At 65.2% G+C, this 56976-nt stretch carries 51 protein-coding genes, 3 tRNA genes and 1 other RNA gene (2 of these 55 only partly in view); 24 read left to right on the forward strand and 31 right to left on the reverse strand.

Annotated features, from left to right (window positions below; genetic code table 11):
* The 5 genes from CGLAU_RS00550 to tgt form a co-directional block, all read left to right on the forward strand.
* Nucleotides 1-353, forward strand: the 3' portion of a protein-coding gene (locus CGLAU_RS00550; protein ID WP_095659009.1) for a nucleoside deaminase. 79 nt of this gene lie to the left of the window's left edge; 353 of the gene's 432 nt are visible here — the last part of the coding sequence; its start codon lies off the left edge, out of view; it ends in the stop codon at nt 351-353.
* Between the two features lie 80 nt (nt 354-433).
* Nucleotides 434-658: a CsbD family protein gene (locus tag CGLAU_RS00555; RefSeq protein WP_095659010.1), complete on the forward strand. Its 225-nt coding sequence runs from the start codon at nt 434-436 to the stop codon at nt 656-658.
* Between the two features lie 38 nt (nt 659-696).
* A tRNA-Ser gene (locus CGLAU_RS00560) sits at nt 697-784 on the forward strand.
* Nucleotides 785-914: 130 nt separating this feature from the next.
* Complete coding sequence (locus CGLAU_RS00565; protein WP_095659011.1) at nt 915-3359, forward strand: MMPL family transporter; 2445 nt, start codon at nt 915-917, stop codon at nt 3357-3359.
* A complete protein-coding gene (gene tgt, locus CGLAU_RS00570; protein WP_095659012.1) occupies nt 3356-4633 on the forward strand; it encodes a tRNA guanosine(34) transglycosylase Tgt in 1278 nt (425 codons plus the stop codon). The genes CGLAU_RS00565 and tgt overlap by 4 nt, the downstream gene beginning before the upstream one ends.
* A gap of 46 nt (nt 4634-4679) precedes the next feature.
* Here tgt and CGLAU_RS00575 read toward each other — a convergent pair whose 3' ends face one another.
* Nucleotides 4680-5348, reverse strand: coding sequence for a queuosine precursor transporter (locus CGLAU_RS00575; RefSeq protein ID WP_095659013.1), 669 nt, complete (start codon nt 5346-5348; stop codon nt 4680-4682).
* A 55-nt stretch (nt 5349-5403) separates the two neighbouring features.
* Here CGLAU_RS00575 and gluQRS point away from each other — a divergent pair, with 55 nt between their 5' ends.
* Complete coding sequence (gluQRS, locus tag CGLAU_RS00580; protein ID WP_095659014.1) at nt 5404-6351, forward strand: tRNA glutamyl-Q(34) synthetase GluQRS; 948 nt, start codon at nt 5404-5406, stop codon at nt 6349-6351.
* Here the strand turns inward: gluQRS and CGLAU_RS00585 are convergent.
* From CGLAU_RS00585 to CGLAU_RS00605, 5 genes are all read right to left on the reverse strand, one after another.
* Nucleotides 6348-8066 (reverse strand): alkaline phosphatase D family protein, encoded by a 1719-nt coding sequence (locus tag CGLAU_RS00585; protein ID WP_095659015.1) that lies wholly within the window; start codon nt 8064-8066, stop codon nt 6348-6350. The genes gluQRS and CGLAU_RS00585 overlap by 4 nt on opposite strands.
* Before the next feature lie 107 nt (nt 8067-8173).
* Nucleotides 8174-8686 carry a hypothetical protein gene (locus tag CGLAU_RS00590; RefSeq protein WP_157731220.1) on the reverse strand — a complete coding sequence of 171 codons (513 nt, stop codon included), beginning with the start codon at nt 8684-8686 and terminating at the stop codon, nt 8174-8176.
* A 4-nt stretch (nt 8687-8690) separates the two neighbouring features.
* The gene (locus CGLAU_RS00595) at nt 8691-9185 is read right to left on the reverse strand and encodes a ferritin (RefSeq protein ID WP_198305049.1); all 495 of its coding nucleotides are present in this window, start codon (nt 9183-9185) and stop codon (nt 8691-8693) included.
* A 14-nt stretch (nt 9186-9199) separates the two neighbouring features.
* Nucleotides 9200-10591: a DUF6882 domain-containing protein gene (locus CGLAU_RS00600; protein WP_095659018.1), complete on the reverse strand. Its 1392-nt coding sequence runs from the start codon at nt 10589-10591 to the stop codon at nt 9200-9202.
* A 92-nt stretch (nt 10592-10683) separates the two neighbouring features.
* Nucleotides 10684-10769: transfer RNA gene (locus tag CGLAU_RS00605), tRNA-Ser, on the reverse strand.
* A 212-nt stretch (nt 10770-10981) separates the two neighbouring features.
* On the opposite strand from CGLAU_RS00605, the gene ffs reads away from it, so the two are divergent.
* The 6 genes from ffs to recR all read left to right on the forward strand — a co-directional run bounded on the left by ffs (nt 10982) and on the right by recR (nt 16766).
* Nucleotides 10982-11080: signal recognition particle sRNA small type (ffs, locus tag CGLAU_RS00610), an RNA gene on the forward strand.
* Between the two features lie 42 nt (nt 11081-11122).
* Complete coding sequence (locus tag CGLAU_RS00615) at nt 11123-12394, forward strand: aspartate aminotransferase type Ic (RefSeq protein WP_415877148.1); 1272 nt, start codon at nt 11123-11125, stop codon at nt 12392-12394.
* Nucleotides 12391-12933 (forward strand): suppressor of fused domain protein, encoded by a 543-nt coding sequence (locus CGLAU_RS00620; RefSeq protein ID WP_095659020.1) that lies wholly within the window; start codon nt 12391-12393, stop codon nt 12931-12933. Before CGLAU_RS00615 ends, CGLAU_RS00620 begins: the two co-directional genes overlap by 4 nt.
* Before the next feature lie 3 nt (nt 12934-12936).
* On the forward strand, nt 12937-15615 hold the full coding sequence (locus tag CGLAU_RS00625; protein WP_095659021.1) for a DNA polymerase III subunit gamma and tau: 2679 nt from the start codon (nt 12937-12939) through the stop codon (nt 15613-15615).
* A gap of 59 nt (nt 15616-15674) precedes the next feature.
* On the forward strand, nt 15675-16034 hold the full coding sequence (locus CGLAU_RS00630; protein WP_095659022.1) for a YbaB/EbfC family nucleoid-associated protein: 360 nt from the start codon (nt 15675-15677) through the stop codon (nt 16032-16034).
* Nucleotides 16035-16139: 105 nt separating this feature from the next.
* Nucleotides 16140-16766: a recombination mediator RecR gene (recR, locus tag CGLAU_RS00635; RefSeq protein ID WP_095659023.1), complete on the forward strand. Its 627-nt coding sequence runs from the start codon at nt 16140-16142 to the stop codon at nt 16764-16766.
* On the opposite strand, the gene CGLAU_RS00640 is transcribed toward recR, so the two are convergent.
* The 12 genes from CGLAU_RS00640 to CGLAU_RS00695 form a co-directional block, all read right to left on the reverse strand.
* Nucleotides 16763-17494, reverse strand: coding sequence for a cyclase family protein (locus tag CGLAU_RS00640; protein ID WP_095659024.1), 732 nt, complete (start codon nt 17492-17494; stop codon nt 16763-16765). The two genes, recR and CGLAU_RS00640, sit on opposite strands and share 4 nt — an antisense overlap.
* A gap of 69 nt (nt 17495-17563) precedes the next feature.
* Nucleotides 17564-18370: a type 1 glutamine amidotransferase gene (locus tag CGLAU_RS00645; protein ID WP_095659025.1), complete on the reverse strand. Its 807-nt coding sequence runs from the start codon at nt 18368-18370 to the stop codon at nt 17564-17566.
* Nucleotides 18363-19643: a Mur ligase family protein gene (locus CGLAU_RS00650; RefSeq protein WP_095659026.1), complete on the reverse strand. Its 1281-nt coding sequence runs from the start codon at nt 19641-19643 to the stop codon at nt 18363-18365. Before CGLAU_RS00650 ends, CGLAU_RS00645 begins: the two co-directional genes overlap by 8 nt.
* Nucleotides 19644-19653: 10 nt before the next feature.
* Nucleotides 19654-20706, reverse strand: coding sequence for a DNA polymerase III subunit epsilon (locus CGLAU_RS00655; protein WP_095659027.1), 1053 nt, complete (start codon nt 20704-20706; stop codon nt 19654-19656).
* Between the two features lie 49 nt (nt 20707-20755).
* The gene (locus tag CGLAU_RS12545) at nt 20756-21991 is read right to left on the reverse strand and encodes a hypothetical protein (protein WP_157731221.1); all 1236 of its coding nucleotides are present in this window, start codon (nt 21989-21991) and stop codon (nt 20756-20758) included.
* A 181-nt stretch (nt 21992-22172) separates the two neighbouring features.
* Nucleotides 22173-24014 carry a 2-isopropylmalate synthase gene (gene leuA / locus CGLAU_RS00665; protein ID WP_095659028.1) on the reverse strand — a complete coding sequence of 614 codons (1842 nt, stop codon included), beginning with the start codon at nt 24012-24014 and terminating at the stop codon, nt 22173-22175.
* Between the two features lie 361 nt (nt 24015-24375).
* Nucleotides 24376-25482: an HNH endonuclease signature motif containing protein gene (locus tag CGLAU_RS00670; protein WP_095659029.1), complete on the reverse strand. Its 1107-nt coding sequence runs from the start codon at nt 25480-25482 to the stop codon at nt 24376-24378.
* Nucleotides 25483-25571: 89 nt separating this feature from the next.
* A complete protein-coding gene (locus CGLAU_RS00675; RefSeq protein WP_095659030.1) occupies nt 25572-26222 on the reverse strand; it encodes a response regulator transcription factor in 651 nt (216 codons plus the stop codon).
* Nucleotides 26219-27424, reverse strand: a complete 1206-nt coding sequence (locus CGLAU_RS00680) for a sensor histidine kinase (RefSeq protein ID WP_095659031.1) — start codon at nt 27422-27424, stop codon at nt 26219-26221. Before CGLAU_RS00680 ends, CGLAU_RS00675 begins: the two co-directional genes overlap by 4 nt.
* 21 nt (nt 27425-27445) lie before the next feature.
* The gene (locus CGLAU_RS00685; protein ID WP_095659032.1) at nt 27446-28273 is read right to left on the reverse strand and encodes an ABC transporter permease; all 828 of its coding nucleotides are present in this window, start codon (nt 28271-28273) and stop codon (nt 27446-27448) included.
* Nucleotides 28270-29241 carry an ABC transporter ATP-binding protein gene (locus CGLAU_RS00690; RefSeq protein WP_095659033.1) on the reverse strand — a complete coding sequence of 324 codons (972 nt, stop codon included), beginning with the start codon at nt 29239-29241 and terminating at the stop codon, nt 28270-28272. The genes CGLAU_RS00685 and CGLAU_RS00690 overlap by 4 nt, the downstream gene beginning before the upstream one ends.
* A 69-nt stretch (nt 29242-29310) precedes the next feature.
* On the reverse strand, nt 29311-30159 hold the full coding sequence (locus tag CGLAU_RS00695; RefSeq protein WP_095659034.1) for a DMT family transporter: 849 nt from the start codon (nt 30157-30159) through the stop codon (nt 29311-29313).
* Between the two features lie 92 nt (nt 30160-30251).
* Between CGLAU_RS00695 and CGLAU_RS00700 the strand changes: the two genes are divergently transcribed.
* Nucleotides 30252-31517 carry an aspartate kinase gene (locus tag CGLAU_RS00700; protein ID WP_095659035.1) on the forward strand — a complete coding sequence of 422 codons (1266 nt, stop codon included), beginning with the start codon at nt 30252-30254 and terminating at the stop codon, nt 31515-31517.
* Nucleotides 31518-31530: 13 nt separating this feature from the next.
* Entirely contained in the window at nt 31531-32562 is a 1032-nt protein-coding gene (locus CGLAU_RS00705) for an aspartate-semialdehyde dehydrogenase (RefSeq protein WP_095659036.1), read from the forward strand.
* Nucleotides 32563-32579: 17 nt separating this feature from the next.
* Here the strand turns inward: CGLAU_RS00705 and CGLAU_RS00710 are convergent, their stop codons facing one another.
* On the reverse strand, nt 32580-34082 hold the full coding sequence (locus CGLAU_RS00710; RefSeq protein WP_198304960.1) for a hypothetical protein: 1503 nt from the start codon (nt 34080-34082) through the stop codon (nt 32580-32582).
* Nucleotides 34083-34179: 97 nt separating this feature from the next.
* Nucleotides 34180-34734: an RNA polymerase sigma factor gene (locus tag CGLAU_RS00715; RefSeq protein WP_095659037.1), complete on the reverse strand. Its 555-nt coding sequence runs from the start codon at nt 34732-34734 to the stop codon at nt 34180-34182.
* Between the two features lie 104 nt (nt 34735-34838).
* Between CGLAU_RS00715 and CGLAU_RS00720 the strand changes: the two genes are divergently transcribed.
* Complete coding sequence (locus tag CGLAU_RS00720; protein ID WP_198304961.1) at nt 34839-36440, forward strand: catalase; 1602 nt, start codon at nt 34839-34841, stop codon at nt 36438-36440.
* Nucleotides 36441-36458: 18 nt separating this feature from the next.
* Here the strand turns inward: CGLAU_RS00720 and CGLAU_RS00725 are convergent, their stop codons facing one another.
* The 6 genes from CGLAU_RS00725 to CGLAU_RS00750 are packed head-to-tail and all read right to left on the reverse strand — an operon-like array spanning nt 36459 to nt 42390.
* On the reverse strand, nt 36459-36806 hold the full coding sequence (locus CGLAU_RS00725) for a Na+/H+ antiporter subunit G (protein WP_095659038.1): 348 nt from the start codon (nt 36804-36806) through the stop codon (nt 36459-36461).
* A complete protein-coding gene (locus CGLAU_RS00730) occupies nt 36806-37072 on the reverse strand; it encodes a cation:proton antiporter (RefSeq protein ID WP_095659039.1) in 267 nt (88 codons plus the stop codon). Before CGLAU_RS00730 ends, CGLAU_RS00725 begins: the two co-directional genes overlap by 1 nt.
* 3 nt (nt 37073-37075) lie before the next feature.
* A complete protein-coding gene (locus tag CGLAU_RS00735; protein ID WP_095659040.1) occupies nt 37076-37510 on the reverse strand; it encodes a monovalent cation/H+ antiporter subunit E in 435 nt (144 codons plus the stop codon).
* Nucleotides 37510-39051 (reverse strand): monovalent cation/H+ antiporter subunit D family protein, encoded by a 1542-nt coding sequence (locus CGLAU_RS00740; protein WP_095659041.1) that lies wholly within the window; start codon nt 39049-39051, stop codon nt 37510-37512. Before CGLAU_RS00740 ends, CGLAU_RS00735 begins: the two co-directional genes overlap by 1 nt.
* Entirely contained in the window at nt 39051-39458 is a 408-nt protein-coding gene (locus CGLAU_RS00745; RefSeq protein WP_095659042.1) for a cation:proton antiporter subunit C, read from the reverse strand. Before CGLAU_RS00745 ends, CGLAU_RS00740 begins: the two co-directional genes overlap by 1 nt.
* Before the next feature lie 7 nt (nt 39459-39465).
* Complete coding sequence (locus CGLAU_RS00750) at nt 39466-42390, reverse strand: DUF4040 family protein (RefSeq protein WP_095659043.1); 2925 nt, start codon at nt 42388-42390, stop codon at nt 39466-39468.
* Nucleotides 42391-42519: 129 nt separating this feature from the next.
* Here CGLAU_RS00750 and CGLAU_RS00755 point away from each other — a divergent pair, with 129 nt between their 5' ends.
* The gene (locus CGLAU_RS00755; protein WP_095659044.1) at nt 42520-43956 is read left to right on the forward strand and encodes a hypothetical protein; all 1437 of its coding nucleotides are present in this window, start codon (nt 42520-42522) and stop codon (nt 43954-43956) included.
* 471 nt (nt 43957-44427) lie between these two features.
* On the opposite strand, the gene CGLAU_RS00765 is transcribed toward CGLAU_RS00755, so the two are convergent.
* Nucleotides 44428-45234, reverse strand: coding sequence for a hypothetical protein (locus CGLAU_RS00765; RefSeq protein ID WP_095659045.1), 807 nt, complete (start codon nt 45232-45234; stop codon nt 44428-44430).
* A 153-nt stretch (nt 45235-45387) separates the two neighbouring features.
* On the opposite strand from CGLAU_RS00765, the gene CGLAU_RS00770 reads away from it, so the two are divergent.
* The gene (locus tag CGLAU_RS00770) at nt 45388-45984 is read left to right on the forward strand and encodes a YdhK family protein (protein ID WP_232507135.1); all 597 of its coding nucleotides are present in this window, start codon (nt 45388-45390) and stop codon (nt 45982-45984) included.
* Nucleotides 45985-46159: 175 nt separating this feature from the next.
* Nucleotides 46160-49411 carry an alkaline phosphatase gene (locus CGLAU_RS00775; RefSeq protein ID WP_095659047.1) on the forward strand — a complete coding sequence of 1084 codons (3252 nt, stop codon included), beginning with the start codon at nt 46160-46162 and terminating at the stop codon, nt 49409-49411.
* 77 nt (nt 49412-49488) lie between these two features.
* Here CGLAU_RS00775 and CGLAU_RS00780 read toward each other — a convergent pair.
* Nucleotides 49489-49565 (reverse strand) — tRNA-Pro (locus tag CGLAU_RS00780).
* Between the two features lie 58 nt (nt 49566-49623).
* Entirely contained in the window at nt 49624-50514 is an 891-nt protein-coding gene (locus CGLAU_RS00785; RefSeq protein ID WP_095659048.1) for a metallophosphoesterase, read from the reverse strand.
* 36 nt (nt 50515-50550) lie between these two features.
* On the opposite strand from CGLAU_RS00785, the gene CGLAU_RS00790 reads away from it, so the two are divergent.
* Nucleotides 50551-51003, forward strand: coding sequence for a GatB/YqeY domain-containing protein (locus CGLAU_RS00790; RefSeq protein WP_095659049.1), 453 nt, complete (start codon nt 50551-50553; stop codon nt 51001-51003).
* Nucleotides 51004-51011: 8 nt separating this feature from the next.
* Here CGLAU_RS00790 and CGLAU_RS00795 read toward each other — a convergent pair whose 3' ends face one another.
* Entirely contained in the window at nt 51012-53429 is a 2418-nt protein-coding gene (locus tag CGLAU_RS00795; RefSeq protein WP_095659050.1) for a transglycosylase domain-containing protein, read from the reverse strand.
* Nucleotides 53430-53645: 216 nt separating this feature from the next.
* On the opposite strand from CGLAU_RS00795, the gene CGLAU_RS00800 reads away from it, so the two are divergent.
* Genes CGLAU_RS00800 through CGLAU_RS00815 form a run of 4 tightly spaced genes read left to right on the forward strand, consistent with a single transcriptional unit; the run spans nt 53646 to nt 55494 of the window.
* Nucleotides 53646-54002, forward strand: coding sequence for a WhiB family transcriptional regulator (locus CGLAU_RS00800; protein ID WP_095659051.1), 357 nt, complete (start codon nt 53646-53648; stop codon nt 54000-54002).
* 39 nt (nt 54003-54041) lie between these two features.
* The gene (locus CGLAU_RS00805) at nt 54042-54197 is read left to right on the forward strand and encodes a DUF4177 domain-containing protein (RefSeq protein ID WP_095659052.1); all 156 of its coding nucleotides are present in this window, start codon (nt 54042-54044) and stop codon (nt 54195-54197) included.
* A gap of 3 nt (nt 54198-54200) precedes the next feature.
* A complete protein-coding gene (locus CGLAU_RS00810) occupies nt 54201-54671 on the forward strand; it encodes a RidA family protein (RefSeq protein ID WP_095659053.1) in 471 nt (156 codons plus the stop codon).
* A gap of 10 nt (nt 54672-54681) precedes the next feature.
* Nucleotides 54682-55494, forward strand: coding sequence for an MBL fold metallo-hydrolase (locus tag CGLAU_RS00815; protein WP_095659054.1), 813 nt, complete (start codon nt 54682-54684; stop codon nt 55492-55494).
* A 34-nt stretch (nt 55495-55528) separates the two neighbouring features.
* Here the strand turns inward: CGLAU_RS00815 and glxR are convergent, their stop codons facing one another.
* Nucleotides 55529-56212 (reverse strand): CRP-like cAMP-activated global transcriptional regulator GlxR, encoded by a 684-nt coding sequence (gene glxR / locus CGLAU_RS00820; protein WP_095659055.1) that lies wholly within the window; start codon nt 56210-56212, stop codon nt 55529-55531.
* A gap of 311 nt (nt 56213-56523) precedes the next feature.
* Here glxR and nth point away from each other — a divergent pair, with 311 nt between their 5' ends.
* A protein-coding gene (gene nth / locus CGLAU_RS00825) for an endonuclease III (RefSeq protein ID WP_095660955.1) crosses the window boundary here: on the forward strand, nt 56524-56976 show its 5' portion. 402 nt of this gene lie beyond the right edge of the window; only the first 453 of its 855 coding nucleotides appear in the window; it begins with the start codon at nt 56524-56526; its stop codon lies beyond the right edge, outside the window.

The raw sequence follows: 56976 nt of genomic DNA on the forward strand, positions 1-56976 counted from the left end.
GGGAGGTGGTAGGGCGTGGGGTGAATCGTCGAGAAGCAAACTGCGATCCGACAGCCCACGCTGAGGTGGAAGCGATCCGGCAAGCCGCGGCGACCCTGGGCTCCTGGCGGCTGGACGGCTGCGAGCTGGTGGTAACCCTGGAGCCGTGCACGATGTGCGCGGGAGCGATCTTGGGTGCGAGGGTGCGATCGTTGGTGTTCGGGGCGTACGAGCCGAAGACCGGGGCGGTGGGGTCGGTGCTGGACGCGCTGCGCGACCCGCACCACCTGCACCAGGTTGAGGTGCGCGGGGGCGTGCTTGAGGCGGAGACCGCTGCGCTGATGAGCGAGTTCTTCGGCCGTTTGAGGCCGTGACAGAATCGTTATAGTCGCGAAGTGTGATTGGGCCTACACTCGGTGTGGTTAGTACCAGTTCGAACAAAAAGGAGAACACCATGGCATTCGAAGGCAAGGGCGACCAGCTCAAGGGCAAGGCAAAGGAAGCCGCTGGCAACCTGACCGGCAACGAGTCCCTCGAGAACGAGGGCAAGGCCGACAACCTGTCGGGCAACATCAAGGAAGGTCTGTCCGACGCTGGCGACGCTGTGAAGGACAAGTTCAACGAGGTTGCTGGCAAGGTCGAGGACAAGCGCGAAGAGCACGAGGCTGACGAGCGCTAATTTGGCTCACCGGAGACGCAACCGTTACTGTAGCTAGCGGTAGCGTGTCCGAGCGGCCGAAGGTACTCGCCTCGAAAGCGAGTGAGGGTAAAACCTCCGCGGGTTCAAATCCCGCCGCTACCGCCAGATTCCGGCGCCACCCCCATCGCGGGGCGGGCGCCGGTTTTTGTTTGCCAATTCGGGATCGGGCGCGCGGCGGATAGGATGGGCCGGGTAACTTGCCGGTGCCAAACGTGGCCAAACGTGAAGGATCTTTGTGGCGAAACTGCTGTACAAGCTGGGACGCTGGTCGTACCTGCACAAGTGGCGCGTGATTGTTGCGTGGCTGATCATCCTGGTGGCGTCGGCGGGTGCGGCGGTGTCGCTGATGCGGCCGTTCACCTCCGAGTTCGCCATCTCCGGCACGCCGGCGATTGAGGCGCTGGACACGCTGGACAGCAACTTCCCGGGCGAGGGCGATGTGGCCACGGCGCCGGGCGTGAACCTGGTGTTCGCCGCGCCGGAAGGGGAGCAGCTCACTAACGACGCCTACATGGCCGCCATAGATGAAACAGTGGCGTACATCGAAGACAACCTCGCTGACATCCGCGGCACCGATCGCTTTGGCAACCCGGTAGTGGTGAGCGACGAGCTGCAGCGCATGCTCGTGGAGCAGATGACCGAACTCGGCCTGCCGGAGGAAGCGGCGCAAAAGGATGCCTACAACGTGCGCATGCTTTCCGACGACGCGCGCATTGGCTACACCACGTTCGAATTCGGCGCCGAATCGAACTTCGTGGTCACCGACGAAGAGCGCCAAGTCGTGCACGACGCGATGGAGATCGGGCGCGCCGCGGGCCTCGAGGTGGAGGCGGGCGGTGCCGGTTTCGGCGACCCGATCGAGGTCAACACCACCTCCGAGCTGATCGGCATCGGCATCGCGTTTTTGGTGCTGCTGGTGACGTTTGGGTCGCTTGCGGCGTCGACAATGCCCATCATTACTGCGGTAGTTGGAGTGGGCATCGGTGCGATGGCGGTGCTGACCACCACCCACTGGGTCGACCTGAACGATGTGACCCCGGTGCTGGCTGTGATGATCGGCTTGGCCGTGGGCATCGACTACGCGCTGTTCATTCTGTCGCGCTTTAGGCAGGAGCGGGCGTCGCTGCCGGGGCCCGAGGCGGCCGGCATGGCGGTGGGCACCGCTGGTTCCTCGGTGGTGTTTGCTGGTACCACCGTGTTTGTGGCGCTGGTCGCGCTGGTGTTGGCCGGCATCGAGTTCTTGTCGTGGATGGGCATCGCCGCGGCGTTCACTGTGTTTGTCTCGGTGCTGGTGGCGCTGACGATGCTGCCCGCCCTGCTCGGTGTGTGGAGTGACAAGGCGTTCGCCGGCAAGATCCCGGGCGTGGCCGGCCACCCCGGTCCTGGCGACCGTCCGGCGAAGGACCTGGATAAGCGCTCTATGGGCCGCTCGTGGGTGAACTTCGTGCGCCGCTTCCCGGCCGTAGTCATGGCCGTGGTGGTGCTAGGCCTGGGCGCGATGTCCTACCCGGTGCTGGGCCTCGAGATGGCGCTGCCCGCCGACACCAACTCCAACAAGGACACCACTCAGCGCAAGGCCGCCGACCTCTTGGCCGAAGGCTTCGGGCCGGGTGTCAACGCGCCGCTGCTGATCGTCGTCGATGCGCACGGTGTGAACCCTGATGCCGAGATCCTCCAGCCGTACATGGCTGCCATCCCGGAGGAGCAGGCGGGCGGGCGCGCCGAGCAGGCTGCGCTCGCGTCGTTCCTCTACACCGTCGGTCAGGCGAACTCCGTGAACGGCGTGGTGCACGCCCAGATCATCTCGGTCAACGACGACTTCACCGCCGCCCAGATCCTTGCCACCCCGGATGGCGCCCCCGATGACCCGTATACCCTCGACATCGCCCACGGCCTGCGAGAGAACAACCTCCAGGTCGAGGATGCCACCGGTGTGACCATCGGCCTGACCGGCCTGACCGCGGTCCAGATGGACATCACCGAAGAACTTGCTGAGGCTATGCCGCTCTACCTGGGCATCGTCGTCGGCCTCGCGATCATCCTGCTCATGGTTGTCTTCCGCTCCATCATGGTCCCGCTCGTCGCCGGCCTCGGCTTTCTCCTGTCGGTCGGCGCGGCCTTCGGCTTCACGGTCCTGGTCTGGCAGGATGGCCTCTTCGGCTTGGTCAACACCCCAGGTCCGATCCTGTCGTTCCTGCCCATCTTCATGATCGGCGTGACCTTCGGCCTCGCCATGGATTACCAGGTCTTCCTGGTTACCCGCATGCGCGAGCACTACCTCAAGCTCCGCGGCCAGGATGGCGGCCAAGATGGCGCCGAATCAGACGCAGAGCTTCGCGCCGTCGAGGAGGCCACCGTCGAGGGCTTCCGCCAGGGCGCACGTGTGGTCACGGCGGCGGCGATCATCATGATCGCGGTGTTCATTGCGTTTATCAACCAGCCGTTGCCGTTCATTCAGATCTTCGGCTTCGCGCTCGGCGTCGCGGTCTTCTTCGATGCGTTTTTCATCCGCATGGGCCTCGTCCCCGCCACCATGTTTCTCCTCGGCCGCTCCACCTGGTGGATGCCCAAGTGGCTGGACCGCATCCTGCCGGAAGTCGACGTTGAGGGCACAGAGCTTGAGGAGCAGTTCGAGGATCACCAGGATCACCAGAATCACCAGGAGTTGCAGCCCGCATGACCGCGTTCACATTGAGCAAAGAGCTTTACGACGCCCCCGGCAAACACGGTCGCACAGGGACGATCCACACCCCCCACGGCGATATTCACACGCCAGCCTTCATCCCCGTGGCCACCAAAGCCACGGTCAAGACACTTACGCCGGAGCAGATCCGCCTCACCGAAGCCCAGGCGATCTTGTCCAACGCCTACCACCTCTACCTGCAGCCCGGCGCCGACATCGTGGATGAGGCAGGTGGCGTGGCAGCGTTTGAGAACTGGCATGGGCCGACCTACACCGATTCGGGCGGCTTCCAGGTGATGAGCCAGGGTGTCGGCTTCCAGAAGGTGCTGGCCATGGATGTCGCGGGGCTCACCGACGCCGACATCCGCGCGGCGAACAAGGACCGCATGGCCCGCGTGGACGACGACGGTGTCGACTTCAAGTCTTTTATCGACGGCTCCTCCCACCGCTTCACCCCGGAAAAGTCGATGCAGATCCAGCACCAGCTCGGCGCGGACATCATCTTCGCATTTGACGAGCTGACCACGCTGGTGGATACGCGCCAGTACCAGGAGCACTCCGTGGAGCGCACCCGCCGCTGGGCGAAGCGGTGCCTCGACGAGCATGACCGGCTCACACGCGAGCGCAAAGTGACCCACCCGGATCGTCCGGAACAGTCGCTCTGGGGCGTGGTGCAGGGAGCGCAGTACGAGGATCTTCGTCGACAAGCGGCGCGCGGCTTGCTTGAGCTGGACGAGCAAGCTCGCGCCGAGGGCAAGCGGGGTTTCGGCGGGTTCGGCATCGGCGGTGCGCTGGAGAAAGAGAACCTGGGCACCATCGTGGGGTGGGTGACCGATGAGCTTCCCGTGGACAAGCCGCGGCACCTGCTCGGCATCTCCGAGCCTGACGACATCTTCACCGCCGTCGAGGCTGGCGCCGACACTTTCGACTGCGTCGCGCCGACCCGGCTCGCGCGCCGCGGCGGCGTGTATACCCTCGACGGGCGCATGAACCTCACCGGCGCGCGCTTCAAGCGCGACTTCGCCGGTATCGACGAGGAGTTCGGTGGCTACGTCAGCCAGAACTACTCGCGCGCCTACATCCACCACCTGCTCAAGGCGAAGGAGTTCCTCGCCGGCACGCTGTGCACGATCCACAACCTGGAGTTCATGGTGCGCCTGGTGGACAACATCCGCCGCGCCATCGACGCCGGCGACTACGAGGCGTACCGCGACGAATTTATGGGGCGCTACTACGCGGGGGCGAAGACTCAGCGTCGCGGCCTGGGGTAAACGGCCTGATTCAGGGCTTCCCGGGGGCGTCGACAAGCAAAAGCCCTTAGGCCGTGGTGGCGCTGAGCTGCTCCTCCTGCCGGCGCACCCACGCGATGGTGGGGTAGGTGATCGGAAGGAGCACGACCTCCATGATCGTCTTCCAGAAGAAGCCGACGGCGACGTAGTTCACGAACTCGCCGGCGGTGGTGATGCCGATGACGCCGGCGGCGATGGAGCAGAACAGCAGCGTGTCGGCGAACTCGCCGACGATGGTGGAGCCGATCAGGCGCGCCCATAGATTGCTGCGGCCGAGACGGTCCTTCATCTTCTGCAGTACCCACGCGTTGAGCAGCTGGCCGACGACGTAGCCCGCGAGCGACGCCACCACGATGCGCGGCAAGAGCCCAAGCACCGCTGCGAACGGCTCCTGCATGTCGTAGAAATCTGCGGCTGGCAGCCAGATCGCGACATAGAACGTCAGCACTGCCAGCACCGCGACGCCGAAACCGGTGAACACGGCGCGGCGCGCGGTCTTGAACCCGTAGACCTCGGCGATGACGTCACCGATGACGTAGGAGATGGGGAAGAGAAAGAAGGCGCCGTCGGTGATCAGCGGGCCGAGCGTCACGCCCTTTTGCGCCGTGATGTTCGAGATGAGGAACACCGCGCAGAAGAACGTGAGCAGGTACGAAAACGGCGAGCGGGAAACGGGGTGAGTCACGCGCAATATCATGGCACGCAGAACTGACTAGACGCATGCTTGTTACTGGCTGGAAAGGCGGATCCTTGTGAATGACCACCGCGGCGCGGGCCGCTACGCGCCGAGCCCCAGCGGCGACCTCCACTTCGGCAACCTGCGCACGGCGCTGCTCGCGTGGCTGTTCGCTCGCCAGACCGGCCGCGCGTTTTACGTGCGCGTCGAGGACATCGACTCCGAACGCAGCTCCGCCGAGTCCGCGCGCCGCCAGCTGGAGGACCTCGCGGTGATTGGCATTGAGTGGGACGAACCGGTGATTTACCAGTCCGACCGCTCCGCCGCTTACGCTGCCGCGCTCGCGAAGCTGCCCACCTACGAGTGCTACTGCACCCGCCGCGACATCCGCGAGGCCGCCTCCGCGCCCCATGCCCAGCCAGGCATGTACCCGGGCACGTGCCGCGATCTCTCGGAGGAGCATCGCGCTTTACGACGCCTCGAACTATCCGCAGAAGGTCGCCTGCCGGCCATCCGCCTGCGAGCGAAAGCGCGGGAATGGACGGTGTCGGATTTCTACCACGGCGAGTACACCGGCGCGGTCGACGACGTGATCCTGCGCCGCGGCGGCAACCTGAACCAGGCGCAGGCGGGGGATTGGGCGTACAACTTGGCCGTGGTTGTCGACGACGGCGACTTCGGCATCGACCAAGTCGTCCGCGGCGACGACCTGCTCGCCTCGGCGCCCGCCCAGGCGTACCTGGCGCACCTGCTTGGCTACCAGCAGCCGGAGTACGTGCACGTGCCGCTGGTGGTCAACGCCGAGGGCAAACGCCTGGCGAAGCGCGACGGCGCGGTCACGCTGCGGGAAATGGTCGGCGAAATAGCCGGCGAGGTGGTCGGCGAGGTGGCTGGTGGGGAGGGCGTGCAACGGGTCGTCGATAAGCTTGCTGCTTCTCTTGGGTGCCCTGGGGCGACGAACCTGCTGAAGAGCTTCGACCCGCTGGCCTTGCCGCGGGAGCCGTACGTGTTTGGCTCGGCCTAGGCCGTGAAGCCGACGCCCTTGCGCCAGTTCAGCATGGCCGCGGTGCGGACGGGAGAGAGGGGGGCGAGGATGTCGTCGACGCGCAGCCACTCCATGAACACGTCCGCATCCGCGATGGTGACAATGGTGTAGCCGTGCGTGTCCAGCGCGCAGTGGCGCAGGTTCGGGTTCGCGGCGAACATGTAGCCGGTGGCGGTGCGCATCAGCGGGTGGCCGGCGGGGAGACCGAGCGAATCGGTGACGTTCGGGGCGGTGATGGAAGAGCACACCACCTCGCAGCCGATCTGGGTGTCGCCGTAGGGGATGGTGTGGCTCCACTCGGTGTGGATGTCGCCGGTGAGGAAGATCGGGTTCTTGCCCAGGCGGCCGAGGGCATCCAGGAGGCGGCGGCGCTCGCTGTCGTAGCCGTCCCACTGGTCACCGTTGAGGGGGAGCTCATCGATCGCGGGGATGTCGGCCTGAGAGGAGAGGATGTTGGAGCTCAACGCCTTCGCGATCGGGCGGGTCGCCGGGTTCTGCATGACGGTGCCGAGGCGCATTGGCGAGAACATCACCGAGTTGCCCAGGGCATTCCATTTGGTCTTCGAGCGCTCCAGCGTGCTGATGAGCCAGTTGTACTGCTCCGAGCCGAGCATGGTGCGGGCGTCGCCGGGCTGGCGCGAACCGCCGCGCCAGAACTCGACGTCGCGGTAGGTGCGCAGGTCCATGACCGTGAGCTCGACGAGGTCGCCGAACGTGAACGTGCGGTAGATGTGGCCCTCGGTGCTAGTCTGGGTGGTGCGCACCGGCATCCACTCGTAGTAGGCGCGGATCGCGGCGTCGCGGCGGGCGTAGAAATCGCCTTCGGACGGGTCGTGGTTGTCCGCGCCGTCGCGCCAGTTGTTGTTGGCCACCTCGTGGTCGTCCCACACCACGATCCACGGCATCGCCGCGTGTGCGTTCTTCAGCGCCTGGTCGGTGCGGTAGCGGCCGTAGCGGGTGCGGTAGTCGGCCAGCGAGACGATCTCGTGCGCCGGATGGTGCAGGCGCACCGGGCCAAAGCCGGAGTACCCGTACTGGGCGTACTCGTAGATGTAGTCGCCGAGGAAGACGGTCAGGTCGATGTCGCCGGCCCAGCCGCGCTCTGCCATGTCGGCGTAGGCGGAGAAGAAGCCGGCCTCGTAGTTCGCGCAGGACGCGACTGCCCAGCGCTGACGTTTCACGGGCGCGCCGGGCGCGGGCGCAGTCTTGGTGCGGCCGGTCGGCGAGGTCGCGCCGGCGTGCGGGCCGTCGGTGACCACGAAGCGGTAGAAGTAGACGCTGTCCGCCGCCAGTCCGTGCACGTCGATGTGCACCGTATGGTCGGCATCAGGGTGTGACAAGGACTCGCCGTGCTGCACAATCGTGAGAAACTCCGGGTCGGTCGCCACGTCCCAGCGCACCGGAGTCGGGGCGCCGCCACCGGAGCCGGGCCACGCAGCATCGTCCGGGGTCACGCGCGTCCACAGCACCACCGAATCCGGCAGCGGGTCGCCGGAGGCGACGCCGTGCACGAACGGCAGCGGCGGCAGCTCGGGTTCCGCGAGCGGGGAGGCCGACGGCGCGGGCTGGGAGCTTTGCGCCCACGCCTGCGCGGCGAAGCCCGCGCCGACGGTGCCAGAAGTGACCGCAGCGGTGCGGAGGAAGTTACGACGGGATACGGAACGGCTCGTTGCGGCGGCCTCGCTTCGTCTCACGCCCCATATGGTCGGACACTCATGCTTGGAGCGCGAGTTCAGGACACAAAGTTGGTGCAGGTTTCGCCGCGTGTTTGACCGTTGTTTACCTAATTCAAGCGGGCGGATTACCCGCGGCGGTTGAGGCGCACGAATTCGTCCTCGTTGACGTGCAACTCAAATCCCGCAGAGGTCGCGTTCTCGTAGGCAAACAGGAACTCCCCGTCGGCCGCCATCAGCTCCCCGTCGCGGTCGTAGACGTCGCCGGCCACAATCGCTTGCTGCCGCTCCGGCAGCAGCGTGCACGCGGTGGTAAACACCTGCGCCCCGCCCGGCGAGTAGGTGAAATTGCACCAGTTCTCGTTCACCGTGACCCGCACCGTATCCAGGTCGCTCGCCTCGTCCTCGCGGTAAAAGTAGGTGCCGGGCGGAATCAGATCGGGGTGGTCGCGGTCGGCTGCCCGCCGCTCGGGGTCACTGTCGGCAAGGGCAGAGGCCCCAGCCCCAGGTCGCTTATCGACGGCCACTTCACCGCCATCCCCATCCCCGAATCCGCCACACCCGGCCAGCGTGGCACTCAGCGTGATGCTGATGGCGATCCCAGCCGCCGCCAGCGCCGCAGCTTCGAGGAATCCACGCAAGGCGCTAGGAGAGCGTGGTGCGGGTGGACAGGGCGGCGTCGATACGCAGAAGCCCCGAACCGTCGGAACCGACGAGCTGAAGCTGATCGACGATCTCTCCGACCGTGGCTTCCTCTTCGATCTGCTCGTTGAGGAACCAGTTGAGCAGCGCGCGGGACTCTAAGTCGCCGACCTCGTCCGCGATGCGGGTGATTTCGCGGATCTGCTCCGAAACTTTCTGCTCGTGCACGAGCGCGGCGCGGAACGCGTCGAGCGGGCCGCTGATCTCCGGCGCGTCGATCGCGATCGTGCGCGGCTGCACGTGCTCGCCGCGGTCGATGAGGTGCTTCGCAAACTTCTGCGCGTGCTCCGTTTCCTCCTGCGCCTGCGCGGTGAACCACGCGCACAGGCCCGGGAAGGACAGCGCGTCCATCTCGTTGGCCAGGTAGCGGTACACGTAGGCGGCGGCGTATTCCTCGGTGACCTGCTGGGTCATGGCTTCTTTGAGGCGGAGATCAATCATGTGCCCGGATTTTACAGCACCGCGACCTGGCCCCCGGTGACGCTGAGCTGCACCACCTCACCGCTCGGCAGGGTCAGGCTGGGGCGTTTGCTGCTCTTGCTTAGGGCCAGCTGGCGGTGGTGTGCGTAGGCGCGCAGCGCGCGGTGCACGTCCACGCGCGGCGGCAGTGGCGGGGCAGCCAGGGCCGCGCGCACGCCAGGCACGGTGATTGGCGGCAGGTTGAACCGCGGCGAGTGCAGCACAATCACTGCGGTCTCACCGCCAGGCAGGTTGAGGTAGTACAGGTGCGTGCCGCGCTGCATGTGCGCGATGTACGGCATGAGCTGGTATTGCTCGAGCACCACGGTCGGCAGCTCCCCGCGCGTCAGCGACACGATGCGCTCGCGCACGCCCATGTCGTGCACACCCCGGATGAACTCCAGGGAAGGGTTCGGCTGGCCCTGGTCGTACGTCCAGCCCCACCGGAAGGTCCCATTCGGCAGCAGGTAGCCGGCAATTTGCGGCACAAGCTTATCGACGCCCCCATCAACGAACCTCACCTCCGCCTGACGCAAATCATCCGAGAAGGTGATGCCGGCGATGATGCTATTGCAGTACGCGCGGTGCTCGTTGAACATGAACCACGACTCGTTGGTCACCCGGATGGGTTCGTTTTCTTCGGTGTCGCGCCGGGCGCTCATCACTGCCGACGCGTGCGCCCCTGCCGGGCCGGCGCCGGGGCGGTTGAGCACTTCGATCAGCGAGCCGTCGCTCAAGCGCAGCTCATGCATTCCCGGGGCGACGGTCTGGGAGCCCACGAGGTGCTCGCCGAGTTGCTTGGCCAGCGTGCTCACCGCCTCCAGCTCGTCCGCGTTCGGCGGCATGACCGTGTGCGCGATAGTGCGGCGCACCACGGAGCCCACCGGCTCACCGGTCTTCATCAGGTTCGGCAGAACCACGATGACCAGCTGCTCGGCCTGAATGTTCGGCAGCGTGTTCGGCAGCGTGTTCGGCAGTGTGTTGGGCAGCACGATGATCGGGTTGCCGCCGTGGCGCGTCTGCAGCGCCTGAAGAAATGGCGTGGCCAGCGGTTCCTGGAACGGCGCCGGGCGGGTGAACTCGGGGATCGGGTTGCCGTTGGAGCCGGCCTGGTTCTGCGAGACAAGTCGGATGTGGCCGCCGCTGATGGTCGCCACGATGATGCCCGGGTGGATCTCGCTGACGCCGACCGAGCTTGTCACCTGCAGGTTGATCGCGATGTCGCCGCCCGGTGTCGGGCCGTATTGGTGCACCACCCGGTAGTTCACCGGTTGCGCGAGGCGCCCGTAGAAGTTGGATGCCGCCTGGAACCGGGTAAATAGGGACAAGCGGCCCTCGCGCAGCAGCGCGGGCGACGGCGCAGGGTAGCCGGGCGCAAAACTCATGCGTGTCAGCGTAGCGGGAAACAAAACAGGCCCCGCACCGGGCCGGTCACCAAAACCGGGGCCCAAGTGTGCGGGGCCTGTTTCGAATTTTGCGGAGGATGTGGGATTTGAACCCACGAGGGTATTGCTACCCGCACGCGTTCCAGGCGTGTGACATAGGCCGCTAGTCGAATCCTCCAGCTGACACGTGCAGCACCGCTTGAAAAGCAGCGCCGATTGCATCGCTGGCAATACTGTAGTGCATTGCCACCGCGAGCCACAAAACGGCAAGACACGGTGTGCGCCAGCGAGAAGGTACAGCGTGACAGAGGGGGGCGTGGGGCCGTCGATAAGCATGCGGCAACTGGCGGCCCCTTTTTGTGCCACCTGGGCGATCCGGCTACAGTGAGGGCCAGGATCCCACGCGGTGCTTATCTTGTGAACTCCCCCAGGGCGGGAACGCAGCAAGGGTCAGCGAGCTCTGGCAGGTGCGTGGGGTCCCCTTTGTATTCACGGGTACGATTGAGCATCATGGCTACCCCTTTAAACGAGATGAACCCGCAGGAATGTGAGGCGTTGGCCAAAGACGTCCGCGAACGGTACGCCGAGCTGAAGGCGAAGAACCTGAACTTGGACCTCACCCGCGGCAAGCCGTCGAGCGAGCAGCTGGACTTCTCCCAGGATTTGCTCGCGCTGCCCGGGACGGACAACTACCGCGCGAAAGACGGCGTGGACGTGCGCAACTACGGCGGGGTCGACGGCATCGTGGACATCCGCGAGCTGTGGGCGGAGCTTATCGGCGTCGACGCGGAGAACCTCATCGCCGGCGACGCGTCCTCGCTAAACATCATGTTCGACCTCATCTCCTTCGCGTTCGCGTTCGGCACGAACGACTCGCCGCAGCCGTGGAGCAAGGAGCCGGGTGCGAAGTGGCTCTGCCCGGTGCCGGGCTACGACCGCCACTTCACCATCACCGAACAGTTCGGGTTCGAGATGGTCAACGTCCCAATGCTTGCCGACGGCCCGGACATGGACGTCGTCGAAGACCTTGCACGCGACCCGAACGTGAAGGGCATGTGGTGCGTGCCGATCTTCTCCAACCCCACCGGCGTGACCTACTCGCGCGAGACGGCTGAGCGCCTCGCGACGATGGAGACCGGCGCGCCGGACTTCCGCATCGTGTGGGACAACGCCTACGCGGTGCACGCGTTCACCGACGAACTGCCGGAGAACCCGAACGTCATCGAAATCGCGGCGGAGAAGGGCAACCCGAACCGTTTCTGGTACATGAGCTCGACGTCCAAGATCACGCACGCGGGCGCGGGTGTGGCGTTTTTCGCGTCGTCGAAGGAGAACCTCGACTGGTACCGCTCGATCGCGGGCGTGCGCGGCATCGGACCGAACAAGGAGAACCAGCTTGCGCACGCCGCGCTGTTCGGCGACGCGGAAGGGGCGCGTGCGCTGATGCGCAAGCACGCCGGCTCGCTGGCGCCGAAGTTCGAGGCCGTGATCGGCATTCTGGGCGAGCGGCTCGGCGGCTACGGCGTCGCGGAGTGGACCGAGCCGAAGGGCGGCTACTTCATCTCCCTCGACGTCGTGCCCGGTACCGCGACCCGCGTGTGGGAGCTGGCGAAGGAAGCCGGCATCAACCTCACCAAGGCCGGCTCCGCGTTCCCGCACGGCACCGACCCGGACAACCGCAACATCCGCCTCGCCCCGTCGCTGCCGCCGCTGGACGAGGTCACCGATGCGATGGACGGCGTGGCCATCTGCGTGCTACTCGCGGCCATCGAGCACCGCATTGAACACCGAGGTGCCCAGTGACCGGTAACGAGCTCCTTGCATGGATCGACACCATTTTCCCGGGCATCGAGCTTTCGCTTGTCGACGACTCCGCCGTCGCCACCACCACACACCAAGACCTCCCCGTTGCTGTGACGGTCGGGTTCTCCACGGTTGATACTGGGCTCCGCTTGGAGGCGGACCCGAGCACGCTCGTGGGGTGTGAATTGGCGGTTAAAGGTGGCGTCGATAAGCAATTGCTCGCACAAACCGCAATTGAAGCGACCCGGATCATTAACTCCTTCGGGATTCCCGCGCAGCCTGGGGTGCTTTTGGAGAACCTGTTTTCCAACGTGGAGCTGCCGCAGGGCGCGACCGTGGGGCACGGGTTCTTGCGCGAGCCGGACCTGTTTTACAAGGGCACGCCGGTGCACCCCGAGGAGGGGAAGCTGACCGTGCTGTTGGAGCTGGTAGCGCTGACGGATGCGGAGTACCGGATTGCGTCTGAGCAGGGAGTGGAGATTCTGAAGCAGCAGCTGCGGCGGCGCAGCGTGGACATTACGGATTGGTTCAGGGGCTAATAGGTGGCGCTGTACAGGAAGTATCGACCGGCGACGTTTGGGGAGCTGGTTGGCCAAGAGCAGGTGACGCGACCGCTGTCGACGGCGCTGGATAACGGGCGGATCGCGCACGCGTACCTGTTTTCCGGGCCGCGCGGGTGCGGCAAGACGTCGTCGGCGCGCATTTTGGCGCGGTCGCTGAACTGTGTGGAGGGGCCGACGTCGACGCCGTGCGGGGTGTGCGCGTCGTGCGTGGCGCTGGCGCCTGGCGGGCCGGGCAACCTGGACGTGATGGAGCTGGACGCGGCGTCGCACGGCGGCGTGGACGACATGCGTGAGCTGCGCGAGCGTGCGATGTTCGCGCCGGCGGATTCGCGCTACCGCGTGTTTATCATCGACGAGGCGCACATGATCTCCGCCGCCGGCAACAACGCGCTGCTGAAGATCGTGGAGGAGCCGCCGGAGCACCTGATCTTCGTGTTCGCGACGACCGAGCCGGAGAAGATCCTGGGCACGATCCGCTCGCGCACGCATAACTACCCGTTCCGCCTGCTGGCGCCGGCCGCGATGCGCGAGCTGCTCGAGCGCGTGGTGGCGGAGGAGGGCGTGTACGTCGACGAGAACGTCTACCCGCTGGTGATCCGCGCTGGCGGTGGGTCGCCGCGCGACACACTGTCGATCCTGGACCAGCTGCTTTCCGGCGCCGGTCCGGACGGGCTGACCTACGAGCTCGCGCTGCCGCTGCTGGGCGTGACGGACCTGTCGCTTTTGGACGCGGCGGTGGACGCGATCGCCGACGGCGACGCTTCCGCCACCTTCCACACCATTGACGCCGTCATGGAGTCCGGCCACGAGCCGCGCCGTTTTGCCACCGACCTGTTGGATCGACTGCGTGACTTGCTGATCATCCGCACCGTGCCAGATGCGTTCGGGCAAGGCCTTGTCGACGCCCCCGTCGACCGCGCCGAAATCCTGCGCGCTGAAGCCGCGCGTTTTAGCCCCGCTCAGCTCGCAGATCTGGCGACCGAGGTCAACGACCGCGTCTCCGATCTACGCGGCGCGACCTCGCCGCGGCTGCTGCTCGAGGTGATGATGGCCCACCTGCTTACGCTCCCCTCGGGCGCCGGCGCCGGCGCCGACACCAGCGCGACCGGGGCCGCTGTCAGCTCTCCCGCTGTCAGCTCTTCCGCTGGCACCGCCACCCATTCCGGCTCCGCAGTCACTCGCGGCTCAGGCGGGGCGGCGGCCGCCGCTGCGGCGGCAGCGGCTGCAGCGGCCGCAGGTCGCGGGGTGCGCAGTTCTTCAACACCCGCCGCTCAGGCGCCGCAGCAGACCGCACTGCCGCAGCAGACCGCGCCAGCCACATCGACGGCGGCGAAACCCACACCGGAACCGGAACCGGAGCCGCAGCCCGACTTCGAGCCGGGGCAACCTCCCGCGCCGGAACCGTCCCGTTCTGAGCCCGCGCCCGCCCCGGCGATGACTCCACCGGTCGCGCCTGCCGCACCCGCAGAGCCAGCAACGCACGCCGAGCTGGCAACGCACGCCGAGCTGGCAACGCACGCCGAGTCGGGAGGGCAAGCCGAGCCCGACGATCGGGCTCAAGCGATCGACGACACCTACAAGGACGCTCCGACACCGGATCGGGCTGAACCGACACCCGCGCAGTCGCCTGCATCGGCACCCAGCGAGGAGCTCGGAGATGTCGAACACACTCCGCAAACAGCTGACGGCGCGGCTGCGGCGGAGAACATGGCTCCAGCTGACGAGACCGCGACCACAGGCGAAGCATCCACAGGCGAAGCATCCACTGACGGAGAATCCACCGGCGGAGAATCCACGGAGGCGCCTTCCGCGACCGAGGCCCCGGCTGCTCAGGATGCGGGTGCAGATGTGGGAGAAGCGACCGGGGATGTCGGCGAGTTCGATGGGGATGCGCTGTTCCACCGCATAGAGCGGGATTGGACGACGCTTCGTCAGTCGGTGGGCGCGCGGAACAAGGTCGCCGAGATCATGCTCACCGAGGCACGCCCGCTCGGCTTTGACGGCGCGACCTTGGTGCTCGGCCACAACACTGGGGCGCTGGCGGGCCGCATCAACGCCGAAAACAACAACGCAGACATCGTCGCGGTGCTCTCGGAGAAGCTGGGTGCGCAGATTGGGGTGCGGTGTGTGGTCGGCACTGATCCGGCCGCCGCGAACGTCCGCGCGCCCGAGCGCAAGGCAGTGTGGAACCCGGGCAAACCCGAAGTCGCCGGGCGCACTGAGAGCGGTGGGCGCACTGCGCGCGGCGGGAATGCTGCGGCCAACTCGGGTGACGCGGAGGGCGCGGATCAGCCTGACGACCCTGCGCCGGCACCTGCACCGGCGAAGTCACCCGCGCCCAACGACTGGCGGTCGGCAGCCCAAGCAGCGGCGCAGGCAGCCAGCCAGCAAGCCGCGGCTAAAGCAAAGCGGGACAGTGAAGAAATCCCGCCCCCACCGGAGCCCATTGACGACGAACCCCCGTACGACCCCTGGAATGGGGATGAAGGGGGGAGCGGTGGGGCGTCGATAAGCGAAGCAAAGCCCTACTCCCAAGAGGACGAGGAGCGCGACATGGCTGACCAGGCTGAAGCCGAGGAAGGGGAGCGCGATCGCCGCGACGCGACGCAGGTGGCGATGGAGCTGCTGGCGAGCGAGCTCGGCGCGAAACCGCTGTAGAGCAAGCGGGTACACTGGGCAGAGGTTGTATTAGCGATAAAGAAAGGGTGGATCCCACCATGACCCAGCCAAACATGCCGGCAGATATGCAGGAACTGATCCGTCAGGCCGCTGAGGTGCAGGCGGCGCTGCAGCAGGCGCAGCAAGAGCTGCTGAACACCACCGTGGTTGGTACCGCCGGCGGCGAGCTGGTCTCCGTGACCATGACCGGCGGTGCCGAGATCACCGAGCTGAAGATCAAACCGGAGGCTGTCGACCCGGAGGATGTTGAGACACTGCAGGACCTGATCCTGGCTGCGTACCGCGACGCGCACACCAAGGCTGGCCAGCTCGCGCAGGAGAAGATCGGCCCGCTGACCGGCGCTGCCGGTGGCCCGCAGGCTGGCCCGGGCGAGGTGCCGTTCGGCGGCATCATCTAGGCGCTGCCCCGAACTTCACTGCCTCAACGCGCCTGGCCACGCGCCGGGCGTTTTCTTTATGCACCAGTAACCCTGGGCACCCTGCACACCCCTCAAAGGAGCGCGATGTTTGAAGGCCCGCTGCAAGACCTCATCGATGAGTTCTCGCGTCTGCCCGGTGTCGGCCCGAAGTCGGCGCAGCGCATCGCGTTCCACCTGCTGCAGACCGAGCCGGACGACATCGACCGGTTGCGCGCGGCGCTTGAAGCGGTGCGTGACGGTGTGACGTTCTGCCGCATCTGCAACAACGTCTCGCGCGAAGAGGTGTGCCGCATCTGCGCGGATTCCGGGCGCGACAAGTCGCTAGTGTGCGTGGTGGAGGATGCGAAGGACATCCAGGTCATTGAACGCACCGGCGAGTTCAGCGGCCGCTACCACGTGCTCGGCGGTGCGTTGGACCCGCTGGCGAACATCGGGCCGAAGGACCTGGCGATTGCGTCGCTGCTGCAGCGCATCGGCGGGGTGCAACCGGACCTCGCGGACGGGGAAATCCCGGAGATCGCGGAGGTCATCCTCGCCACTGACCCGGACACCGAAGGCGAGGCGACCGCGTCCTACATCGCCCGGCTGCTCAAGGACTTCCCGGATCTCACCGTTTCGCGCCTCGCATCCGGCATGCCGCTGGGCGGGGACTTGGAGTTTGTCGACGAACTCACGCTCTCCCGCGCCCTCAGCGGCCGGTTGAAGCTCTAGAACCCGCCCTCAGTCGCTTCGTCCACGGCGTCCTCGATCAGAAAGTCCATGTCGTTGAGGAACGCCGTCACGCTGACCTGCGACGAATCCACGCCCGCCACCCGCAGCGGACCAAGCGTGACAAAGTCGATCCACTTGTCGCCGACCGGCGCCAGCGACAGGTCCTCGATCGCGGTGATGAAGTTGTCGCGGTACGCGCCCAGCAGCTGGCGGTGCGCTTCGGTGCCCAGGTCGTTCCACGGCGCGCCGACTGAAATCCAATCCAGCCCGATGCATTGCACGTGCGTTTCCGTCGCCAGCCATTTGCACAGCTCCGGGTCGAGGCACGGCCCTTCCTCCTGGTAGACCTGCGGGTTCTCGCTGCGGTAGCGCTCGAAGCCGGTCCGGATCAGCAGCAGCCGAATGCCGTCAAACTCGCTTGCGTAGGGTTCGATGTCCTCAACGGTCAGGATCGATTTGGGCTTGCTTTTCGACGGCACGTCCACCAGCAGCACCTCATCCCCGTCAAAGTTGAACCGTTCAGGGCCAAGTTCTGCGATGGTCACGCCGTCGGGAACAAAGTGGCGCGGCGCGTCCATGTGCGTGCCGAAGTGATTTGGCAGGGTGCTGAGAAAGCTGTTCGCATCGCCGTCTTCACCGATCACCGTGCGTTGGGTGGTCTCGAGTTTCGGGGTGCCGGGGTAGGCGGGGCCGTTGGGTTCAAGGATGTGGCTCAAGTGCACGTACATGCTTCTGCATGCTAGCGCTGTTGACGCCACCGGCGCTGCCTTCGCTGCGCACCGCCACCGCCCGCGCCGCTAGTTCAGGCGTTCCATGCGCAACCGGTCGATGGTCGGCAGCTCGAGCGGCTCGAGATCTTCGATGGTGCAGCCCATTGCCTTGGCGAGCAGCAGGTCCGCGAGCTGCGGGTTGCGGGCCAACGCCGGGCCGTGCATGTAGGTGGCAATGACGCTGCCTTGCACGACGCCCTCGATCCGGGTGCCACTGGTGGCGCTATTGGTTGCGCCCTCTGCGCCCCTTTCGCCCCCTTCGCTTGCGCCGTTGTTACGGACGGCAGCGCTCGCGCCATTGCCGGTGCCGCGGGTGACCGTCGCCAGCGGCTGCGCGTCGGGGCCCAGGGTGGTGGCGCCCATATGGTTCTCGAAACCGGTGAGCGGCTCCGTAAGCTCCGCGGTGATGCCCACGCGGGAGGGTTTGGACGCGATTTCCCCGATGGCGCGTTTGGAAAGGGGCTGCGTGGTGGCGTCGATAAGCGAAATGCCCTGTGCCTCCGTGCCGTGCGCGAAGAAGCTGTGGCCGAGGATCTGCATGCCGGCGCAGACGGCAAAGATGGGGGTGCCGTCGGCGGCCGCGGCCTGCAGGCCTGGGGAAGCGGCGAGGCGCGCGGCTGCGATGACCTGGGCGGAGTCCTCGCCGCCGCCGAGGGTGTAGATGTCGCAATCCGCGGGGATTTCGTCGGTGAGCGTCACTTTGCGGACTTCGGCGCGGATGCCGCGCATGCGGGCACGCTGGCGCAGGACGAGCGCGTTGCCGTCGTCGCCGTAGGTGCCCAGGATGTCCGGCAGGATCAGGCCAATGGTGAGCGTGCGGGTCGGCTTAGCCACGGTAATCCTCCTGCTTGGTCAGCGCCTTCTTCAGGTCGCGGAACGCGGTGTAGTTTGCGAGCACCTCCACGCGGCCCGGCGGGCAGGCGCGGATCGCGTCAACGGGGTCGTGGATGAGCTGGTGGTCAATGCCCGCGTAGAGGAGGCGCACCGCGAGATCGGTGCCGCGCTCACCGGCGGCGATGACTTTCGTCTCGCCGAAATCCTCGAAGGCGACGTCCCACAGCCAGGAGACGTCTTCGCCGTCGCCCTGCTGCGCGTTGACGCCGATGACCACGCCGTCCGCCTCGCGATCCAGCATGCTCAGCGCCTCCTGCCACCCGGCCGGGTTCTTGGCCAGCAAGAGGTGGATCTCGTGGTCGCCGAGGTGCACGGTGGAGTAGCGGCCGGCGACGTTGTCGATCTCCTCCGCCGCCGCCACCGCCTTCTCCAGCGGCACGCCGAACGCCTCGACGGCGCATGCGATCGCCTGGGCGGCGTTGCCGCGGTTCGCCTGGCCCGGCAGCTTGAGGTTGAGCGGGACCGTCTGGCCGTCGGGGGTGTGGAGGCCGTCGGCGTCGACCCACCAGTCGGGGTCGGGACGGCGGAAGTCGGTGCCGTCGACAAGCGGCTCGAGCCCGTACCAATCGCCGTCGTCGGTGCGCACGACATGGCCGCCGGAGCGCGGGTTGGTCACCGAATCGCCGGCCCAGCCGCTGCCGGCCGCGACCCACACCACATTCGGGTGGTCCCAGGCGCACGAAGTGATCAGCACATCGTCGCAGTTCGCGATGATCGTCGCCTCCGGATGCTCCATCACCGCATTGCGCAGCGCGCGCTCAATCGAGTTGATCTCACCCACACGGTCAAGCTGGTCGCGGGAAAGGTTCAGCAGGACCAGGGCCTCAGGAGCAAGACGCTTGGCGACGGCCGGCACGTGCAGCTCGTCCACCTCAAGGACAATATGGCTGGCGTCGCTACCCGCCATGAGCGCCGAGATAATGCCGGCATCCATGTTGTCGCCGCCGTCGTTGGTGGCCACGGTGTGGGTGGTGCGCATCGCGCTGGCGAGCATCCGGGTTGTGGTGGACTTGCCGTTGGTGCCGGTGACCAGCACTGCGGGGCGGCCGCGGCCGAGGGAGTCCATGATGTTCGGGTCGATCGCGCCGGCCACTAGGCCGCCGATCATGCCGCCGGCGCCGCGGCCGGTCGCGCGGGAGGCGGCGGTGGCGGCGCGTGCCGCGGTCACGGCTAGCGAAGATCGGATGCGGGCGAGGCGTCCTTGCTCGGTCATGCGGCCTACGTTACTCCGGCCGCGCACCGGAGCCGGACTCCATTTCCGCAACCGCCCGCGTGAATTCCTCAGCGGACAGAATCGGGATGTTTTTGCGGTGCGCGTGCATCGCCTTGCCGCGCAGCTCCACGCCTTTGACCAGCGCGTCCGAAACGACCAGCGACGTCTGGCGCGACAACTTCTCCGAGTAAGTCAGCCCGGCACGCACGGCGGCGTCGATGAGGGTGTCGGGGAACACGGCCACGTCGTCGGTGACCACCACTTCCATCCCCTTGCGCAGGCCCGCGTCCGCGACGTAGATGCCCGGGTTCTCCGCCGCCGCGCCCGCCTTCTGCGCGTCGACGCGCACGCTGCTGCGCTGCAGCCCGAACGCGTCCGCGGTGAGCTCGCCGGGATCGAGCTCCGCCAGCGCACCCGCACCGCGCAGCTGCAGAAACAGCTGCATCAGTGTCAGGGTGTGCGCCCGCATGCGCGCCTGCTCGAGTTCAAGGCGGTCGGCACCCGCCCCAGCACCGTTCGCTGCCTCGCCTCCCGGCGCCTCGACGCCCGGCACCGCGACGCCGAGCGCCGGCGCCACGGCCTGCAGCCGCGCATCCACCGGCACGAACCCCTGCAGCCGCGCGCTGCCCAGCACGTCAACGATGCACGACGGCCGCGGCACGTGCCCGACCCGCTGCCGCCGCCGGTTGCCTTTCCCGCGCCGCGAACGGTTCGCCCGGGCAGCCGCGTTCATTGCCCGCCGCGCCTCGGAAACGACAAACCCCCAATCGCGTGGGGAGTCATACATTACGAGCACCCGGCCGTCGATAAGCTTGTTCAGGGTGCGCAACGAGCGAGCAAACCGGGGTGCCTGCGCGAAGTCGCCGACCTCGAGGCCGTGGACGTGGCGCGGGCCGGGGTCGCAACCCGGGTTGAACACCTGGTGGAATTCCTCGCCGATTTCGCCGACGGCGTTGAACGTCACCGCATCGAGCGTGAGCAGGCGCCCAGTCCCCGGGTGAATCCCGGTTGTCAGCGCGTGCAGCACCACATACGGGTGGGCTGGCTCGTTCGGGGCGGTCATTGTTCGCATCTTAGCTGCCAGGGGCTTTTCGCTTATCGACGCCCCCTTGCTACCGCCCTACCGGCACCTCCGCCGCCCCTGCCGGCGCGCTCGCAGGCGCGTTGGGGACGTTGGGCGCGTTGGGCGCGTAGGGCACAGCGGATGGCGGCGCAGATTGCGGGGCGGTGCCCAGTGGCGCGGCTGGCGGAGCCGACTGCGGGGCCGACGGTGGCGCAGTCCCGAGTGGAGGGGACGCTGGTTCGGCTGGGGCCGCCGTCGGTGGCGCTGTAGACGGCGGGGCAGTGTTGGCTGGCTCGCTGGTCGTGTTGAGCACCGTCACCGAGTCGTCGTCTTCGGTCTGCACTTGCTGGCTGAGCACCACCGCGCCGGCGACGATGAGCACGAGGGCGGCGACCAAGATCACCGCGCCGATGATGAGGTTGGTGCGCGGGTTGCGTACGTCGGTGTGCGCGGTCTCCTCGGTCTCGGCGGCAAATGCGGCCGCGGCGGCTTCCTCGTCGGCTTCGTACTGGTGCTCGCTGGGCACTTCGACGGGCTCGGCGACCGGTTTGATGGGGGAGAACGAGGAGGTCACCGACGGATCGGCGAGGAAACCGGGACGGGTCAGCGCGTCGAGACCCGGGAGCGGGGAGATGGCGGGGAACTCGTCGACATAGTCGACGTCCACCGGACCGACGGTGATGGTCAGCTGCGGCTGCCCGCCGACGGGCGCGTGGTAGCCGCGGGCCACGGCGGTCAGGCCGCGGCGCTCGAGGGCGCGCAGCGTAGGTTCGAGCGCGGCGCTGGTTGCCGGGTCGAGGTGGGCGACGTCGTTGCCGTCGAGACGCACCACGACGTCGCCAGCGTCGTCGAAGCCGACCGTGGTCAGGACGTGTTTGCGACCCATTTCCAGCGCTTCGGGCGCATCCTCGTCGTACACGATGTCGGTGGGGCGGCCCGGCTCGAGGAAGACCCACGGTTCGCTCGGCGGCTGATTTTCCGGCAGCAGCAGGCCGGGGCGCGGGAGGCGGACGGAAAGCTCGGAGTTAACGGCGTCGAGACGCGTCGCGCGCACCGTGACCTGGGGGACGAGGCCAGTGTTGATGATTTGGTAGAGCTCGGGGTACTCGCGGGCGTCGTCAGTGCTTACTGCCCCGAGCACGACATTGTCGCTTTCGATGACGAACCCGGCGCTGTTGGCGCGGGGGAGCAGCGTCGCCGGCAGGTCGATGACCTTGCTGCCGGCAGATTCGAGGAGGTAGGCGACGATCACCCGGTCCAAGTCGATCGCGGAGACACTGCGCACGGCCCCAAGGCCATGGTCCGGAATCACATACGGCGTAGCGCGGATGCGTCGTCACCTCCCATGGCCATGTGTAGTTACTTATCCGCGTTTACATTACAACCGTTCCTTAGCGGGGGCGAGACAGATAGGTCAGATTCGTATGGCCTATTTGTTACGGCTGCCCCCGCACGGCCCCTTGCCGTTACACGCCGCCGGCTTTGCCCTCGATCAACCCGCGGTTCACGGCGGAGACGATCGCCTTCAGCGAGGCGCGCGTCGTCGAGCCCGCGATGCCCACGCCCCAGGCACCGGTGCCGTCGATGTCGGCGTAGATGTAGCAGGCCGCGTCGGCGTCGTCGCCCGCGGTGCGCGCGCGCTGGGAGTAGTCCTGCACCTCGAAGTCGATGCCGAGTGACTCCAACGCGTTCGCGAACGCCGCGATCGGGCCGTTGCCAGTGCCGTTGATCTGCTGCTCCTCGCCGTTGAAGGCGACGGTGGCGCGCACTGCGGCATCGTCGTCGTCGGAAACCGCGCCGGTGACCTCGTAGTCCACCAGCTCCAGCGGGGAGTCCAGATCCAAGTAGGTGGAGGCGAAGATGTCCCACATGTTCTTCGAGTTGACCTCGCCGCCCTCGGTGTCGGTGATGTTCTGCACCACCGCGGAGAACTCCGGCTGCATCGCCTTGGGCATGTTGATGCCGTGGTCGGTCTTCATGATGTAAGCCACGCCGCCCTTACCGGACTGCGAGTTCACGCGGATCACTGCCTCGTAGGTACGGCCGACGTCCTTCGGGTCGATCGGCAGGTACGGCACCTCCCAGACGGTCTCGCGCAGCTCCTCCCACTTCACGTCGGTCGACGACGCACCCGGACGCACCTTCTGCGCCAGCGCGTCGAGACCCTTGTTAATCGCGTCTTGGTGCGAACCCGAGAACGCGGTGAACACCAGGTCGCCGCCGTAGGGGTGGCGCTCCGGCACGCGCAGCTGGTTGCAGTACTCCACCGTCTGGCGGATCTTGTTGATGTCCGAGAAGTCGAGCTGCGGATCCACACCCTGGGTGAGCATATTCATTGCGAGCGTGACCAGGTCGACGTTGCCGGTGCGCTCACCGTTGCCGAACAGGCAGCCCTCGATGCGGTCCGCGCCGGCCATGTAGCCCTGCTCGGCCGCCGCCACGCCCGTGCCGCGGTCGTTGTGCGGGTGCAGCGAGATGATCACCGAGTCGCGCTTGGCCAGGTTGCGGTGCATCCACTCAATCGAGTCGGCGTACACGTTCGGGGTGATCATTTCCACGGTCGACGGCAGGTTCAAAATGATCGGGTTGTCAGGGGTTGCACCCATAGTGTCGACGACCGCGTCACAGACCTCCAGCGCGAAATCCAGCTCCGTACCGGTGAAGGATTCAGGCGAGTATTCCCAGCGCCAATTCGTGTCCGGGTAGTCGTCGGCAATGCTTAAAATGAGCTCCCCGGCGTCGGTGGCCAGCTTCTTGATCGCCTCGCGATCCTTGCGGAACACCACCTCGCGCTGCAGCTTCGACGTGGAGTTGTAGAAGTGCACGATGACGTTCTTTGCACCCGAGCACGCCTCGAAGGTGCGGCGAATCAGGTGTTCGCGCGCCTGGACCAGCACCTGGATGGTGACGTCGTCCGGGATCATGTCGTTTTCAATGATCTCGCGCACGAAGTCGAAGTCGGTCTGCGAGGCGGAGGGGAAGCCGACCTCGATCTCCTTGAAGCCCATCTCCACGAGCAGGTTGAACATGCGACGCTTGCGCTCCGGGCTCATCGGGTCGATCAGCGCCTGGTTGCCGTCGCGCAGATCCACCGCGCACCACTGCGGAGCGACCGTGATCTTCTTGTCCGGCCAGGTGCGGTCCGACAGGGTGATGTCTTCGACCTCGACGGCGAACGGCTGGTAGCGGTCTACCGGCATTTGCGAGCCGCGCTGCTTGTTCCAGCTCGGTTGGCCCTCGTTGCGTGGCCCATTGGGGGTCACGATCTCACGGGGCGCGAAAAAGTCGTTGGAGTTGGGGTTAGTCATTGCAGAGTCCTTTTATGTCCTTCTACGTCTTTCGACGTCCTTCGACATCCTTCGACGCGGTGCTCACTTCTGGAGCAAAGTTTAGGCCACGGCCGGCAAGCACTACATCCGCGACGGGGTGCCGGCCGTGTGGTTGATCGGGGTTGATCAGAGCCTAATTCCCGCCGCGGCGTAGAAGGAGAAGCGCTCGCTGCGACATGTGACGCAGCCTACACAACTGGCGCGGCTGCGGCACAAGGATTGCCAAAAATTCTCGGCGCGGGCAAATGCGCGCGGCCGATTTCGCGCGGCCGATTTCGCGCGGCCGATTTCGCGCGGGCAAATGCGCGCGGGCGAACCGCCGGTCGAGCTACGGGCCGAGCTACCGGCCGAACAGCGTCTGCATCGCGCCGTACGGGTGGTAGTTGTTGGGCACTGCGTATCCCCGCGGCGACACCCAGGTCGGCGCCCCGCGCACGTTTTCTATCCGGCCGCGCCGCTTCCGGTGCGTGTCATCGTCGTTGGTGCGGTTGTGGTACCGGCACAGCATCGCCAGGTTGCGCATGTTTGTCTCGCCGCCGTGTTTCCACGCGACGATGTGGTGCGCTTCGCAAGAGTCGGCGCCGTGGCGGCAGTCCGGCACCGGGCACACCGGGTTCGCGGCGCGCGCCAGCACGCGCTGCTTCTCGTTCGCGCAACGCTCGCCGCGGTACAGGTTCACCGCGCCGTCCTCTGCGTGAAACACCGCCACTCGCACCCCGTACGCCGGGTTGGAAAAGTAGCGGGCCAGGTACTCGGCACCCGTGATGGTCGTGCCGTCGGTGAGCCCGAAGCGGACCTCGTTCGGGTCAGCTTCGTCGTTCAGCACCTTCGCCAGCTCCGGCGCGGGCACCAGCACCAGCGGCTGCGGCGCCGCGCACGGCACGCCAGCCTGCGAGCCATCACCGCGCATGATCCGCACAAAGTTGGCTGCCAGCTGCGGGCCGGCCGGCCGATCCGGGTCAATCCCGCGGGTCACGGCATGCTCAAGGTCCGCGATGTCGCGCTCGTCGGCAGTCACAGTCACCGTTCGCTTGCCCATGCGCGAGCGGCTAAACGACGCCCCGTCGCTCGGCGCCACCTGCTCCACCGGCACCAGCCGCTTCAGCATTCGCGCGAACGATTGGTACGATCCCGGCCGCGCCGCCGCCAGCTCCTCCAGCACGTCGAGGCGGGTGCGTGTTCGCTCCCGCGCCCCCACCGCGTCCAGCCGCCGCTCGATCAACGCCAGCTGGTCCAGGGAAAACGTGCCGCGACGCACGAGATCCACCGCGCGGGCTTGCTGGCGGTGGGCGGTGGTGGGGGCGACGTAGACGTCGTAAAGCTTGGCCCAATCCCGAACCTTGCCGGGCTCGATTCCGGCGTCGAGTGCTGCTTGCTTGTCGAACCCGGCCAGCGTGTCCAGAACACTGCCGGACATGGCCTGAAGGAACGAAGCAAACGAAGTCATGCTCCGAACGCTAACCCGCCGCGCGCCCCGCCGGAACCCCTCGCACGCGCATCATAATGTGCAGGTCAGATGGAACCGGCCCGCACCCGCTAGAGCCACCCGCGCTCAAGCGCGATGGTGTAGGCCTCGAAGCGGTTCGCCGCTCCCGTTTTGGCAATTGCGGAAGACACGTAGTTCCGCGTCGTGCCGGGCGCGAGGTGTGCGGCCTCGGCGATCGCGTCGATCGAGCCGCCGCGCCCCGCCAGCAACAGCACCTCGGCTTCGCGCTCGGTCAGCGGCGAGTCGCCCGCAGCAATGGTCGCGGCCGCCAGCTCGGGGTCGATGTGCCGCTTGCCCGCGTGCGCCGCGCGAATCGCCGCCGCAAAGTCCTCGGCAGAGGAAGTCTTCGGCAGCACCCCCAGCACACCAGCAGCAAGCGCTCGCTTAACGACGCCCGGCCGCGCGTGACTCGTCACCACCACAACCCCGGCATCGATCCGCGCAGCCACGGCAACGCCGTCCATGCCGGCACCATCCACGTCGCTGTTGGAATCGCCTTTGTGATCACTGCTCAGCTGCAAATCCGTGACCACCACGTCGGGGCGGGTTTCGGGGTTGTCCGAAACCGTGGACCACCAGGTGAGGAATTCGTGAGCCGAGTAGGCGACGTGGACGACGTCGATGTCGTCCTCCAGGCTGATCAGGGTGGCGAGGGAGTTGGCGACCAAGGTTTCGTCGTCAAGCAAAGCGACGGTGATCATGCGCCTACCTTAAGCGCGACCGTGAAGCTGTTGGGGGACTGCTCGACCGTGAGGTGCGCGGAGTGTGCTGCGGCGCGGTGGCGCAGGCCCTCGAGCCCGGCGCCGGGGCGATCGGAGGGTTCCGGGTGGTCGTTGGTGACGGTGATGGCTTCCGGAGTGACCTCGATGGTGACCTGCGTGGCTTGGGAGTGGCGCAGCACGTTGGTGGCGGCCTCCCGAACGAACCAGGCGGCGGTCTCGCGCAGGTGGGCGGGCACGTCGGCGCTGGTGCCGGTGATGGTGACGGTGGCGCCGGCGTCGGTGAGCACCTGCTTCGCGCCGGCGAGCTCCGTGGCGAGGTCGGGGGTGCGATAGCGGTTGACCACGTGGCGCATGTCGGCGGCCGCGGTCTGGGTGAGCTGGTGGAGCTCGGTGAGCTCGTCGGTCAGGCGCGGGTCATTTCGTGCGGCAAGGGCTTGAGCGAGCTGTGTCTTGATGGTCATCGCTGCGAGGTGCTGGCCCATCGTGTCGTGCAGGTCCTGAGAGAGGCGCAGGCGCTCCTCGGCGACGGAAAGCTTCGCTTCAAGCTGGCGGGCGCGCTCCGTTTCAATCATCGCGCGGGAGTACCACAAGGTCATGGGCGCCATCGCTCCGAACGCCACGCTGTATGCCACCAGCACAACCGCGAAGTTTCCGCCAGCGACGGTGGCGACAGTCACCGCGGCGGCCACGATCAATGCTGCCGAAAAGGCAACGCTGTGACGCACAAACGGTAGGTAGGCGATGAGAATAATGAAGTAGATGCCAAGCGCGGCCGTCCCGGCACCCCAGGTGTACGTCCCCGGTGCCAGCGCGGCGACCGCGCAGCTCACGGCCAGCGCTGCCAGCTGCACCACGAGGCCGATCCGCAGCCACGCTTCGCCGTGTGGGTGCGGTTCGAGCCGCAGTTTCGGGTTGGTGTGCAGGGCAACCGACCCGGCGGCGCAGGACACGAACGCGACTGCGACGCCTGCGAACAGCGCTGGTCCCCAGTGTGGGGCTCGAACAACCGAATTGAACGCGATCACCGAGATGACAAACCACGGCGCTCCGACTATGGACCACCGGTTCACTGCCAAGAAGCGTGCCGAGTAGTCCATGTTGCGCCAGGTCGTTCGCTTGGCCGGGCGGGGCGCAGGTGCTGGCGGTGCTGGCGGTGCAGGCGGAGTCGGGGGTATTGACATGGTGGCCCTTAACAGTAGCGCCTAGCGATGCGTCTCCCAGCGCATGTACTTGTACCCGCCCCAGATCAGCACCACAGCCCACGCGGCAAGGATGAGCAGCTGCACCCAGGAGTCGGCAAGCGTTGCGCTGAAGCTCTCACCGATCCAGCCCTCGCGGAACAAGTCAATCGCGAGCGCAAACGGGGTGCGATCCAGGACATTGGCCACGCCTTCGGGCATGAGCTCGCGGAAGGTGGACTGCGACAGGATCATGAGTATCAGTACCGGCATGGAGGTGATCTGCGCGTTCTCCGCATTCGCCGTGAACGTGCTGGTGAGCAGTGCCAGCCCATGGGAAACCGCGATGCCCAGGACCATCACCGCGAGCATCAACAGCGGGTTCACCGGCCACACGTGCGGCACCGGCGGCTCGATCGGTATGAACATCGACATCGTCGAAAACGCCACCACAATGACCACGGTAAGCCCGAGCATTGCCACCGCAAGAGGCACACAGATCGCGGTGAGAATTTCCCAATCGCGCGACTCGCCGGTGCGCAGCCGCTTGAGCACTTTCTCATCACGCCTGGTCACCGCCATTGAAAGCGCCGGATAATATAACCCAAAAGCCAGCGCAAAAAGGATGAAAATCTCCGCGGCGGCCGCGGTCGAACCCACCGATTGATCACCCACCACCCACACGAACAGCGGCAGCACCGCAGGAAACAGCAGCGCCAGGATCACCAGCAGTCGGTTGCGCGTGAATTGCAGCCATTCAGCTCGGCCCAACGCTCGCAGTCTGCTTATCGACGCCCCACCGCCACGCTCAGGCAACGCAGTCGGGGAGGGAGAGGTCTGTACAGAAGTCATGCTGCTTCCTTTCCGGTGGGGGTGTCAGTGCTGGCTTCAGTGCCGGTTCCAGTGCCGGCTCCAGCGCCGGCGATGTTGTGGAACACCTGCTCGAGGCTCGCGGGGCGGGCGGCGAACTCGTCAAGCGCCAAACCGTGCTGGTCCGCCCAGCGCAGCACCGCGAAGGTGTCGTCTTGCAGGCGCGAGGTCGAGATAGTGACGCGCCCGCCGGCGCGGTGCGTGGTGGTGCCGGGGAGGTCGGGCAGTGGGGGCAGGTCGGGCGAACCCGGCGCGGCGTCGTGAAGCGAAAATGCGATCTCGGACGCCACCGTGTCGGTCAGCTCCGCCTTGGTGCCCTCCATCTCAATGCGGCCGCGGTGCATGATCGCGATGCGGTCGCACAGTCGCTCGGCTTCTTCGAGGTAGTGGGTGGTAAGCACCATGGTCACGCCGCGGTCCTTGAGCCCGCCGAGCAGCTCCCACACGCGCCGGCGCGACTCGGGGTCCAGGCCGGTGGTCGGCTCGTCGAGGAACAACACCGCCGGGTCGCCCACCAGCGCGCAAGCCAGATCCAGGCGCCGCTGCTCGCCGCCGGATAAGGACCCCACCTTCACATTGCGTCGGTGGTCGAGTTGGACGTCGCGCAAGATGTCGTCGATAAGCAATGGCTCCGAGCATGTACCAGCCCACATGGTGAGGGTTTCCTCCACCGTGAGTGCCTGCGGGAGGCCGCCGGATTGGAGCATGATGCCGGTGTACGGGCGCACCCGCGCGCGATCCGCGACCGGGTCGCCGCCGAGCACGCGCACCTCGCCCGCGGTCGGACGCGCGAGGCCCTCCATCACCTCCAGCGTGGATGTTTTACCGGCGCCGTTTGTGCCCAGCAGCCCGTAGACCTCGCCGCGTTTGACGTGCAAGCTCACGCCGTCCACCGCGGTGAAGCCGCCGTAATCGCGCTTCAGATTCCTCACTTCGATTGCGTTTTCCATGCCTCCAAGCGTGCCGGGTGGGCGTCGGCGCTGGTAGAGGCGGATGTCAGCAATCTGCCGTGACAAAAGTCATCGCAGGGAGGCCCGCGTCAGTTTCACAGCCGAAAGAAGCATGATGCTTATCGACGCCCCCATCAACGCCAATCCCCAACCCCCAACGTCAAATTCCTCCCCGAGCAGCGTGTACCCCAGCGCGAGGGCGACCATCGGCTCGGCGACTTTGTTGGCGGGCAGCGAAGTGGCCAGATCGCCGGCGCCGAAGGCGTACTGCTGCACCACAATGCCGGCGACGGCGGTAGCGATCACGGCCCAGAACTGCCAGCTAGCTAGCATGGCGAGCCACCCGCGGTGGGTCAGCACGTCCATGGCGACCTTGGCAAAGACCGCGAGGTACCCATAAATCGCGCCGCAGGTGAGGCCGTAGGTGAGGGCTTTGGTGGCGGCGGGGCGTCGAGAAGCAAACGCGAACGCTCCTGCCGTGACCAAGATGCCGAGGACGATGACCGCAACCCACTCCCGCGCGGCGACCTCGCGGGTGCCGGGCAGCGGGTGACCGACGACCACCACAACCGCGACCGACGCGGTGAGCACGACCGCCCACAACCCCTCCGCGCGCGACATGGGCATCCGCTCCACGCGCGAAGACAACAGCAGCGTGAGCATGAGCGACAGCACGAGAATCGGCTGCACTACCAGCAACGAACCGAACGCGAGCGCCGCCGCCTGGAACACATAGGCCACAAACGCGATGCCCATGGACAGCCACCAGTTGAGGTTGCTCAGCGACTTCAGCGGCGCGGTGTTCGCCTCCGAGCGCGACTGGCCGGCGCGCAGAATGCGGTGGCGCCACACCGTGCCCACCGCGATGAGTACGGCGGAGATCAGCGCGAAGGCGCTCGCGAGGAGGTTGCTGTGCACGGCGCATGATATTAGCGGGCTGCTGTGTGACCAGAGTGAAGAGACGCTAAACTTTTACAGCGTTGTTTCATCCAGAAAGGTGTGTTGACCACATGGCCCTGATCGTGCAGAAGTACGGCGGATCCTCGCTGGAAAGCGCTGAGCGCATTCGCGCGGTAGCGGAGCGGGTCGTGGCGACAAAGCAGGCGGGCAACGACGTGGTGGTGGTGTGCTCCGCAATGGGTGACACCACCGATGAACTGCTCGACCTCGCTGCGCAGGTCAACCCCAACCCGCCCGCTCGCGAGATGGACATGCTGCTCACCGCCGGCGAGCGCATCTCGAACTCGCTGGTGGCGATGGCGGTGGCCGCACAAGGTGCGGACGTGCAGTCGTTCACCGGGTCGCAGGCCGGCGTGATCACCACCGAGCGCCACGGCAACGCGCGCATCATCGAAGTCACCCCGGGCCGCGTGCAGGAGGCCGTGGACCAGGGCAAGGTGGCCATTGTCGCCGGGTTCCAGGGCGTGAACCGGGACACCAAAGACGTGACCACGCTGGGCCGCGGCGGCTCCGACACCACCGCAGTGGCGCTGGCGGCCGCGATGAAGGCGGACGTGTGCGAGATCTACTCCGACGTCGACGGCGTCTATACCGCCGACCCGCGCATTGTCAGCGACGCCCGCCAGCTCGAGCAGCTCTGCTTCGAGGAGATGCTCGAGCTGGCGGCAAGCGGTTCGAAGATTTTGGTGCTGCGCAGCGTGGAATACGCCCGCGCATGGAACGTGCCCATGCGGGTGCGCTCGAGCTACAGCAACGACCCCGGCACGCTGATCGCCGGAGCATTGGAGGATATCCCCGTGGAAGAAGCAGTACTCACCGGTGTGGCCACCGACGAGTCGGAAGGCAAGATCACCATCCTGGGCATCAAGGACGTGCCGGGCGAGGCGGCGAAGGTGTTCCGCGCGCTCGCGGACGCCGAGATCAACATCGATATGGTGCTGCAGAACATCTCCTCGATCGAGGACAACACCACCGACATCACCTTCACCCTGCCCACCGCCGACGGCGACCGGGCCCTGGAGATGCTCGGCGCGATGAAAGACGCCGAAGGCTGGGACGACATCGCCTACAACGACCAAGTAGGAAAAGTCTCACTGGTCGGCGCTGGCATGAAGTCGCACCCGGGCGTGACCGCGGATTTCACTGAGGCGCTGCGCGACGCGGGCATCAACATCGACATGATGAACACCTCCGAGATCCGCATCACCGCCGTCGTGCGCCAGGACGATCTGGCGGAGGCTGCGCGTGCCCTCCACACCAAGTTCGAGCTCGGCGGCGACGAACCAGCCATTGTCTACGCCGGCACCGGCCGCTAAGGAGAAAATGACTATGACCACCCTTGCAGTTGTGGGCGCCACCGGCCAGGTCGGCCGTGTGATGCGCGACATTCTCGTCGAGCGTGAGTTTCCCGCCGACAAGGTCCGTTTCTTCGCCTCCCCGCGCTCTGCGGGCACGGTGATTGAGTTCCGCGGCGAACCCGTCGAGGTCGAGGACCTGACCCAGGTCACCGAAGAGTCTGTCGCGGACGTCGACATCGCTTTGTTCTCCGCGGGCGGCTCCACGTCGCGTGAGTGGGCCCCGGTGTTCGCGGCCGCTGGCGCGAAGGTCGTCGACAATTCCTCCGCATGGCGCAAGGACGACGAAGTTCCCCTCATCGTCTCCGAAGTGAACCCGGATTCGGCTCAGAACCTGGCTAAGGGCATCATCGCCAACCCGAACTGCACCACGATGGCGATCATGCCGGTGGTTAAGGCGCTGCACGACGCAGCTGGCCTGACCACCATGCGCGTCGCCTCTTACCAGGCGGTGTCCGGCTCGGGCCTCGCGGGTGTGAACGCGCTCGCGGAGCAGGTCGCAGAGGTCGGCGCCCAGTCCGCAGAGCTTGCCCGCGACGGTTCGTTGGTCAGCCCCGCCAGCTTGGGCCCGTACAAAGCACCCATCGCGTTCAATGCACTGCCGCTCGCGGGCAATTTGCTTGACGACGGCACCTTGGAAACCGATGAGGAGCAGAAGCTGCGCAACGAGTCGCGCAAAATTCTCGGCCTGCCGGAACTCAAAGTCTCGGGTACGTGCGTGCGTATTCCGGTGTTCACCGGCCACACGATGGTGGTGCACGCGGAGTTCGAGCGCGAGATCACGCCGGAGCAGGCCACCGAGATCCTCGAGAATGCCCCGGGTGTGAAGGTCGTCGACGTCCCGACGCCGCTCGCCGCCACGGGTATCGACGAGTCCCTGGTCGGCCGCATCCGCCAGGATCAGGTGGTCGACGGCAACCGCGGCCTGGTGTTCGTCGTGTCTGGCGACAACCTGCGCAAGGGTGCCGCGCTGAACACGATCCAGATCGCGGAACTGCTGGTTTAGCCTGCAGCCGCGCGCGTCTAGCGCTCGCTGCGCGGGTTCTCCACGCGAGTGGAGCCCGCGGTGGGGCTTTCGTCCGCGTCTGCTTCTGTGTCTGTCCCGGTGTCTGCGGGTAATGCGCCCTCGTCCGACTCCGCTTCCTCGGCCTGATCCGCGGCGATCAGTTCGTCGATAGTGGTGTCCTCCCACGGCCGGTCCGGCTGGTACTGGTCCTGGGTGACTGGCTCGGTGTAGGAGACGAAGACAACGGGGGCTTGGTCCTTGTCTTCGGGGTCGAAATCGATCTCGTCGTCGGCGCTGAGCTCGGCGATCACTTCGTCTTCAAGCGCCTCGGCGAGCTCTTCGTCGTCCACCACGGACATGGAGGTGACGTACTCCAGCTCGCGCTCGTCGTTTTTGGTAAAGCGCTCGCGCGGGTCCAGCTTGGCCCGGGTGAGTTCCATCGCACGAGCGCGGCGCTTCTGTTCCTTGCGCAGTTTCGGCAGGCCGCGCAGCCAGGCAGCGGATACCACGACAATGAGCAGGATTCCTAGGTAGCCCAGGATCGGGTACACGGTAGAAACCAGCTTCTGGAAACCAACGAAAGACAGCGCGAAGCCGATGAGGCAGGCTGCGATGTAGATGATGCGGAACTTGTCCTCGCGGCCGCGCGCGAGGCGCTTGCCAAGGGCGAAAAACATGCCCAGCGAGGTAGCGAAAATCATGCCGAAGATGACCAACGACATGATCAGGCCGAGGGTCGGGTTGATGTCCGTGATCAGGGTCAGAAGAGGCATGTCGTTGCCGGAAACAAGATCAATCTTGAGCAGCAGCGAGAACGCCAGCAGCATCAGCATGACAAGGTAACCCATGCCGCCCAGCAGGCCACCCAGGCCGGCGGCGCGGGTGTTCAGGGTGTTGCCGCCAATCACCAACGCCATGGAAACCACGCACATCACGTTCAGGCCGGTGTAGTTCAGCGCTGAGATCCACCAGTTGGGCAAGGTGGTGTCCACCTGCGCGGCAGCTGCGTTGACGGCGTCCCAATCCGGCGCTGCGTGCACGATGGTCCAGCCGCAGCCGAAGATGACAAAGAAGAGCAGAAACGGCGTGAGGAACCCGATTGCGCCCGTGACCTTGTCCACGTCAAGCATGCCGAACCCGATGGTCAGCGCGAGCATGAGCACCGCGCCGATCCACACCGGCAGCCCGAACTGCTGGTTCAGGTTTGCGCCAGCGCCGGCGAACATGACGAAGCCGATGGAGAACAGCGTGACAATTGTGGCGATGTCCAAGATCCAGGACATCACCTTGCTGGAAATCGCTCCGAGCACTTCCATGTGCTCGTTCGCCTGGTAGTACGAACCGAGCTGCAAGATGGTCACTCCGGCGATGACCATTAGCGTGGAGCCGAGGACTGCGCCCCACATGCCCTGCGTGCCAAAGGCCGAGAAGTAGAGGAGGGCCTCCTGGCCCGAGGCGAAGCCGGCGCCGACGACGGTGCCGATGAAAGCAAACGAGATGAGTAAGGCGTTTTTCCACATGGTAAGAGTGCAAATTTTCTGGGAAGGGAATGGATACAAACCGGTAAATCACCCTATAACAGTTGTCACCTAAAGGCCCATTGTCGTCGAACCGCCTTCACTCGTCGCCGGCGACGAGGTCGCGCCGGGCTCGCGCGACCCGGGACCGGATCGTGCCCACACGCACGCCCGCAATCTTTGCGGCTTCCTCGTAGGAGTACCCAAGCACTTGGGTGAGCACCAATGCTTCTCGACGCTCCGGGGCCAGCGAATCCAGCAAGGCCCGTGCGTCCATCATTTCGGACCACACGCTTGCGTCGTCCGAGCTCGGCGCTGTCTCGGTGACGCTGCGGTATTCCACGTCGCCGTACCCCGCGGCGGCGCTCTGTGGCCGCGCAAGGTCGTGGCGCACCGAGTCCGCCCACGTGCGCCGCGCAAGTGAGAGGAGCCAAGTGCGTGCCGACGACCTCGCGGCAAACCGAGGAAGGGCTTTGAGTACCCGCAGATAGGTTTCCTGGGTGAGGTCGTCGGCGGATTCGCGGCCGGCGAGATGCGCGAGCAGGCGCCACACGTCGTCTTGGGTGCGCGCGATGAATTCGGTGAGCGCAACGGCGTCGCCTCGACCGGCCTTGAGGGCGAGGTCGGTGACGTAGTCGTCGTCAAGCCTGCTCACGAACCGTAACCCTAGCAGCCGATAGCCTGCGAAAACCGTGAGTCAGCGGTGGGTGTGGGAATCGGGCGTAGACTGGTAAACGACTTCAACGAAAGGACCACATCGTGGCTGAAGAACACAAGGTAGAGAACACCGAGAACATCCTGCAGCGCGGCGAGCGTGCGCCGGGTGACGGCAAAACCACCACGCTCGGCGGCGTCCCGGTTGCTTCGGAAAACCACTCCGTGGTGCAGGGGCGCCAGGGCGCGAGCGTGCTCAACGACATCCACCTGATTGAGAAGCTCGCGCACTTCAACCGCGAGAACGTGCCGGAGCGCATCCCGCACGCGAAGGGGCACGGCGCGTTCGGTGAGCTGCACATCACCGAGGATGTGTCGAAGTACACCAAGGCGAAGCTGTTCCAGAAGGGCACCGTGACCCCGATGGTGGGCCGCTTCTCCACCGTCGCGGGCGAGGCCGGCTCCCCGGATACCTGGCGCGACGTCCACGGCTTCGCGCTGCGTTTTTACACCGAGGACGGCAACTACGACATCGTGGGCAACAACACCCCGATCTTCTTCATGCGTGACGGCCTGAAGTTCGCCGACTTCATCCACTCCCAGAAGCGCGACCCGCGTTCCGGTCTGCGCTCCGACGAGATGCAGTTCGACTTCTGGTCCCGCACCCCGGAGACCCTGCACCAGGTGACCTACCTGCTGGGCGACCGCGGCACTCCGAAGTCCACCCGCCACCAAGACGGCTTCGGCTCCCACACCTTCCAGTGGATCAACGAAGAGGGCACCCCGGTGTGGGTGAAGTACCACTTCAAGACCCGCCAGGGCTGGGAGACCCTCACCGATGCCGAGGCCACCGAGAAGGCCGGCACCGACCCGGACCTGCACCGCGAGGACCTTTTCCAGGCCATCGAGCGCGGCGACTACCCGATCTGGGACGTCAAGGTCCAGATCATGCCGTTCGAGGACGCGGAGACCTACAAGTACAACCCGTTCGACCTGACCAAGGTGTGGAGCCAGAAGGACTACCCGCTAGTCGACGTCGGATACTTCGTGCTCAACCGCAACCCGAAGAACTTCCACGCGCAGATTGAGCAGCTCGCCCTAGACCCGTCGAACCTGGTGCCGGGCGTGGGCCTGTCCCCGGACCGCATGCTGCAGCAGCGCGTGTTCGCCTACTCGGATCAGCAGCGCTACCGCATTGGTCCGAATTACCGCGACCTGCCGGTCAACCGTCCGATCGTGGACGTGAACACCTACGCCGAGCGCGGCCAGATGGCGTACTTCTTCAACAACGAGGGCGAGCCGAACTACACCCCGAACCGCACCGACAAGGGCATGGGCTACCTGGACAACGGTGAGGACTCCTCCTCCATGCAGGACTACGGCCAGGCGGAGAACCTCTACGTCAACCCGGACCCGCACGGCACGGACCTCATTCGCGCGGCGTACGTGAAGCATGAGCTGGACGACGACGCCTCGCAGGCGCGCGACCTCTACGAGAACGTCTTCGACGACGCGGCCAAGAAGCGGTTCATCGACAACGTCACCAACAAGATGCTGGCGATTGAGAACAAGGACGTCGAGGAGCGCACCTTCAAGTACTGGGGCATGATTTCCGACGACCTGGAGCAGAAGCTCCGCTCCGAGCTTGACCGCAAGCGCGCGGACTCGTCTGAGGACGATAAGGAAGCATCCTCGGCTAACCCGTAAGCCGTCGATAAGCGAAAGCTACACGGTGCCGGGCACTTGGTACTCGGGGGGTGCCGGGCGCTTGTCGGTGACGGTCACGCCGTAGATGGAGCGGCCCATGATGTAGGAAGCGACTGAACCGATGATCCACACGCCGAAGACGGCGATGATCGCGCGGATGAAGTCGTTCAGGTCGAAGCCTGTGGTGGACCAGGAGTAGATGAGCTTGGCCACGATCATGATTGGGAACGCGATGACCACCAGCGGGCCGAGCAGGTTGACTCGGGTGAGCGCGTCGGGGGCGCGGAGCTGCAGCAGCATGGTCGCGATCACGCAGATGGTGGCGATGACCACGAGGATGGCGACGATGATCTCGGCGATGGTCATTAGCGGCGTCCTCTCGAGATGATGCGGGCCATGGCGATGGTGGGGATGACACCGCAGACGAGTGCGGCGAGGATCGGAATTTCGTAGCCGATCATCGTTTCCTTCTGCAGCGACCACACGAGGAAGATCACCACCATGGCGTAGAAGATCACGTCTGCCATAACGGCGCGGGACAACTCGTCTTTGGTCGAGATGAGCGCGACGAGCACGACGAGTAGGCAGACCGCCATCACGGCCAGGCACGCCATCACAATGGTTTCAAACATGGCCTAGTCATTCCTTTCATCCGGCGCCACTGCGTAGTCGGGCCGGTCGGGTCCGAGATCCGTGTACGGCTCCCACTGCACCGCCGCGGGATCGATCGGGGCGTCCTTCAGCGCGGGGTTCACGTGCTCCTCCATGTCCGCCAGCGAGGCGATGACATCCTCAGGATCGTCGCCGAAGGCGGCCTGGACGAGGAGGATGTCAGAGCCCTTCGGGCCGACCTGGTGGCGCAGGCCCATCGACAGGGTGCCGGGGGTTGCGGTGATGGAGCTGGTGAACCAGAAGATATCCCACTCGCCCGTCAGGCGCAGCGGGTAGTAGATCACGATCGGTTTCATGCCGGGGTTCGGCTTGAACGCCGCGACGATGGCGTCCCAGCCGGCGACGAAGATCTCTTTGATAATCCAGAAGGTGTAGCCGATCCAGTGTCCGATGTTCATTACTTCGCACCTTCCATGTCAGCGGCTGGTTGCTGCGGGTCCGGGATGCCCACCGGGTCGCTGCCCAGTACGGCGGTGGTGTACGCCTCGACGTTGAGCAGGTCGTCCACCGCCGAGGTGACAAAGCCCCACATGTGGCCGGCGAAGACGAACATCAGCAGCGACAAGGTCATCAGCGCAGCCGACGGCAGCATGAACGCGGTGCGGATGCGCAGGTTCTCCGGGTACTTCTGCATCGGGCGGCCCCAGAAGACCTTCTTCCACACGCGCATCATGGACAGCAGCGCACCGAAGGACGCCACGATGATCGCGGTGATGGCCACCCAGGAGCGCCAGTCGCCCGGGGCGGCCGCCGCGAGCATGATGGTCACCTTGCCGAAGATGCCGGAGAACGGCGGGAAGCCCACGATGGAGAACGCGCCGGCGACGAACACGGCCGCAGTCCACGGGTCGCGCCGGGCGATGCCCGAAAGCTTCGACATGGTGCCGGTACCGTAGGTCTCCTCGATCGCACCGGAGTTCAGCACGAGCGCGCCAACGGTGATCATGTGGTGCAGCGCGTACATCACGCCGGCGGCGAGCGCGTAGCGCGCATTGTCTTGCGTGAACGCCAGCACGATGAGGATGAACGGCATGCCGTTGACCATTTGGTACGCCAGCACGCGGCGGATGGTGTGCTCCGCCAGGCCGGCATAGCCGCCGATGATCATGGAGATCACCATGATCACGATGATCAGGGTGTTCCACCGCGGGTCCATGTCGAACATGATCACCCAGATACGCATGATCATGTAGACCGCGACCTTCGTATGCAGTCCCGAGAAGAGGCCCATCACAGCAGCGCTTGTCGACGGATACGTTCTTGGCAACCACGTGTGCACCGGGAAGACACCGGCCTTGGACGCAACCGCGATGACCACGATGCCGGTAGCAACCGTGGCCGGGCCGTTGCCGGCGGCCACCCCCTGCAGCGACGCGAGGTTTACCGCACCGGTGACGGCGTAGAGGTAACCCACGCCCATCACCAGCATCGTCGATGCCAGCAGGTTCACCAACGCGAACGCGCGGGCAGACAGGAGACGGTTGCGGGTACCGGTCATGGCGATCAGGCCGTAGGACGGCAGGAGCATGACCTCGATCATGACGAAGAAGTTGAACAGATCCGCCGTGAGCAGCGCGCCGCTGACACCGGTGATGAGCACTAACGTCAGCGGGGTGTAAAAGCGGGCCTGGGTCTCGCCCACCACAACGGCGAACCAGTTCGAGGCAAGCGCCACGATCATGGTGGTCACGATCATGACCGCCGAGAACCGGTCCGCGGCGAACGAGATGCCCACGCCGCCCTGGTAGAGGCCGATGACGTGGCCGATCGTCCCGTGTTGGGCGGTGTAGGTGTAGAGCCAGATGCCGCCGGCGAGGTTGATCGCGGGGATGAGCAGAGCGAGGGCGTCGTTGAACCGCTTCGACGGGATGAGCGCCGCGATAGCCGCGACGATGAGCGGCAGGGCAACGAAGACGGGGAGGATGGCACTGGTTTGCATTACTCGGCCACCCCCTCGGCGGCGACGCGGGCGTTTCGGCCCGCGGTCGACAGGGATGACGGGCTGAGTTGGGTGGGGTCGTACGTGCGGTCGTCGTCAAGCTTGTGCTCGGACGTGTCGTCGTGCTTGCCGAGAGCTGCGAGCATGAGCAGGATTGTCGTGGTTGCCATCGCGATCACGATGGCGGTGAGGACGAACGCCTGCGGCAGCGGGTCCGAGAGGTCCTCGAACGGGGTACGCGAGGGGAACGCCTCGCCGCGCCACGCGCCGACGCCCGCGGCCAGCAGCGTGAGGTTCGATGCGTGGCCGAACAGCGACATGCCGAAGATGATGCGGACCATGCCGCGCTGCATGATCAGGTACACGGCGCCGGCCATGAGGACTGCGATGGTGAGTGCCATAACCATGGGGTGCTTACCGTTCCTTTCCGTCTGCAGGGGCGCCGGCCAGCGTGCGATCTGGCGCCGGGTTGATCGGGGCGGGGTAGGGGTCCGCCGGGTTGTCGGGCAGTTCCGGGGCCGGGACGCCCGGCAGCGGGTTCGCATCATGGTCGCGGGTGTAGGTCAGATCCGAGATGTCCTTGCCCGGGCGGAGGTAGCCGCCGAGCGCGTTGATGGCGGAGGTGACCATGCCCAGCACCGCGAGGTAAATGCCGAAGTCGAAGATGAGCGAGGTGGTCATGTGCTCGCCGGCGATCTCGCCGTGGATGGCGTACATGAAGCCGCCCTCGATGAAGCCGAGGAAGCCGGAGGTGATGGCGATGATGATGCCCCAGCCGGTGAGCTTGATCGGGGTTTCCTCGTCGACGACGTCGTTGTCCGCGCCCTCGGCGAGGTAGCTCAGCGCGAAGCCGGTGGCCAGCACCAGTGCCGCGACGAAGCCGCCGCCCGGGGCGGTGTGGCCGCGGAAGAAGATGAGCACCGACAACACGATGAGCACCGGCCAGATCAGCTTCAGGCCCTTGCGCAGCGGGATGGAGTTGAACTGGGACTGGCCGAACGGGCGCGGGCGGGTGCCGGCCTCGAAGGTGTGGCGCGGCATGGAGCCGACCACTGCGGCGATGACCACCGCGGCCATGCCCAGGACGGAAAGCTCGCCCAGGGTATCGAAGCCACGGAATTCGACGATGATTACCGCGACGATGTTGTCGGCGCTGGTGACCTCGCCGCCCTCGGTGAGGTACCACTCGGCCAGCTCGGAGCGGCCGCGGCGGCCCGTGAGCGTGTACACACCGGCGAAGGTGACCACGCCGGCAATGAGCGCGGAGATGGCCGCGGAGATCTTGCGAGGCGTGGGCGTCTCCGGGAACATGCGCGGCTGGTAGCGCAGCACCACCATGATCACCACGACGGTGAGCGCCTCCACCAGGAACTGGGTCAGTGCCACGTCTGGCGCGCCCAGCATGAGCATTTGCAAGCTCATGCCCACGCCGACGGTGCCCAGCAGGATCGCCGACGCCAGGCGCGAGCGGGTGAGCACCATGCCCACCACGGATGCCGCGATGATGGCGAACGGGATGAGGTCCCACCACACGTCGATGCCTTCGGGGCGCGGGGCTGGGGTGACGCCGTCCACGCCGTCGGTAAGCAGCAGCGTGCACAGGCCCAGCAGCAGTGCCAGGGCGACCGGCGGGAAGAGGTGGCGCGTCGGGTTGAAGCCGTCGGCAAGCGCGCCCATGCCCTTGCCCGCCGCGGCGAGGACGCCGACGGTGCCGCGCAGCACGTCATTGCCGGTGGTCGGCAGCAGCTCCTTGTTCTCCAGCGCCGCCCAGACGCTCTTGCGGGCGAAGAGGACGAACAGTACGCCGGCGACGAGCACGAGCATGGAGACGATGAACGGGGCGGTCACGCCGTGCCACAGGGCGAGGTGGGAGTGGTAGTCACCGTCGCCGGTAACCGCGTGGACACCGGCGGTGATCGGGTTGTCCACGGTGGCCAGCATGAACGGCAGCACCAGCGACATCAAACCCGGCAGAGCGGCCGGAACCCAGAAGCGAACCGGTGCTTCGTGGACGTCCGACATGTCCTTCGGGCCGTCGACAAACGCGCCGAAGACGATCTTGGCGGAGTAGACGAAGGTGAGGAACGCGGCGATGCCCGCAAGCACCAGCAGCACCATCCCGTACGGCGTCTCGTGGAACGCCTCCAAGATGGCCTCCTTGGAAATGAAGCCGAACAGCGGCGGCACCGCGGCCATCGACGCGGCCGCAACACACACGGAGGCGAAGGTGAACGGCATCTTGTCGTAGAGCTTGCCCAGGCGGCGCATGTCGCGGGTGCCGGTCTCGTGGTCGATCACGCCGATGAGCATGAACAGCGACGACTTGAACAGCGCGTGCGCCAGCGTATGCACCAGCGCCGCGGCAATGCCCACGGTCCCGCCGACACCGATGGCGGCCACGATCCAGCCCAGGTGGGACACGGTGGAGTAGGCAGTCAGGTGCTTCAGGTCTGTCTTCGTGATGGCGAAGGTGGCACTCATCAGGGCCGTAAAGAGGCCCATGATCAGCAGCAGCCCGTTCCAGGCGGGGGTGCCGTCGAAAATCGTGGAGAAGCGGATGAGCAAGTAGATGCCGGCCTTGACCACTGCTGCGGCGTGCAGGAACGCCGAGACCGGGGTGGCGGCCGCCATGGCTTCCGGAAGCCAGAAGTGGAAGGGGAACTGCGCGGCTTTGGTGAAGCCGGAGACGGCGATCAGGATCGCCACCGTGGTGGTCAGGCCCGGGTCTTGCGCCCACACGTCGGAGGCCAGGATGCCTTCGAGCGAGGTGGTGCCCGCGGCGATTGACGCCGTCGCCAGCGCCGCGAGCAGCGTCAAGCCGCCGAAGAACGTCAAAATCAGCGTGCGGTAGGAGCCGTCCTCGCCGCTGGAACCCGAACGGGCGATCAGCATGAACGACGCGATGGAGACCAGCTCCCACGCGATGAACAGCAACACGGCGTCGTCGGCAAGCACGAGCAACAGCACGGACAACGTGAACGCCGTCATGATGGTGTAGAAGCTGATGTTGCCCTTGCGTTTTGGCAGGTAGGCGGCGGAGTAGGTGAACACCACACCGCCGATGACAAGCGCGAGCAGCGCGAAGAAGATGCCCAGGCCGTCCGCCCGGAGCGCGAAGCTCACCGCGGTGCCCGGGCCGAGGATGTCTTCAGCCCAACGAACCCCCCACGTCAGCGGGGTGCCGTTGGATACAGCGGGAAATTCGCGGCCAAGCAAAGCCGCTGCAACGAAAAGCGTAAGAGCAATTGGGTAGCCGGCAGCTCGGTCCATCACCCGAACGAGGATTGGTGAAAGCACCACCGTCGCCCCGACGAGCGCGAGCACGAGAGGAAGCGTCATAAAAAGACCTTCACTGATTGTGGGACAGGTCGGACTGCCGACGTATCGGCATGTAAGACCGTACCAATTGTCCACAATCCCGGTGCGCCTACCAAAGGAACGAGGGTGCCGCGACTTTAATGACCAGGCATGAAATGGCAGATCTGGGTAGCCGTAATCGCGCTTGTCGTGGGTGCGCTCTTGCCAATGAGCCCCGCATCCACCTGGACACGAGCCGACGCCGACGCTTCCGCAGCCGCCGGTGCGCCGCAGGGTTCGCGGGGTCCGGACGGCCTCGACAACGCTCGTCGCGCGACCAGCGACGCCGCGTCGCAGCTCAGCTTGCTCACCGCAGGCACGTCGCAGCTTGTCGAAGGGGTCGGAGAGTTCGATAAAGGGAAGCAATCGCTTGTCGACGCCCTGTCCAGCGCAGAGACCGGCTCCCGCGAACTGTCCAACGGCATGGTGCAACTGCAGGCCGGCACCGGCCAGCTGGCGACGGGGGCGACCCAGGTTGCTGACACGATCGGCGGTGTCGTCGACCAGGTGGCTGGCTTCGACGCGGTGCGTGGCCAGGTTGTGGCCTCGATCGACCGTGCGCTGGAGGGGACGAAAGGCAGCAAGGACCGGGACGTGGTTGAGGCGCGCAAGGCCCTGGAGGGGCTGCGCTCCCAGGCTGTGACCGCGGAAATTCCGCCGGATGCGCTGGTGCAGATGAACCAGCTTCGCGACGGCTCACGCGAGCTGGCGAACCAGCTTTCAGTGCCTGGTTACGCGTACCACGATGGCGTGTACACGGCGACGAACGGTGCCGCCGAACTGGCCAAGGGTCTCAAGGAGATGAACGAGAACTCCGGTGAAATTGTCGACGGCATCGAGGAGCTGACCGCGGGTGCAGAGCGCATCGACGAGATGGCGAAGAAGTCCTCGGAGAAGGTCTCCGCGGTGCGCGCGGCGCTGCCGGTGGCCCCGGCGGCTGCCGCAAATGGCCAAACTGCGAACGGTCAGGGTGCGGAGGCTGAACAAGTGCAGGTGTCTTCGCTGTCGCCCGTGGCCGCAATGCTCATCGCCGCGTTACTCACACTCGGCGGCGTTGCCCTCGCTGGGGCAGCGATGGCTCTATCGCGCCGCAACTTCGCTGTGTTCGCGGGCGGTGCTGTGCTGCTCGCGCTTGCCAGCTGGATCCTGGTTGTCGTACTCGGCGCGGGCTTCGATGCGGGCCAGCTCGCGATTGCGGGGCTTGCGTTGCTGCTCGGCGCGTTCGCGGCGGCCGGCCTCCCGGCTGCGCTGGCGTCGGCATTCGGTGCCCCGGCTGGGTTCGGAGTGGCCTCTGCGCTGGCACTCGTGCAGGTCGGGCTAGTCGGCTGGGTTTGGCGCACCGCTGCGGCTGCACCGGTGGCGGGTGCTTGGTTGACGGCCTCCTCGGCTGCCCCGATGCACTGGACCACGGCGGCGCTCTCTGCAAACGGGAACAACGGTTCGCTGAGCGCCCTGATCTCTAGCTTGCTCCTGTCGCTGGTACTTGCGACGGCTGGCCTGGCTGCAATCGACGCTCGGACGCGCCGCGGCGACGGCCACGACCTCTAGCCCCGCTTTAAGGTTGTTAACCCCTGGTTATCAACCTGTTAAGCCTTAGCTAGCTCTCCCGACATCAAGGCGGCCGTTGTCGACAAGGACCAGGTCCGTGGCGATTACATCGACAACACCACCGTCGCTCGCCTGACCCTGGACAAGTGGTGGACCGCGCAGTCGGCAGATACGACCGATAAGCCGAAGCAGGACGACACCAAGCAGCCCGACGCGCCGAAGCAGGATGACTCCAAGAAGGAGGAGCCGAAGAAGGACGACAAGGACGCAAGCTCCCTGTCTCCGGCTGGTATCGCTGGCATTGTCATCGCAGTGCTTGCAGCCCTCGCTGGCATCGCAGCCTTCGTCGCACCGCAGATCCAGAACTTCCTGCCGAAGTTCTAACGCAGCGGTTATAACGCAGCGCTGAACAAACTGAACCCCTCCTCAACTCACTCAATCTGGGTGAGTCGGGGAGGGGTTCGGGGTTTGTTAGAACGGCAGCTTGATGCCCAGGTTCGGTAGAGCGAGAGCACCACCGACAATTGCAGCGATGATCGTGATGAGCGCACCGACCACCACGTCGAAGTTGCTCTGCTTCGAGCTCAGCGTCGAGGAGAGGTCCAAAGTCGGCGCGGTGCTGATCTCCGGGTAAACAACCTGTTTGCTGGTGCCAAGCGCACACGCCTCAGCTGCCTGGCGATCCGATGCCGCAATCTGGTTGCTTCGCTTGTGCGCGTCGCCTGCCGGAGTCGCCTCCCACGCGGCGACAAGCTTGTCCAGGGTGGCCTTGTCCATCTTGCCCACGTTGTTCAGCGGAATCGGATCCAGAACCGGGGACTCGGTTCCAGCCCTCACTCGAAGATTGTCCAGGTCGATGCCTTCGAGAGTGACGGCGGTCGTAGGCTCCACCGTTTTCAGCAATAGGCGAGCGCTGGTGTAGTCAAAAATGAGGTCGTCGTTCAAACCTGCTGCCTTGAGTGCTTCACGCTGCTCGGTCGAGATCTCCGGCTTCGTGGTGGCGGTGGCATTCTCGAACAGCGTCGAGCCAACCTTCGCCGCATCAGGGAAGACAGTCTCAATCGCTTTCACGAGATCGCGCGAACGCTCGTAGGGGCCGAGCGTTTTCGAGTCGTCGAAAAGCTTTTGTGCGAACTTTTTCTCTCCTGGGGTGAGAGTGACCTGACAGTGGTTGTCGCTACCCCTGGGGCCGAGGGTGGCGGCTTGGGCGGGGGTGGTGATGGTGGTCAGGGCGACGGCGCATGCGGCGATGGCGGTGACGGCGCGACGTGCGGACATGGGAAGCTTCCTTTGCAGAATCAACGTTGATAGAGGCGGTTCTACTTTGCTTAGCGCTACGCAGGTGTGAAGAGTTACACAAGTTCGGCGTGTCCGGCCTCTGGTAAGCCTGGAATGAGAGCCAACGAACCAGAAAGGACCAAGGAGGATCCCTTGAACACGTTCAAAACCGTCGCCCTCGTTGCTGGTGCAGCCGCATCCGTTTTCGCGGTGAGCGCTTGCTCGACGGACAGCGCTACCGACAGTGCAGACGAGACCACTGCAGCATCGCAGAGCAGTCATGAGGGCCATGAAGGCCACGGCGCTGGCGGCCACGAGCACGACCACCCGGAAGATGGCGGCCCGGCACCGGCCGGCATCGAGGAGGCCGAGAACCCGACGTACCCGGTGGGGGAGGAGGTCATCCTCACTGCTGACCACATGCCGGGCATGGACGGCGCGCCAGCAACCGTGTCCGGCGCGTTCAAGACTTACATCTACGCGGTCACCTACACCCCGACCGACGGCGGCGACCCGGTGGTCGACCACAAGTGGGTTGTGCACGAGGAGTTGGACAACGTCGGCGATGAGCGGCTTGCCGACGGCGCGACCGCTGTCATGAACGCCGAGCACATGAGCGGGATGAAGGGCGCGGAGGCAACGATCGTATCCTCGACTGATGAGACGGTGTACATGGTGGACATCGACACCGACGAGATGACCATGAAGCGCCACAAGTGGGTCGTGGAGAGCGAGATCCAGCCGAAATAAGCCTTATTGGAAAGCGTTCTCATCGGCACGACGGAATATATACGGGATGATCTGCGAGTTTATGTGATAAACCGAGTGTTTACCTAGAGTTAAGGAACTGGCAAGCGGCTGGGCATAGCGTGAGGATTGGTTGAAAAACCACTAAATTTTCCCACCTCTCCGAAGGGATAGCTTCATGCGCTTCTCATTGAAGGCAGCAGCTTCCATCGCCAGCGCATCAGCGCTGACCCTGGCAACCCTGCCTATGGCGGCCGCAGAAACCGCCCCCTACCAGTCCTTCAACGGCAAGGACTCCTGCATATCTATCGATTCCAATGGCAACGTTCGCGCACCCCAACCAGGCGAGTGCGCGCAGTTTGGCAAGGGTGGCCCGGGTAACTCCGATGCCCAAGCGCGAAACGTCATCTTCATTCTTGGCGACGGCATGGGCCATCAAGAGATCACCGCCGCCCGCAACTACCTCAAGGGCGCTAACGGTCGTTTTGACGGTCTCGACAACCTGACGGCATCGGGCGCCTACACCACCTTTGCTATCGGCAAGGACGGAAAGCGTCAGTACGTTACCGATTCTGCCGCATCGGGCACGGGCTGGACCACCGGTACGAAGTCCTACAACGGCGCGCTGGGCGTGGACATCGCAGGCACCCCGCACGAAAACCTCCTCGAGATGGCGAAGAATTCCGGCATGCGCACGGGCAACGTGTCCACCGCCGAAATTCAAGATGCCACGCCGGGTGCACTGGGCACCCACTCGCGAAACCGCTCTTACTACGCACCTTCCGGTGAAAAGAAGGTCGTCGGTGAAGAGGACGCCCGCGAAAACGGCGGTCTTGGTTCGATCTCTGAGCAGATCATCGACACGCGCGCTGATGTCACGCTCGGTGGCGGCCGCAAGTACTTTGACACTGAGGTTGTAGAAGGCGGTGAAAACCGCAACCCGTTCCTCACCAACAAGAACGACGGTGGAAAGGAATGGGAGGCTGGCAAGACCGTTCGCGAGAACGCTGAGGCTAAAGGCTTTCAGCTTATCGACGACAAGGACGGCCTCGCTGGGATCACCGTAGCGAACCAGGACACTCCGGTTCTTGGCCTTTTCAATGACGGCAACATGACTCGTCGCTACGAGAAGACAGTTCCAGTGAAAACCGATGGCACCACCACGCCGGAGGTCTGCGAAACGCAGGATAACGGCAACGAACCCACCGCAGCGGAGATGACTAAGAAGGCCATCGAGTTGCTCGATGATAAGAACGCCGAGAAGGGCTTCTTCCTTCAGGTTGAGTCCGCCTCCATCGACAAAGCTGACCACGCCGCCGATGCCTGCGGCATGATCGGCGAGACTGAGCAGATCGACGAAGTGATCAAGGCTGCGCTCGACTTCGCCAAGGCAGACGGTGACACTCTTGTCGTGGTCACCGCAGACCACGCTCACACTGCGGAAATCGTCCCCGACGGCCAGCCGTCGGTATCCCCAGTGACCCGCTTGAAGGTTGCCAAGGATTCCCGCGACGGCCAGGACAATGTCATGTCCGTGGCCTTCGGAACCGTGGCATGGCAGGACAAAGATGGCAACGACACCTTTGCCTCGAAGAAGATTGGTGATCCGTTCGACAACCCGAGCTTTTCCATGCAGCACACCGGAACTCAGGTGCGCATCGCCGGCTTCGGCCCAGGCTCGGAAAACCTCAACGGTCAGATGGATCAGACCGATGCGTTCTATGTGATGGCGAACGCAATGCGTCTCAACGGCGGGACCGAGGGTGGTCAGAAGCCGTGGGGCATCACCAGCGGCAACAAGCTGCAGTCCCTCGCGGTACGCAACGAGGCGAAGGGCAGCGACGAGTTGTGCTACCTGGTGAAGCCTGGCACCGCGCCGGCGGTCGGTGACTGCGCTCAGTTTGGCAAGACCGGCCAGGGCATTGACAAGACCAAGGCGAAGAACGTTGTCGTGATGATCGCCGACGGTACCGGCGACAGCGAAATCACTGCGGCCCGCAACTACCTCAAGGGTTCCGCTGGTCGCTTTGAGGGCCTGGACAACTTGGACTACACCGGTTACCAGACCACCTTCTCCCTCGATAGGGAGACGGGACTGCCGGATTACGTTACGGATTCGGCTGCGTCCGGCACCGCCTGGAACTCGGGCGTGAAGACCTACGACGGTGCAATCGGCGTTGACCTCAACGGCAAGCCCGTTGCCACCATGGGTGAGATCGCTAAGGCTCACGGCATGAAGATCGGTAACGTCACCACCGCAGAGGTGCAGGACGCCACCCCAGCTGCGTTCGCCGCTCACGCGCTTTCCCGCTCTGATTACGCTCCGTCGGGCGGCAAGGATCTCAAGCAGGCGCAGGACAAGCAGCTGCGCGAGAATGGCGGTCTCGGCTCGATCTCCGAGCAGATCGTTGATCTGCGTGCAGATGTCACCCTCGGCGGCGGTGCGAAGTACTTTGATGCAGACGTGAAGCAGGGCGGCCGATTCGGTGCGGGCACCGAATGGACTGCAGGCAAGTCCGTGCTCGAAAACGCTAAGGACAACGGCTACCAGGTTGTCTCCAACGCCTCCGAGCTTGCTGCCCTTCAGAACAGCGACGAGCCGATCCTGGGCCTTTTCTCTGACGGGAACATGCCGCGTCGCCTCGACCGCCTCGTACCGACGAAGGATGGCGCGAACGCGGATTCCAAGGTCTGCGCCGCAAACCCGAAGTTCACTGACGAGACCCCGACGCTGGCAAACATGACCGGCAAGGCACTGGAGTTGCTGCAGAACGACAACGGCTTCCTCCTGCAGGTTGAGTCCGCATCGCCGGACAAGGCAGCGCACGATTCCGATCCGTGCGGTCTGTTTGGTGAGGTCGGTCAGTTCGACGAGGCGATCTCCGTTGTCCAGCAGTGGGCAGAGAAGACCGGCGAGCCGACGTTGATCATCGCAACCGCGGACCACGCTCACGCCACGCAGATCACCTACAACGACACTGAAACCGCTGGCCTGACCTCCAAGGTGCTCACCGCTGATGGCAGCCCGATGACTATCAACTACTCCAACACCACGGAGCTCGAGTCCTCCTCCAAGCCGGGCACGCCGGGTTACGAGGAGCACACCGGTACCCAGGTGCGAATCGCGGCTTCCGGTCCGGGTGCGGCGAACATCACCGGTCAGATCGATGAAACTGACATCTTCTATGCCGTGATGAACGCGCTGCAGCTTGATCCGTCGAAGAGCAGCGGCGATACTCAGCAGGCAGGCGACGATGCTGGCAAGGGCACTGACAAGAGCGCCAACACCAGCTCCCAGGGCAGCTCTGATAAGCCAGCGTTGTTCGTGGTCGGCGTGCTGGCCACCATCACTGCCGTTCTCGGTGCGATTGGATTCATCTTCCAGGATCAAATCCAGCCGTTGCTGGCTCAATTCCTGCCGAAGTTCTAACCCACGTGCAGCGCGCGCTTGAGCGCAGCGCGCACGAAAAACCCGCCGGGCAGACTGCCAGGCGGGTTTTGCCGTGTTGGTCGGGATAACAGGATTTGAACCTGCGACCTCTTCGTCCCGAACGAAGCGCGCTACCAAGCTGCGCCATATCCCGGTACTCGGAACACTCTACCCCCGCCCGATACAACCGCCAAAACGGCAGTTCAGGGCGATTATCGCTGTTCGGTGACGCGGATGCGCGCGGCCGTCGGCGGGCAGAAGAAGCGCACCGGCGCGTACTTCGACTGGCCTAAACCAGGCGAGACGTGCATCCACATGTCGCCGTAACGGTGCAGACCCGACGCGCGCTCACGGTCGATGTCCGCGTTGGTCACCAGCGCACGCCCACCCGGCAGACAGATCTGGCCGCCGTGGGTGTGGCCCGAAAGCGCCAGCTGGTAGCCGTCGGCCTCGAACGCGTCCAGCACCCGCCGGTACGGCGCGTGCAACAAACCGATCGACAAGTCCGCATCCGGGTTCGGCGCGCCGGCAATCTTGGAGTACTCATCCAACTTGTGGTGCGGGTCGTCCACACCGGAGACCGCGAGGCGCAGCCCAGAAGCCTTGAACTCCAGCCGCTGGTGGGTCGCGTCCTGCCAACCGCGCTCGATGAACGCCGCGCGCATTCCCTCCCAGGGCAGATCCACGTAGCTGGGTTCGCGCTTCTGGTCCAGTAGGTACTTCATCGGGTTGACCGGCTGCGGCGCCCAGTAATCGTTGGTGCCAAACACGAACACGCCAGGCACGTCCAAAAGCGGCCCCAGCGCATCCAGCACCCACGGCACGGCGTTCATGTCGGAGAGGTTGTCGCCGGTGTTTACCACCAGGTCGGGCTCGAGCTCCGCAAGCGCCTGCACAAACTCCACCTTCTTGCGCTGGCCGGGAATCATGTGCAGGTCTGCGACGTGCAAGATATTGAAACTCTCGCGGCCTTGCAGCGTGCCCGGTTTGAGCAGCTCAAGCGAGTAATCCACCACGCGGAAGTCGCGGGTTTGTAGCGCGCCCCAAGTGATCGTCGATAAGCCCAAAGCTCCGGTCATGGCAAGTGCGCGAGATTTCTTCATCGGCCCGATTTTAGCGCTCAAGTACGCTTGGGGCCCATGAGTGCATTGAAAGACCAGATCCGCGCTGACCTCAAAGAGGCCATGAAAGCCAAGGAAAAGGAGCGCACGGGCACGATCCGTATGCTGCTCGCCGCGATCCAGACCGCGGAGACCGAAGGGTCGAAGCATGAGGTGAGCGATGACGAGATTCAGAAGATCATCGCCCGCGAGATCAAGAAGCGTCGCGAGTCCGCCGAGATCTACCAAACCAACGGCCGCGAAGAGCTCGCTGAGGCAGAGCTCAATGAGGCAGCAATCCTCGAGTCCTACCAGCCCCAGCAGCTCACCGATGCAGAGCTTGCTTCGCTTGTCGACGGAGTGGTTGACCGCCTCGGCGCCACCTCCATGGCCCAGATGGGCGATGTGATGAAGGCCGCCACGGCAGAAGCTGCTGGCCGAGCCGACGGCAAGCGCCTCTCCGGTGCCGTCCGGGCGCGCCTTGGGAACTAGCAGCGTAACTAGCGGAAGTACTGCTGGAGGCCTTCCGCCATCTCGTTGAGCTGGCGCTCCAGCTCTTCGGTGTCGATCCCGCTCGGCTCCGGGCTTTCGGAGCCGGAGTTGTCGTTGTCATCGTTGTCCACGCGGGGGCTTGTGGTGGTGCCGCCGGGGCGGGTGCCCGTGCCGTCCGAGGCGTTCAAGGTGACTAGGGAACCGCGGGCCAGGTTCGGATCTGCTGGGGTGACCGAGACAACCTCGCCCTTGGGTGCGCCACCGCCGTACACCGTGACGATGGTGACGGTGTAGCCCTCGCCTTCAAGCTTCGCCTTGGCGGCCTGCGACTGCATGCCGATAGCTTCATCGAGCACGCCGCGACGGGTGCCCTTGTCGTAGCCTTCCGGTGTCCCGGGTAGCCCCGCTTCAGCGGCACCAGGAACTCGGAGGGCAGCCTGGAACCATGTGTCTGCGGCCTCGTTGCCGCCGAACAACGTGCCGTTTGCGCACTGGCGGACGGGGCTGGTGCAAAGTGGGGTGGTTTGGGTGCCGTCGTTGAAGATGTACGGCGCAGCAGCCAGCCCGCGGGTGAACCCGAGGAACGCCGATGACTGGTGCGACTCCGTGGTGCCCGTCTTTGCCGCAACGGGAGCGCGCCACCCGTTCGCGCTCGCAGCGCGCGCGGCGGTGCCCTTGGTGGTGTCGTGCGACATGCCGTTGGCCAGAGCGGCTGCGATATCGGGCTCAACTGCTTGTTCGCAATCCGGCCGCTCGATGTAGACCTCCTGGCCGTACTTGTCGGTCACGCTCTTCACCGGGTTCGGTTCGCACCAGCGGCCCTCAGAGGCAAGCGTGGCTGCGACGTTGGACAGCTCAAGCGCGTTGACTGGGGTGGGCCCGAGCGTGAACGCGCCCATGTTGTCCTCTTTGGCTGCGGTCGCGATGGAGCGGCCGTCGCCAAACGTGCCCTCGTCCTGGTACGAGCGCATGCCGAGGCGCACCGCGATGTCGACGGTGTTGGCCACACCCACCTGCTGAACAAGTTCGATGAACGTGGTGTTGGGGGACTGCGCGAGCGCATCGCTCAGGCTCATTCGCGGAGCGTACCGGCCCGCGTTCTCCACGCAGTACGCGTTGGGCGGGCACCCTTCCGCGCCGCCATGGCCCATCCCGTAGACCACCGAGCGGGTGGGCACCTCCAACATGGTGTTCAACCCGTAGCCCTGCTCAAGCGCTGCGGCGGCGGTGAAGATCTTGAACACCGATCCGGCGCCGTTGCCCACCAGCGAGGTCGGCTGCGGCATGATCGTCTGGCTTTGGTCCAGGTCGAGACCGTAGAAGCGCGAAGACGCCATTGCGACGATGTCGCGCGAATCCGTGCCCGGCGCGATCACGTTGAGTACTTCGGCAACACCGCCAGCCTCGGGCGAGACGTTGTTGCGCACCGCAGTTTGGGTCGCATCCTGGATCGCCGGGTCGAGGGTGGTTGTGATCGTGTACGAACCGTGCTCGAGGTCCTCCTGGGTGAGGCCCTTTTCTGCAAGATATTTCAGCGCGTAATCGCAGAAGAATCCGCGGTCGCCGGCACCGAGGCAACCGTCGGGAAGCAAATTGGGTTCCTCGAGCACACCGAGTGGCTCTCCTGCGATGGAGTCAGCCTCCTGCTGGCTGATGTAGCCCTCGGCCGCCATGTTGTTCAGCACGGTGTTGCGGCGCTGAGTTGCCCCGTCGGGGTTGGTGTACGGGTTCAGGTACTCGGAGGACTGCAGGATGCCGACGAGGAGTGCGGCCTGCCCCGGGTCGAGATCCGCGGCGGGCTTGTCGAAGTAGGTGCGCGCAGCTGCCTCAATACCGTAGGCGTGGTTACCAAAGGAAACGAGGTTGAGATAGCGGGTGAGGATCTGGTCCTTGGTCAGTGTCTTGTCCAGATCCGAGGCCATCCGCATCTCGCGCAGCTTGCGGGGGATGGACTGCTCGGTAGCGGCGCGCGCGTCCTCGTCATCCTCCGCCTCGATGAGCCAGAGGTAGTTCTTCACGTACTGCTGGTTGATCGTGGACGCGCCCTGCTCCACCCCACCGGCCAGCACGTTGGTGACCATGGCGCGGATGAAGCCCTGCATATCCACACCTTCGTGTTCGTAGAACCGGCGGTCTTCGGTAGCTACCAGAGCGTTCTTCACGTGGTCGGAGATTTCCTCGCTGGCCACTTCGTAGCGGCGCTGGTGGTATACCCACGCCATCGGGTTGCCGGCCGCGTCCGTGATGGTGGTGACGCCTGGGACATCACCCCCGGACATGTCCGAAAGGTTGGACTGCATCGTCTCATCTGTGCGGGCAACGGCCATGCCACCGATGCCGACTATGGGCGCGATGCACAGCGCCATTATCAACCCGGCCGTAACCATGGCGACCAGGAGTTTTGCAAGTGACCTCAGGGCAGACACGTCACTACCGTAATTCATGCTGCGGTGAGGGGGAATACGTAACTCCCCCCGATTTTGTGATCCATTCGACAGCGAATATTGCCTGTGAATACACTTACACGCGTAACGCACATGTTGTTGTGGGGCGCTGAGGTACTGGCCTGTCAAGTATTTCACGGAGTGCCCCGCTGCAAGAATCTGCGGCATCTCGCAGATATCTCCTGAAAGGGGCCTGACATGACCGCCACGCTGGGACAGACCGCCGTTGATGCCCGCAGCACCACCCCCAAAAAGTGTGATGCAGCTGGCAACCTGGTTTTTGATCGGGGGGAGTGGGTCACTCAGGCGCACTGTCGCTCCGGAGATCCGGATGCGCTCTTCGTCCGCGGGGCGGAACAGCGCAAGGCGGCAGCGGTGTGCCGCCGTTGCCCGGTGCTCGTGGAGTGTCGTGCGGACGCGCTGGACAACAAGGTCGAGTTCGGGGTGTGGGGCGGTTTGACCGAACGTCAACGTCGCGCAGTGCTGCGTAAAAACCCGCACGTCACTGACTGGGCTACCCACCTCGCCACCGGAGGCGAGATCGAAGGCCTCTAAGCGCCGACGCGACCTCCGGGCAGCGGTACAGTGGATCTCATGACGAAATGGGAATACGCCACCGTGCCGCTGCTTTCGCATGCAACCAAGCAGATCCTTGATTCCTGGGGCGAGGACGGATGGGAACTAGTTGCCGTGACCCCGGGCCCGAACCCAGACAACGTAGTCGCCTACATGAAGCGGGAGTTGAGCTAAACCATGGCCAAATGGAGCGATCGTCTCGCTGAACTGGGGATTGAGCTGCCGGCTGTCGCCGCTCCGGTCGCTGCGTACGTCCCGGCAGTGCGCACCGGCAACCAGGTGTGGACCTCCGGCCAGCTGCCGTTTGTGGACGGTGAGCTCGCCGCCACCGGCAAGGTCGGTGCCGCAGTATCGCAGGAAGATGCGTACACCTACGCCCGCCACTGCGCACTGAACGCAATCGCTGCCGTTGATGCCTTAGTCGGTGTCGACGAGATTGCACGAGTGCTCAAAGTGGTCGGCTATGTCGCCTCTGACCCTGATTTCACTGGTCAGCCGGCGGTGGTCAATGGCGCTTCGGAACTGATGCAGGAGATCTTCGGAGAGGCTGGCGAGCACGCTCGCTCCGCCGTCGGGGTTGCCGCGCTGCCAATGAATGCGCCCGTTGAGATCGAGCTTGTCGTCGAGCTGCGCGCCGCAGGCAGCTAAAGTAGTGGTCATGGAACATCCCGCCTACAGTCAGCTTCGCCCGGTGACGGCTTCCGCAGCCGTCGTCTTGGCACCGAACCCGAGTTACGCGGCGCTTGAAGGCACGAACTCCTGGGTGATTCGTGCACCCGAGGATGAGTTCAGCATCGTTGTTGATCCGGGTCCTGCCGACGAGGGGCATCTCAACGTGCTTCAGGCGCGCGCCGAGAAAGTCGCTCTGGTGCTGCTCACGCACCGCCACCACGACCATGCAGATGGTGCACAGCGCTTCCGCCAGCTTGCAGGAGCGCCGGTTCGCGCTTTCAATCCGCAGTATTGCTTGGGAGCGGAGCCGCTTACCGACGGCGAAGTGATCAGCGTCGACGGCATCACCCCGACGCTGAAGGTGGTGGCTAGCCCGGGTCACACCCGCGATTCGGTGTGCTTCTACGTCTACCCGACCAGAGATCAGTCGGGGGCGCCGGAGGCGATTCTCACCGGCGACACGATCGCTGGCCGCCACACCACCATGATCTCTGAGACCGACGGTGACCTCGGTGACTATCTGGCCACTCTGGAGCGGCTGCAAACCGACGGCAAGGATGTCACCCTGCTTCCGGGCCACGGCCCAGAAGGAGCGGATCTGTCTGCGTACGCTCGCAAGTACATCGACCGTCGAAACCTACGCCTCGACCAGATCCGGGAGGCACTCGCGAAGTATGGCGAGGACGTGGACATCAACACCCTGGTGGACGCGATCTATGACGATGTCGACCCGGTTTTGCGCGGCGCGGCAGAGCAATCCACCCGGGTGACGCTTCGCTACCTGAAACAGCAGCAATAAGCAGCGGCCGCAGTACAGCTAGCGGGGCGCCCCGCTAGCGTGCGCGCCGAGCGAGGTGCTCGGTGTCCACGATGAGCACGCTCTTGCCCTCGAGGCGGATCCAACCGCGGTGAGCGAAGGTTGCAAGCGCCTTGTTCACAGTTTCGCGGGAGGCGCCCACCAGCTGGGCGATTTCTTCCTGCGTCAGATCGTGATTGACACGCAGCGCGCCCCCCTCTTGGGTGCCGAAGCGGTTTGCCAGCTGGAGCAGGGTCTTGGCGACACGGCCGGGGACATCGGTGAAGATAAGGTCCGCGAGCGATGCGTTGGTGCGGCGCAGGCGGCGAGCAAGGACGCGAAGCAGCTGCTGCGAGATCTCCGGGTGCTCATCGATCCACTGCTTGAGCATCGTCGAGTCCATCGTTGCCGCCGTGACCTCGGTGACGCAGACAGCGGAAGAGGTGCGCGGGCCGGGATCGAAAATGGAGAGTTCGCCGAACATGTCGGACGGGCCCATCACGGAGAGCAGGTTTTCGCGGCCGTCGGGAGCGTGGCGTGCGAGCTTCACCTTGCCGGAGACGATGATGTAGAGCCGGTCGCCTGGCTCGCCTTCGTCGAAGATCGTCGTTCCGCGAGGGAACGTCACGGTCTCCATGTCCTCGATGAGGGCACCTACCGCAGTAGGGTCAACCCCCTGGAAAATGCCCGCTCTGGCAAGGGTCTCCTGCACGCCTTCCATTGAACCTCCTCGCGCGCCCCATGAGGGGAGTGAGCATCACGCTAACTACGTGCGGGTACTGCGTGGTTTTTCTCACTCGGGGCATGAAATTGTGATTTCATCACATCTCGCTCTGACGTTAGCGAGACTACCATCACAATTTTTTCCATGAGAGCTAATCGGCTAAAGATCCTATCCCAGCGATAGCTCCGGTTCCCACGACGGTGCGCTCGATTCCTTCCATACCCACGGTGAACAACCCGACACCCAGAGGCACTAGCGCCACTAAAAGGAAACTCATGGTGTCCATCCTACGGGCTAGCATGATCGGCATGCCTGAAAATTCAGAAACGCCTGCGGGGACCGGTAGGGCGGACAACGGGGCGTCGATAAGCAAGCGAAAGCTCCGGCGACCAGGCACCCACCCGGCTGCGAAGGGGACGGAGACCGACCTTGGGAGGGTGCGCCGCGCGCGACGCATCAACCGCACGTTGGCGGCGACTTTTCCTGATGCCCATGCGGAGCTCGACTTCACGAACCCGCTTGAGCTGTTGGTGGCGACGGTGTTGTCGGCGCAAACCACCGACGTGCGGGTCAATCAGGTCACCCCGGCGCTGTTTCGCGCATATCCGTCCGCGGCCGACTACGCGGAGGCGAATCAGGCCGAGGTTGAGGAGCTGATCCGCCCCACGGGATTTTTCCGGTCGAAGGCGGCGAACCTGATCGGGCTGGGCCAGATGCTGGTGAGCGAGTACGGCGGGGAAGTGCCGGTGAAGGTGGAGGAT

It is taken from the genome of Corynebacterium glaucum, from assembly GCF_002287505.1.
In the GTDB taxonomy this organism is placed as follows: Bacteria; Actinomycetota; Actinomycetes; order Mycobacteriales; family Mycobacteriaceae; genus Corynebacterium; species Corynebacterium glaucum.

What these genes read in the sequence shown, in the direction of transcription:
- CGLAU_RS00790 (WP_095659049.1), top strand. Translation starts at nt 50,551, where the DNA reads ATGAGTGCATTGAAAGACCAGATCCGCGCTGACCTCAAAGAGGCCATG.
- CGLAU_RS00725 (WP_095659038.1), bottom strand. Translation starts at nt 36,806, where the DNA reads ATGACCATCGCCGAGATCATCGTCGCCATCCTCGTGGTCATCGCCACC.
- recR (WP_095659023.1), top strand. Translation starts at nt 16,140, where the DNA reads ATGTTTGAAGGCCCGCTGCAAGACCTCATCGATGAGTTCTCGCGTCTG.
- CGLAU_RS00705 (WP_095659036.1), top strand. Translation starts at nt 31,531, where the DNA reads ATGACCACCCTTGCAGTTGTGGGCGCCACCGGCCAGGTCGGCCGTGTG.
- CGLAU_RS00630 (WP_095659022.1), top strand. Translation starts at nt 15,675, where the DNA reads ATGACCCAGCCAAACATGCCGGCAGATATGCAGGAACTGATCCGTCAG.
- CGLAU_RS00690 (WP_095659033.1), bottom strand. Translation starts at nt 29,241, where the DNA reads ATGGAAAACGCAATCGAAGTGAGGAATCTGAAGCGCGATTACGGCGGC.
- CGLAU_RS00730 (WP_095659039.1), bottom strand. Translation starts at nt 37,072, where the DNA reads ATGTTTGAAACCATTGTGATGGCGTGCCTGGCCGTGATGGCGGTCTGC.
- CGLAU_RS00735 (WP_095659040.1), bottom strand. Translation starts at nt 37,510, where the DNA reads ATGAACATCGGACACTGGATCGGCTACACCTTCTGGATTATCAAAGAG.
- CGLAU_RS00710 (WP_198304960.1), bottom strand. Translation starts at nt 34,082, where the DNA reads ATGTGGAAAAACGCCTTACTCATCTCGTTTGCTTTCATCGGCACCGTC.
- CGLAU_RS00775 (WP_095659047.1), top strand. Translation starts at nt 46,160, where the DNA reads ATGCGCTTCTCATTGAAGGCAGCAGCTTCCATCGCCAGCGCATCAGCG.
- CGLAU_RS00615 (WP_415877148.1), top strand. Translation starts at nt 11,123, where the DNA reads ATGAACCCGCAGGAATGTGAGGCGTTGGCCAAAGACGTCCGCGAACGG.
- CGLAU_RS00755 (WP_095659044.1), top strand. Translation starts at nt 42,520, where the DNA reads ATGAAATGGCAGATCTGGGTAGCCGTAATCGCGCTTGTCGTGGGTGCG.
- CGLAU_RS00745 (WP_095659042.1), bottom strand. Translation starts at nt 39,458, where the DNA reads ATGGTTATGGCACTCACCATCGCAGTCCTCATGGCCGGCGCCGTGTAC.
- CGLAU_RS00675 (WP_095659030.1), bottom strand. Translation starts at nt 26,222, where the DNA reads ATGATCACCGTCGCTTTGCTTGACGACGAAACCTTGGTCGCCAACTCC.
- CGLAU_RS00750 (WP_095659043.1), bottom strand. Translation starts at nt 42,390, where the DNA reads ATGACGCTTCCTCTCGTGCTCGCGCTCGTCGGGGCGACGGTGGTGCTT.
- CGLAU_RS00785 (WP_095659048.1), bottom strand. Translation starts at nt 50,514, where the DNA reads ATGAAGAAATCTCGCGCACTTGCCATGACCGGAGCTTTGGGCTTATCG.
- CGLAU_RS00700 (WP_095659035.1), top strand. Translation starts at nt 30,252, where the DNA reads ATGGCCCTGATCGTGCAGAAGTACGGCGGATCCTCGCTGGAAAGCGCT.
- CGLAU_RS00685 (WP_095659032.1), bottom strand. Translation starts at nt 28,273, where the DNA reads ATGACTTCTGTACAGACCTCTCCCTCCCCGACTGCGTTGCCTGAGCGT.
- tgt (WP_095659012.1), top strand. Translation starts at nt 3,356, where the DNA reads ATGACCGCGTTCACATTGAGCAAAGAGCTTTACGACGCCCCCGGCAAA.
- CGLAU_RS00765 (WP_095659045.1), bottom strand. Translation starts at nt 45,234, where the DNA reads ATGTCCGCACGTCGCGCCGTCACCGCCATCGCCGCATGCGCCGTCGCC.
- CGLAU_RS00575 (WP_095659013.1), bottom strand. Translation starts at nt 5,348, where the DNA reads ATGATATTGCGCGTGACTCACCCCGTTTCCCGCTCGCCGTTTTCGTAC.
- CGLAU_RS00555 (WP_095659010.1), top strand. Translation starts at nt 434, where the DNA reads ATGGCATTCGAAGGCAAGGGCGACCAGCTCAAGGGCAAGGCAAAGGAA.
- CGLAU_RS00640 (WP_095659024.1), bottom strand. Translation starts at nt 17,494, where the DNA reads ATGTACGTGCACTTGAGCCACATCCTTGAACCCAACGGCCCCGCCTAC.
- CGLAU_RS00650 (WP_095659026.1), bottom strand. Translation starts at nt 19,643, where the DNA reads ATGACCGAGCAAGGACGCCTCGCCCGCATCCGATCTTCGCTAGCCGTG.
- CGLAU_RS00740 (WP_095659041.1), bottom strand. Translation starts at nt 39,051, where the DNA reads ATGCAAACCAGTGCCATCCTCCCCGTCTTCGTTGCCCTGCCGCTCATC.
- CGLAU_RS00810 (WP_095659053.1), top strand. Translation starts at nt 54,201, where the DNA reads ATGGCCAAATGGAGCGATCGTCTCGCTGAACTGGGGATTGAGCTGCCG.
- CGLAU_RS00800 (WP_095659051.1), top strand. Translation starts at nt 53,646, where the DNA reads ATGACCGCCACGCTGGGACAGACCGCCGTTGATGCCCGCAGCACCACC.
- CGLAU_RS00670 (WP_095659029.1), bottom strand. Translation starts at nt 25,482, where the DNA reads ATGACTTCGTTTGCTTCGTTCCTTCAGGCCATGTCCGGCAGTGTTCTG.
- CGLAU_RS00805 (WP_095659052.1), top strand. Translation starts at nt 54,042, where the DNA reads ATGACGAAATGGGAATACGCCACCGTGCCGCTGCTTTCGCATGCAACC.
- glxR (WP_095659055.1), bottom strand. Translation starts at nt 56,212, where the DNA reads ATGGAAGGCGTGCAGGAGACCCTTGCCAGAGCGGGCATTTTCCAGGGG.
- CGLAU_RS00600 (WP_095659018.1), bottom strand. Translation starts at nt 10,591, where the DNA reads ATGAGTTTTGCGCCCGGCTACCCTGCGCCGTCGCCCGCGCTGCTGCGC.
- leuA (WP_095659028.1), bottom strand. Translation starts at nt 24,014, where the DNA reads ATGACTAACCCCAACTCCAACGACTTTTTCGCGCCCCGTGAGATCGTG.
- CGLAU_RS00815 (WP_095659054.1), top strand. Translation starts at nt 54,682, where the DNA reads ATGGAACATCCCGCCTACAGTCAGCTTCGCCCGGTGACGGCTTCCGCA.
- CGLAU_RS00680 (WP_095659031.1), bottom strand. Translation starts at nt 27,424, where the DNA reads ATGTCAATACCCCCGACTCCGCCTGCACCGCCAGCACCGCCAGCACCT.
- CGLAU_RS00655 (WP_095659027.1), bottom strand. Translation starts at nt 20,706, where the DNA reads ATGACCGCCCCGAACGAGCCAGCCCACCCGTATGTGGTGCTGCACGCG.